Here is a 55,681-nt window from a genome sequence, read left to right on the forward strand (position 1 = left end):
GTGGATAGCCGGGCTATCCACTGCGCACCGCGCCTTGCATCCCATCGCGCAAAGACCGCTGCGCGACCCCTGGGAGATCGTCAACAGGCTCTCAGTGGCATGTTTCGCAAGCTGCCATGCGCTCCAGCTCGGCGCAGACATCGGCCATACGGCCCGAAATGACCATGCGCCCGACCTCCGAGCGGGATGCCGGATGCAGAACGCGCACAGGGCGCCGGGTGCCTCGACGGCTTGCGGCGCCCGGTCCGGTGGTGGCGCAAGACGCACTGTGCATGCGAGCCGCGGGCTGACAGCCCGCACTGCCTGCCGCCGAACCTGCCACCTCTGGGACGATGATGCTGGCCACCGTGCGGGACGAAAGCCCTTCGTGGCGCACGCAGGCTGTGCAAGCCGCGTGCGCAGGGCTGTGCGCAGGCATGCAGCGCCTGGGATGAAACCACTGCGCGACGGCGTGAATCGGTTGAGATAGTGCAGAGAGTGCGAACAAGGCAAGTCCCATGTGAAAACTCCATGTATCAGGGGTTGAGCACAGGCAGGATTGCAGGGAATGCACGCTCTCAGGGCTGGAAAACCCGCCAGGGTTTGCCAAACGCCCGCCACCTGAGGCGCGCAACAGAGAACGGAATTACATGAGCATGGTGTTGCGAATCAAGCCCACGGCCAGGCCTTCAATCGCGAAAACCTCGCCTGGCTGAACCACAATCACGGGGTAATCGGGGTTTTCGGGCAGCAGCTCAATGGTGCTGGCCGTGCGACGCAGGCGTTTGACGGTGACATCGTCACCCAGCCTGGCCACCACGATCTGGCCGTTGCGGGCTTCCTGGGTGGACTGCACGGCCAGCAGGTCGCCGTCCATGATGCCGGCATCGCGCATGGACATGCCGCGCACCTTGAGCAGGTAATCGGGCTTGTGCTGGAAGAGGCTGTTTTCCACGCTGTAGGTCTGGTCCACATGCTCCTGCGCGAGAATGGGCGAACCCGCAGCCACACGGCCAATGAGGGGCAAGACCAGCTGCGACAATCCCGGGATAGGCAGGCTGAACTGGGTGCCGCGCGCCGCATTGATGGAGCGCACTGTGTCGCCACGCAAGCGGATGCCGCGGGACGTGCCGCTGACCAGTTCGATGACACCTTTGCGGGCAAGGGCCTGTAGGTGCTCTTCTGCGGCGTTGGCCGACTTGAAGCCCAGCTCGGTGGCGATTTCTGCCCTGGTGGGGGGAGCGCCGGTGCGGGAGATAGCCACCTGGATCAGGTCCAGGATTTGTTGCTGGCGGGCCGTGAGCTTGGGATTGTCGAGCATGGTGTTTCCAGTGCGTGCCACGTTGGTGGTGATAACTGTGTATTAATCCAGTCACTGTATTTTTCACCAGTTTTTCAAAGGATGCAAGTGAACAGGCAAAAAATTGTGGTGTTGGGAACCGGTGGAACCATTGCTGGCACTTCTGCTACCCGGGGTGACAACATTGGTTACACCGCTGCGCAGGTGGGGGTTGAGCAGTTGCTGCATGGGGTGCCCGGTTTGCAGGCAGTGGCCTGCGGGGAGTTGGTGGCCGAGCAGCTTGCACAGCTGGACAGCAAAGACATGGAGTTCAGCGTGTGGCAGGCGCTGGCAGAGCGTTGCGCCAGCGCGCTGGCCGATCCCGAGGTGCGCGGCGTGATCATCATCCATGGCACGGATACGCTGGAAGAGACCGCCTGGTTCTTGCACTCGGTGCTGGATGCCCGCAAGCCCGTGGTGTTGACCTGCGCGATGCGGCCCGCCACGGCCTTGGCGCCTGACGGCCCGCAGAACCTGCTCGATGCCGTCGCGGTGGCGATGACTGCGCGGGCCCGGGGCGTCATGGTGGTGGCGGCCGGCGTGGTGCATGGCGCGCACCGTGTGCAGAAGGTACATCCCTACCGGGTGGATGCATTCAGCTCGGGCGAGGCTGGCCCGCTGGGCTGGGTGGAGGAGGGGGCGGTGCGTTTGGTGCAGGATTGGCCGTTGGGGCAATCAAAGTCAGCGCAAATTGCTATTGAAAAGATAGTTGATTGCGTGCAATGGCCGCGTGTCGAGGTGGTGATGAGCTACGCTGGCGCCACGGGCGCGCTGGTGGACGCGCTGGTGCGCGACGGCGTGCAGGGCATCGTGGTGGCCGCCACGGGCAATGGCACGCTTCACCATGTGCTGGAATCAGCGCTGTTGCGCGCGCAGGCGGCTGGTGTGAAAGTAGTGCGTTCCACGCGCTGCCCGGAAGGCCAGGTATTGCCCAAGCCCGGCGATGCGCTACCCGATTCCGGGGGCCTGTCCCCGGTGAAGGCACGCATCTCGCTGATGCTGGACCTGCTGCCGTGACCACTGAGCGGCAGTGCCGCACCGGATGCCCAGCCGGTGCGGAGCGCGAGCGGAGGTTCAGCTCGCCAGAGCCTGCATTGCGCGTGCCGTGATTTCTTCGACGCTGCCCGTGCCACTGATGGCGCGGTATTTGGGGGCGGCGCCGGGTTCAGCCTGGGCCCAGTGGCTGTAGTAGTCCACCAGCGGGCGGGTCTGGTCACTGTAGACCTGCAGGCGTTTCTTGACGGTTTCTTCCTTGTCATCTTCGCGCTGGATCAGGTCTTCACCGGTCACGTCGTCCTTGCCTTCGACCTTGGGCGGATTGAACTTGACGTGGTAGGTGCGGCCGCTGGCGGGGTGAGAGCGGCGGCCGCTCATGCGCTCGATGATGGCGTCGAATGGCACATCGATTTCGAGCACGTAGTCGAGCTTGACGCCTGCGGCCTTCATGGCGTCGGCCTGGGGGATGGTGCGGGGGAAGCCGTCAAACAGGAAACCCTGGGCGCAGTCGGGTTGCGTGATGCGTTCCTTGACGAGGCCGATGATGATGTCGTCGCTGACCAGGGCGCCCGAGTCCATCACGGCCTTGGCCTGCAGGCCCAGCGGCGTGCCAGCCTTGACGGCTGCGCGCAGCATGTCGCCGGTGGAGATTTGCGGGATGCCGTATTTCTGGCAGATGAACGTGGCTTGCGTGCCCTTTCCGGCACCGGGGGCGCCCAGCAAAATCAGTCTCATGGAAATCCTCGAAGGTTAGAAATCGGCTGGCACGGCTGGCAGTAGGCGCAATGAGGGCCCAAGACGCAGTGCTTTCTTTGCGGGCAAGGATAGCATGTGCATACCTTGCCCTGGCTTACTGCAGCGCCCCCAATCAGTGGCGGCGCGCGGGGGTTCAGGCCAGCAGCGCCCGTACCCGGTCCAGGTCGGCGGGCGTGTCCACGCCCGGGCCGGGAGCCTGCGCCGCAATGTGCACGGCAATGCGGTGGCCATGCCACAGGGCGCGTAACTGTTCCAGCGCCTCCACCGTTTCGGTGGGCGCCTGGGCCAGGCCAGGAAACTGCCGCAAAAATCCGGCCCGATAGCTGTAGATGCCGATATGGCGCAGCGGTGCGAACCCGTTCAGGGCCGCCACGCCCGGTGCGGCCCGGGCTGCAGCGCCTTGCCACCAGGACTGGCCCGAGTGGTCGCGGGCGTGTGGAATCGGTGCCCGGCTGAAATAGTGGGCCAGGCCCCGCGCGTCCAGCACGACCTTGACGATGTTGGGGTTCTCGTAATCGGCCAGGGTGTGGATGGCGTGGGCTGCCGTGCCCATGCTGGCTTCGGTGCGGGCGGGCAGCAGGGCCGCCACGGCGTCGATGAGCGCGGGGTCCATCAGGGGCTCGTCGCCCTGTACATTGACCACCACGGCGTCGCCGTCCAGCCCGAGCTGGGTGCAGGCTTCTGCCAGCCGGTCGCTGCCGCTGGCGTGGTCGGTGCGCGTGAGCAGGGCCTGCACCCCGTGGGCCTGGCAGGCCTGCAGGATGCGCGGGTCGTCGGCCGCCACCACCACGCGGGCTGCAGCGCTTTGCGCAGCGCGGCGGGCCACATGCACCACCATGGGCAGGCCGGCGATATCGGCCAGGGGCTTGTCGGGCAAACGGCTCGAGGCCATGCGTGCCGGAATCAGCACCGTGAAGCCGGTGGCCGTGGCGGGGCTCACGCCTCCAGTTCCTCGTCGGTCAGGGTGCGTGCCTCGTTTTCGAGCAGCACGGGAATGCCGTCGCGCACGGGGTAGGCCAGGCGGGCGCTGCGCGACACCAGTTCCTGGCGCTCGCGGTCATAGGTCAACGGACCTTTGGTGACAGGGCAGACCAGCAATTCAAGCAGTTTGGGATCCATGGCGGCGTTTTCCGGAAATCAGGCAGAGGGGGATGATAGCGGCGCGGTCCGCCACGCCGACAGTCGGGCATCGAGGGCGGCCATGAAGGCGGGATCGATCCAAAGCTCCAGCGGCACCGCCAGCGCATCGGGGTGCAAAGGCCAGAGCTTGACGGCGTCTTTTTCCGTGCAAATCAGTGCCAAGTGCTTATCTGTCAAGCGTTTCCAGCCATTGAAATCATCGTGATCTGGCAGGGCTTCGGCACCTGCCAGCTGGAGGCCTTGCGCCCGCAGCATGGCAAAGAATTCTTCGGGCCGCGCGACTGCCGCCACCGCATGCACCGGGCCGCCACGCAGGGATGCCAGCGGCACCTGTTGGCCGTCCGAGCGCAGGGCATGGGGCGCCAATCTGCGCTGCAGTGCAAAACTCGGCGCGGGCCCGGCAGGGGCCTGGCCGGCGTGCAGCACCCAGTCCACCTGCCTTGGCCAGGGTTCGCGCAAGGGGCCGGCGGGCAGTAAAAAGCCGTTGCCCAGGCTGTCATTATTGAAGACGCAGATCTCCAGGTCACGCACCAGGGCCAGGTGCTGCAGGCCGTCGTCGCACACCAGAATGTCGGTGCCGGGGTGGGCGGCGAGCAACGCACGCGCCGCCGTGATGCGCTGGGGCGCCACGAACACGGGCGCGGTGGTGGCGCGGGCCATCAGGGCAGGTTCATCCCCCACTTCCAGGGCCGGGCTGTCGGGGTGTACCGCGCGGCAGTCGCGGGTGATGCGGCCGTAGCCGCGCGAGATCACGCCCGGCTGCCAGCCCTGTGCCTGCAGATGCCGCACCAGGGCAATCACCACGGGGGTCTTGCCGGCGCCGCCGGCAATCACGTTGCCGACCACGACGACCGGTACGCCCGGGTGTTCGCTGCGCAGCACATGCAGTCGGTACAACGCGCGCCGCAGTGCCACCAGCGCGCCGTAGGCCAGGGACAGTGGCCACAAGGCCCAGGCGGCAGGCCCGCGCGAGCGCCAGATGCGTGCCAGCCCCGTGGACTGCAGGCCGCCAGCGGCCGGGTTGACCACGGGGGAAGGCGGGGAGGGCGGCTGCGGCCCGGCGGCAGCCATGGTGGCTAGCGGCCGTTGCCTGCGCGCGCGCCCGCCGACGACTGCGTGGCAAACGTGATCTGGCTCAGGCCCACGCGCCGCGCGGCCTCCATCACGGTGACTACCGCCTGGTGGGGCGCCGTGGCATCTGCACTGATGATGACCACGCTGTCGCGGCCGGCGCTGGCCGCCTGGCCCAGTGCGCGGGCCACCGCATCCACGCCCTTGCCGTCGACGGCGGCCTTGTTGACGGCATAGCGTCCGTCGGCCGCCACGGCCACGATCACTTCCTTGGGATGGTCGCGCTGCTGCTCGGCGTCGGCCACGGGCAGCGTCAGCTGCAGCTCGGTGAACTTGCTGTAGGTGGTGGTCAGCATCATGAAGATGAGGATCACCAGCAGCACATCGATGAACGGGATCAGGTTGATCTCGGGCTCATCCTTGGGACGGGGGCGAAAGTTCATGCGCTCAGTCTTTCCGGCACCGCGGGGCGCTCATTTCGTTTTGCGCAGCCGCAGGATGTGGCGCACAAACTGCTCGGAGGCCAGCTCCAGCGTGAGCAGGTAGGCGTCCACGCGGCTGCGGAAATAGCGCCAGAAGATCAGCGCCGGAATCGCCACGATCAGGCCGAATGCCGTGTTGTACAGCGCAACCGAGATGCCATGCGCCAGCTGCGCCGGGTTGCCGCCGCCCATGGCCTGGCTGGCACCGCCGGTGCCCACCTGCGAGCCAAAAATCTCGATCATGCCGATCACGGTACCCAGCAGGCCCAGCAGCGGGGCTGCCGAGGCGATGGTTGCCAGGGCATTGAGGTATTTTTCGAGCCGGTGCGCCACGGTGCGCCCGGCGCCCTCCATGGTGGCGCGCAAATCGGCCTCGGTGCACAGGGGGTTGTTGTTGAAGGCGCGCAGGCCGCTGGCCAGCACCTCGCCCAGCGCGGAGTTCTGGGCCAGCTGGTTCACCACATCGGGCGTGGGAACGGCCTTGGCCGAGACGGTGATGGCTTCGTCCAGCAGTTTTGGCGGGGCGACACGCGCGGTTTTCAGGGCCACGAAGCGCTCGAAAATCAGCGCCAATGCCAGGACAGAGCAGGTGATCAGTGGCCAGATGGGCCAGCCTGCGGCTTGTATGATGGACAGCAATTCTCTCTCCGCTCGGATGAAGGCAAGCGGCGATTATGGCCCAGCTCGCCAGGCCTTTCACGACGCAAAAAGTTACACAAAGTTGCGTAGTGCAGGCCGTTCTCTCACCCACAAAATCTGTGGATAACTTTGTGGGCAACTGGGCTTGCGGCGCTCGCAAAGCGGCGCCACGCCGTGAATTCAACAGATTGATGAAAAATTGATCAGTGAAAAATCGTTATAAATCAATAAGTTGCGCGTGTTTTCGTGTTTTCCTGCGGGTTTTGATCCCAGGGGATGCAGTGTCTGCTGCTCGCTCCGCGCTGTGGAGTAGTCACTGGGCGCATCGCCTGCAAACGCTGGTCCTGTCTCATGCCTGAGCCCACCAGTCTTGTAACTGCGCCACGAATCTGGGAAGTTGGTGCGCTGTGCCGCGCCATTGCTGATGCGCTGGAGGCGCGATTCAACCCGGTGGCGGTGCGCGGCGAGATCACGGGCTTTTCGCGCGCATCCAGCGGGCATTGCTACTTCTCGGTGAAAGATGCGAACGGCCAGTTGCGTTGCGCGATGTTCCGCCGCTCGGCCAGCCTGCTTGACTTTTCGCCGCGCGATGGCGAGCTGGTGGAGCTGCGCGGGCGCATTGGCGTGTATGAAGCCCGGGGCGATCTGCAGTTCATCGTCGAGAGCATGCAGCGCGCAGGCCAGGGCGCGCTGTTCGAGCAGTTTTTGCGGCTCAAGGCGCAGCTGGAGGTTGAAGGCCTTTTTGATGCTGCGCGCAAGCGGCTTCTGCCGCTGCAGCCGCGGGCCATTGGCCTGGTCACGTCGCCGGGTGCGGCCGCGCTGCACGATGTGGTGACGGCGCTGCGCCGGCGGGTGCCGCATATTCCGGTGGTACTGGTGCCGGCGCTGGTGCAGGGCGCGGCGGCCCCGCGGTCCATCGCCAAGGCGCTATCAGAACTGTATCAACTGGCGAAGGCAGGGCAAGCGCCCGGGGCCGATTTGACCCTCAATCCAGCCATTGATGTAATCCTGCTGGTGCGCGGTGGCGGCTCCATGGAAGACCTGTGGGCCTTCAACGACGAGCAGCTTGCGCGCACCATCGTGCAAAGCCCGGTGCCACTGGTGAGCGGCGTGGGCCACGAAACCGACTTCACCATCGCCGACTTCTGCGCCGACCTGCGCGCGCCCACGCCCACGGCCGCGGCCGAGCTGGTGGCCCAGCCGCGCGAGGTGTGGCTGGGAGCGCTGGGCTTGCTGGCCGGCCGGCTGGCCGATGGCGCGCAGCGCCAGCTCGACACCCGCCACCAGCGGCTGGACCAGGCCGCCGCGCGCCTGGGCCGGCCCTCGGGCCTCGTGGCCCGGCAGCAGATGCAGCTGGCGCGCCTGGCCCAGCGCATGCGCCATGGATCGCTATTGAAAATGCAGCAACTGGCACATGCGCAGCAGACGCAGGAGGTCGATCTGCCTTCAGCATTGCACCGGCGGCTCGCGCTGCAGGCCGAGCGCCTGGACCGTGCGGCCCTGCGGCTGCAGCTGCTCGATCCGCGCCTGGTGCTGCAGCGGGGCTATGCGTTGCTGACCGACACTACCGGCCAGGCCGTCACCAGCGTGCGCCAGGCGCAGCCGGGCGACGCCCTGCGCGCCACGCTGGCCGATGGCGCGGTGGATGTCACCGTGGTGCAGCCGCGCCTGCTGTAGGACAAATCCACCTTTCTCGCGCAACGGCGGGTGTTCTCGCGCAGCCCGCAGCACAGGTCGATTGTTCTTCCTACAATGCCTGCTTGCCCCGCGCCCGACCGCATTGCTGCGCAAGCACTGCGGATGGGTATCCAGAATTTCAAACCACGAGGAAACACCATGGAACACACCCTTCCCCCGCTGCCCTACGCGATTGACGCCCTGGCCCCGCACTACAGCCAGGAAACGCTGGAATACCACCACGGCAAGCACCACAACGCCTATGTGGTGAACCTCAACAACCTGCAAAAGGGCACCGAGTTTGAAGCCATGACGCTCGAAGAGATCGTCAAGAAATCCAGCGGCGGCATCTACAACAACGCCGCCCAGATCTGGAACCACACCTTCTTCTGGAGCTGCATGGCTCCCCAGGGCGGTGGCGAGCCCACGGGCGCACTGGCTGCGGCCATCCAGGCCAAGTTCGGCTCTTATGCGGCTTTCAAAGAAGCCTTCGTGAAGTCGGCCGTGGGCAACTTCGGCTCGGGCTGGACCTGGCTGGTGAAGAAGGCCGATGGCAGCGTGGACATCGTCAACACCGGCGCCGCCGGCACGCCGCTGACCACGGCCGACAAGGCCCTGCTGACGGTGGACGTGTGGGAACACGCCTACTACATCGACTACCGCAACCAGCGCCCCAAGTTTGTGGAAACCTTCCTGGACAAACTGGTGAACTGGAAGTTCGCCGAAGCCAACTTCGCCTGAAGCAGGCAGCAGGGGCGGGCGCTTCACCCGCTTTGCCTGTCAAACCAGAACGGCCCTTGCGGGCCGTTTTGTGCTTTTGGGGCTGCAGCGCTTTGCAGGCAAGCGCTGGAAGCTCCATTAAAAATAGCTCAACATGGCGCATCAACGCCGCGCAAACGGAGCACCGCCGAGCCTGAAACCGGCCTTGATGCCCTTTTTGCCGAACCATCCCTGGTTCATCTCCAGCACGTAGCGCACGGGCTTTGCCGAGCAATGCGAATCGGTGGTCTGGGGTTTCATGTCGGCCAGATTGACGATGGTGCCGTCATCGGCCACAAAGGCCGCAGTCAGCGGCAGCAAGGTGTTCTTCATCCAGAAGCATTGCACGCCGGGCTGCTCGAAGATGAACAACATGCCTTCCTGAGCGGGCATCTCCCTGCGGTGCATCAGGCCGGTCTGGCGCTGTTGCGGCGTTTGCGCCACCTGGGCATCGATGCGGTGCATGCCGGCCGTGAGCTCGACGCGCTGCAGCGCCAGTTGTGGCCTGTCCTGGGCGGTTGATGCGGTGGCCCACAACGCCATCATGCACACCCCCAGGGCGGTCAACGCGGTGGCGACGGGGCCAGGAATGCGGCGTGCGGCGTGGTGGCGGGCAGAAAGTGTGGTTGTCATGGAGCGATGTGGAACGATGGCAGACAGGTGAACGGTAGCAGAGGCGGGCGCAGACCGGAAACAGAAACAGCAACGCCCGCGAATGCGGGCGATTTTGAAGCCACTGGGGCCGCCATCGGAGGCAGGCCCGCGCCACCGTGATCAGGCGGCTTTCTTGGCGACCTTCCTGGTTTTCTTGGCGGCCACTTTCTTGTGCTTGGCCGTGGCAGGTGCCGGGGCTGCTGCAGGCGCAGGCGCTGCCATCGGAGCAGGCGCGGGAGCGGGGGCGGGTGCAGCGGCTGGGGCTTGTGCAAAAGCACCTGCAGCGAACAGACCAGCCATCAGGACAGCGAGTAGTTTTTTCATATGTGCCATTTCCTTGACGAATCGTCGGGGTGAATGCTTCGCGAACCGCCGCGAAGCTCCACCTGCAACGGTGGCCGGGAGCGCGGCGTTGACAGGGAAACCGGCATGGCAGGGCCCATTGGATCAAAAAATTGGTCAAATTGCGTGCTTTCATTTCGCATCGTGATATTCGATTGCAAAAAAGCCGGGTCGGGCCGGATGCAAGAAAGCACAATGGCGGGGTTCGATCACTGCTACCGGCTGGGCCACCATCCGGTGGTTTTTTTCAGCCATTTCTTGAGACATAAGCGATGAGTACCCAGCAACCCACCATCATCTACACCCTGACCGACGAGGCGCCGCGCCTGGCCACCGCTTCTTTCCTGCCGATCGTGCGCACCTTTGCCGCGCCTGCGGGCATCAACGTGGTCGAGAGCGACATTTCGGTGGCGGCCCGCGTGCTGGGTGAGTTCCCCGAATGCCTGAGCGACGAACAGAAGGTGCCGAACACGCTGGCCGCGCTGGGCAAGAAGACCCTGGAGCCCGACGCCAACATCATCAAGCTGCCCAACATCAGTGCCTCGGTGGGCCAGCTGATCGCCTGCATCAAGGAACTGCAGGGCAAGGGCTATGCGCTGCCAGACTTTCCCGAAGACCCCAAGTCCGACGAAGAAAAGGCGATCCGTGCGCGCTATGCCAAGTGCATCGGTAGCGCCGTAAACCCCGTGCTGCGTGAAGGCAATTCCGACCGCCGCGCACCCAGGGCCGTCAAGGAATACGCACGCAAGAACCCGCACAGCATGGCCGAGTGGAGCCAGGCTTCGCGCTCGCATGTCTCGCACATGCACCGTGGGGATTTCTACCATGGTGAAAAGTCGCTCACGCTGGACAAGGCCCGCGACGTGAAGATGGAGCTGATCACCAAGACCGGCAAGACCATCCTGCTCAAGCCCAAGGTGTCGCTGCTCGACCGCGAGATCATCGACAGCATGTTCATGAGCAAGAAGGCGTTGCTGGAGTTCTACGAAAAGGAAATCGAAGACGCGCGCAAGACCGGCGTGATGTTCTCGCTGCACGTCAAGGCCACGATGATGAAGGTCTCGCACCCCATCGTGTTCGGCCACTGCGTGAAGATTTTCTACAAGGATGCGTTTGCCAAGCACGGCAAGCTGTTCGAAGAGCTGGGCGTGAACGTGAACAACGGCATGGCCAACCTCTACGAAAAAGTGGCCACCCTGCCCACGGCCCAGCGCGAAGAAGTGCTCAAAGACCTGCACGCCTGCCACGAAGGCCGCCCCGAGCTGGCCATGGTGGATTCGGCCAAGGGCATCACCAACTTCCACTCACCCAACGACATCATCGTGGACGCCTCCATGCCCGCCATGATCCGTAACGGTGGCAAGATGTGGGGCGCCGACGGCCGCCTCAAGGACGTGAAGGCCGTGATGCCCGAATCGACCTTTGCCCGCATCTACCAGGAGATGATCAACTTCTGCAAGTGGCACGGCGCGTTCGACCCCAAGACCATGGGTACGGTGCCCAACGTCGGCCTGATGGCTCAGCAGGCCGAGGAATACGGCTCGCATGACAAGACGTTCGAGATCAGCGAGGACGGCGTGGCCAACATCACCGACCTGGCCACCGGCGAAGTGCTGCTCTCGCAGAATGTGGAAGCCGGCGACATCTGGCGCATGTGCCAGGTCAAGGACGCCGCCATCCGCGACTGGGTCAAGCTGGCCGTGAACCGTGCCCGCAACTCCGGCATGCCCGTGGTGTTCTGGCTCGATGCTTACCGTCCGCACGAGGCCCAGCTGATCACCAAGGTCAAGATGTACCTGCACGAGCATGACATCTCCGGCCTGGACATCCAGATCATGAGCCAGGTGCGCGCCATGCGTTACACGCTGGAGCGCGTGATCCGCGGCCTGGACACCATCAGCGCCACCGGCAACATCCTGCGCGACTACCTCACCGACCTGTTCCCCATCATGGAACTGGGCACCAGCGCCAAGATGCTGTCCATCGTGCCGCTGATGGCCGGTGGCGGCATGTACGAAACCGGCGCCGGCGGCTCGGCGCCCAAGCATGTGCAGCAGCTGGTGGAGGAAAACCACCTGCGCTGGGACTCGCTGGGCGAGTTCCTGGCCCTGGCCGTGTCGCTGGAAGACTTGGGGCTGAAGACCGGCAACGCACAGGCCAAGGTGCTGGCCAAGACGCTGGATGCCGCCACCGGCAAGCTGCTGGACAACAACAAGAATCCCTCGCCCAAGACCGGCCAGCTCGACAACCGCGGCAGCCAGTTCTATCTGGCCCTGTACTGGGCGCAAGAGCTGGCCGCGCAGACCGACGACGCCGCGCTGGCAAAGCGTTTTGCCCCGCTGGCCGAGCAACTGGCTGCCAACGAGCAAAAGATCGTGGACGAGCTCAATGCCGTGCAGGGCAAGCCCGCCGATATCGGTGGCTACTACATGCCTGATCTGGCCAAGCTGGATGCCATCATGCGGCCCAGCCCGACCCTGAACGCGGTGCTTTCCGCCGCTGCCTGACAGACGCGTGGTGGGCCCCTGATACGGGGCCGCCACAACAGGTCAGCCAAAATGCCGCACTGCGGGCCCAGGCCTGCCGTGCGGCATTTTTTTGGGTGGGCACGCTTCGGGGGATCTGGCGGTGTCAATCCTGCGGGCGGCACGTGTGTACGGCTGCTCGCCGCAAGGTGGGGCCGGTAAAATTGCGGCGTTTCACGGATTTTTCAAACCCGCTTCAGTTCATTCCAACATCCCACTGGAGACTCCCGACATGACCAGCTACCAGCACATCCAGGTGCCTGCCGAAGGCCAGAAAATCACCGTCAACGCCGACATGACCCTTCATGTGCCGGACCAGCCCATCATTCCCTTCATCGAAGGCGACGGCACCGGCGCCGACATCACCCCCGTGATGCTCAAGGTGGTCGATGCCGCGGTGGCCAAGGCCTATGGCGGCAAGAAAAAGATCCACTGGATGGAAGTGTTTGCCGGTGAAAAATCCACCAAGGTGTACGGCCCTGATGTGTGGCTGCCCGAAGAAACCCTGCACGCCGTCAAGGACTACGTGGTCTCCATCAAGGGCCCGCTGACCACGCCCGTGGGCGGCGGCATCCGCTCGCTGAATGTGGCCCTGCGCCAGGAGCTCGACCTGTATGTCTGCCTGCGCCCCATCCAGTATTTCGACGGCGTGCCCTCGCCGCTGAAGGAGCCCCACAAGACCAACATGGTGATCTTTCGTGAAAACTCGGAAGACATCTATGCCGGCATCGAATTCGAAGCCGAATCCGACAAGGCCAAAAAGCTCATCAATTTCCTGCAGGACGAGATGGGCGTCAAGAAGATCCGCTTCCCCGCAACGTCCGGCATCGGGGTCAAGCCCGTTTCGCGCGAAGGCACCGAGCGCCTGGTGCGCAAGGCGCTCCAGTACGCCATCGACAACGACAAGCCCAGCGTGACCCTCGTGCACAAGGGCAACATCATGAAGTTCACCGAAGGGGGCTTTCGCGACTGGGGCTACGGCCTGGCGGCCAAGGAGTTTGGCGCCGAACTGATCGACGGCGGCCCCTGGATGAAGTTCAAGAGCCCCAAGACAGGCAAGGACATCGTCGTCAAGGACAGCATTGCCGACGCGTTCCTGCAGCAAATCCTGCTGCGCCCCGCTGAATACTCGGTGATCGCTACGCTCAACCTCAACGGCGACTACGTCTCCGACGCCCTGGCCGCGCAAGTGGGCGGCATCGGCATTGCTCCCGGCGCCAACCTGAGCGACACCATCGCCATGTTCGAAGCCACGCACGGCACGGCGCCCAAATATGCCGGCAAGGACTATGTGAACCCCGGCTCCGAAATCCTCTCGGCCGAGATGATGCTGCGCCACATGGGCTGGGTGGAAGCTGCCGACCTCATCATCAGTTCGATGAAGAAGTCGATTGCCAGCAAGAAGGTGACCTACGACTTCGCCCGCCTGATGGAAGGTGCCAAGCAGGTGAGCTGCTCGGGCTTCGGGCAGGTGATGATCGACCACATGTGAAGCGGTGTGCCAGCGTCTGCTGGCGCCTCAAGAAATGGAAAAACCCCGGTGCTGCCCTCAGCCCGGGGTTTTTTGCGTGTATCGGCCCTGCTGCGGCGTTTTACACCCAGCGCAAGGGCGGTGGAGTCTGGCACGCGCCGGGCTTGTCTTCGCGCAGCACCCGCGGCATGCGCGGGGCGTTCAGTTTTCGACGTACCAGGCGTCCTTCAAGGCGCTGACCGTGACCTCGGCCACCTCCGGTTGCGCGGCGAGCCAGGCTTGGGTGGCTTGGCGATCACCCTCGGTGGTGGAGCCGCGCAGGTAAGCCATCACGAAACCCTCGCGCACCCAGCCGGACGCTGCCAGGTTGCGGGGCAGGATCAACTCGGTCAGAAAGCGGTTCATCAGTGCCTCTTCCTGCTCGGGCGTCAGGGCCTGCTTCACCTTCAGCTCGTACTCGAAGCCGAGTTCCTGGAATTCGCCCACGCGCATCTTCTTGCGAAGGCGGCGGCTGCGTTGCTTGTTGGATGGAAGTGACATGGTGAATACTTGTGGAAGGTGAATGGGGCAATCGTGCCCGGCATTGTCGCCTGGAAGGCGTGTTGGGCCCGGACACGCGAGGGGCTTGTGCCGCCGGGCGTTAAATCCCCAGCACCTTGGCCACGTAATCTGCGTCCTTGTTGCCGCGACCCGAGAGGTTCACGAGGATGTGGGTGTCCTTGCCCAGCGTGGGCGCCATGCGCATGGCCCAGGCCATGGCATGGGCACTTTCCAGCGCGGGAATGATGCCCTCCACGCGCGAGAGCTGCATGAAGGCATCCAGGCATTCCTTGTCGGTCACCGATTCGTTTTCGCCGGGCTTGCGTCCCCGCATCGCCCCGCCACAGAATGGTCCATGCACCTGCAACCCTACGAAAGCGTGAACGGCGTGCCCTTTACCGCCACGCGCGACGATGTCATCCGTGTCCACGGCCAGCCGCGCAGCGAATTGCGCAACACCGTGGGCCTGACCGCGCTGGACTATGGCGATGTGGTTTACCGCTTTCAGGACAGCGGCCGGCTGGAAGAGGTGACGGCCCGCGCCGAGGTGCTGCACCTGGGCACCGTGGCCGTGTCTTTCCGCGACCTGGCCGCGTTCGTGCGATCGAGCGACAGCACAGCGTTTGAGCGCGCGGGGTTTCTGGTCAGTCCGCTGTATGGCATTGCCTTTGTGCCAGGGGAGCCTGGCTGGGCGACGGCGCTGGCGCGGCATTGTGTGGGGGAGTGGGAGTCCCTCAGGGTCTCGTAAGCGGTAACCCCCGACCGCGCGGGCACCGTGCGTCCCGGGTGCTTCTTGCCTGGACCAGAGCTTACGAACCCGTGTCTCACGTATTCTTGAAGGATGGGCTGTGCACCAGAGCCCAGTTTTCTCACATCAAAGGAGTTTTTATGGGCTGCATCCTTCAAGTGGATTTCCCCTACACCGGTCCGTGGGGACAGGAAATGGCAGCAGCCATGGACGGCCTCGCCCGGTCCATCGCCAATGAACCCGGGTTGGTCTGGAAGATCTGGACCGAGAACCAGGAATCCAATGAAGCCGGTGGTGTCTATTGCTTCAAGGATTTCCAGAGTGCACAGGCCTATTTGACGATGCACACTGCTCGGCTGAAGAGTTTTGGAATCCCTCAGGTGAACGGGAAGATTTTTGGTGTGAATGAACCCTTGTCCAGGATCGACCGCGCGCCACTTTGAAAAGTACCAAAGGCAGCTGGCGACCAAGGGCGTGCATTGGCGCAATGTTGAATCGGACACTCAATACAGAGACCATCGGCTGCTGGAACGGCAGCCGGGTAAAGCGGCTGATTGGACCTCACCCCATTTACTGTGCTCCTAAGAGGTGATCGACCATCCTCTTCGCCCATATCCTGGCAACAATCGACATGTGCTTGCGCATAATCTCGGGATCCCCGTACAGCTCCTTTAATGTTGCCAGTGATTGATCATCACTTTCCGTTGAAATCTCTTTGATCCAGACCATCTTGTCTCCTGGACCAGCCATCGTTGCCCTGGCGTTCAGGAGGGTGCGGTAATTTCTGGAAAATGGATTGAATGTATGTTCAACTCCGTACATCAATACAACGAACCTGATCGTGGCATCAGCATCAATGGGTGACTTGATCACTGAAAATTGATTTCGGGATTCAAGCTCGATGGTAAACGCATCCACAAGCATTGCATCGATTCGAATTTTGTTCGCATCAAGGTATTCAACCGTTGCTTGTTCTTTGCTTCTGTCTGTTGATTTTTTGATTGCAACCAAACCTCCATATCCTTCGGCCAAGCTATCCGAGCGTGTCCAGACGCGGGGTGTCTGTGGAAGCGCTACGTTGTGATCAATGTAGACTGTGCGAATGGCTTTCTTATCCTGAGCATTCAGCGCATGGTCTGGTCGGGGTGTAAATGGGGTTGTCCACTTCGGAGCCTCTCCCGGTGGTTCTGGTTCGATTCCAGACCAAGCCCCGCTGGCACCGCAATAGCAACCGCATCTGACTGACCAATTGGAGCACGGTGCTCCAGTCGGCGTTGCACAGCCAGCCAAAATCACCGCTCCCGCTAGTACGAGCGAGCGAAGCCTGCTTGGCGCTTGGTATAAATCAAACTTCTTTGCCATTTTGCATTGCGGTCGTACCGCGAGCTTGTGCTTGAGGGGCACTGTAGCCTGTACAGGGCGGGCTTGTCCAAGATGTGCATGCACAGTGCGAAAAAGTCGCACAACATGGGGGTGAGAAGCCGTCAGAGCGCAGAGGGCGGAGAGTGCAGTTTGTAAACGCTTCAGTTAGTCGAGGATTTGGCCGCCAAGAAAAACTATTTGTCTTGACTCATGGAAGGGGGCTTTAACCAAGTGTGATTCCAGCCGGTTTGCTCAATCCATCCCTCGCGGCTCATCCAGTCGCAGTACAGGATTCTCATCCATAAACCTGGATCAGGAGGCACCCAACGGCACTGGCGGTCTTGAGCATTGGCCTTTTGTACTACCCGAGTAACCCGATTGACTGTCCCGCGATCCTTGTTTGAATGTGATATGCCGACTCGTATCTCGACAATGTCAAGCGGCTGTATGTCCATTGGAGAAGGCACGTAGGCATATTGACGGGTTGGAAGCTCTGCCGTACCTCCGCAGCAATATATGCGACCAACAACCATGCTTCCGTCGCGAATATCGCTGTCGGGTATCCCTGTATTTATTAATTCTTCGTAAAATATCTTGCCTTGCAGCATGTCTTCCCTGCTTGCGACATCCATGACCTGGATAAGCTTTAGTGAACCGGGTGGCACATCAGAAGAGTAGGACTTCATCGCGGTTGAGGTGCAGCCAGAAATTAATAGTGCTGAGGAGATAATCAAAAATAAGAATTTTTTCATGATTTATTTCCAAAAAAATGCTACTTTGAAATGGCTGGCGATGAAAATTTACGGACTATCGCGCGAGGCGGCCACCGGGAAAATTAAGCGGGTGTTCGACAGATCTGCTTGAACGAAGGCTTAGGCAGCGCCGTGGCTGGCTGGATTTGGTATTTTTTCCCATAATTGGGTCCAATTCGCTAGCTGGGCTTGCGGAATCCAATTTCTTTTCCAGCATGCAGTCGCTCCATTGGCTCGGCTAGTCTTTGGTGCAGGTGAAGTCAGTCCCGGTGTGCTCGTGTATTTCAATTTTTGCGATTTCACGAACGACAAGAACTGGAAAGAAACCCCGCCCGAATGGCGCGGGGTCCATGTCAAAGCGAATAAAGGTATCGCTGCCCTCAACCACCTCTATGTCGAGCTTGTCCTTGTCATGGGCGAGCTTGACTTCGTGCTTTCCGGGAGCGACGTCAATCGTGTAGGCAGTGCCGGGGCGAAGTGCCTCGTAAAGCCTGTTGTCTACGACGATGTCGGGGGGCAATCCCATCCGTTTCGGTGCCGTTCGATAAATCCAAATCCTACCCTTGCCTGCCGCCAGTTTGGGGGCGCACCAAAATGAAGGGGCGCGATCGACTGCTGAGTGTATCGACGACGTCTGATCGGTGGCGCATGAGGAGAGGAGCAGTGGAAACAACAGGGGCAAGTAGGGTAGATATCGTTTGGGCATATGGCCTTCTGTTGTGAAGTCCTGCTGAAGATATTTTGGTGCGATCACGTTATAGCTTGCTCGCAGCGAGGCAGCGATCATTTGATCACGATCAATCGCTATGGAACTGTTTCTAACGCGATCCGACTGGTACGAGGATACCGAGATGTTCCATTGAATCTCCGGTGCCGCAGGCGGTGGTCTCTTGCAGGGAAGGCGGCGCTGGTGCGGCGTACCTATGAACCGGGCATGAGGGTGCCCCTGGTGGCACGCGGGGAAGGCGTTGCTGCCAGTTCGCTGAATAACGGCTTGGAGGCTTTTATCCGGAAGGCCGCTGTGGGTCGGAAGCAGGCGCAGAGAAATGAAGAGTTGTCTGACTGCAATTGGGTTTTCTCAAGAGTGCTGAGAGGCCTTGTCCCCAACATAATGGAAAAAAGGCGCTGTAACTTCAAGCTACAGCGCCCTTTTGGCAGAAGGTTTACAGGTAAATCCGTTTTACCCGTTTTTCTGCAACATCTTGATCACACTCGAAAAGTCCTCTCCGCCATGCCCCGCAATGCTGTGCGCGGCGTAAATCGCGCGGGCCATGCCGCCCAGCGGGGTGCTGGCTTTCACGGCAGTGGCGTTTTCCTGCGATAGCCCCAGGTCCTTGAGCATCAAATCCGTGCCAAAGCCGCCGGTGTAGCCCTTGCTGGCGGGGGCGTTTTCGTGCACGCCGGGGTAGGGGTTGTACTTTTCCAGCGCCCAGTTGCCGCCCGAGCTGCGGCGCATGATCTCGCTCAGCACCTTCGGGTCCAGGCCGTTGGCCACACCCAGGGCGATGGCCTCGCTGGTGCCCACCATCAAGATGCCCAGCAGCATGTTGTTGCAGATCTTGGCGGTCTGGCCTGCGCCCACGGCGCCGGCGTGGAAGATGTTGGCGCCCATTTTTTCGAGCAGGGGGCGGGCGCGCTCCAGGGCGGCTGCCGTGCCGCCGACCATGAAGGTGAGCGTGCCCGCAATGGCGCCGCCGGTGCCGCCCGATACGGGGGCGTCGATGAAGTCGATGCCTGCGGCTTCAGCGGCCTTGGCCACCTTCTGGCTGGTGGCGGCGGCGATGGTGGAGCTGTCGATCACCAGCGCCCCCTTGGCGATGTGGGCCAGCAGGCCGGGCTGGCCGTTGCTGCCCAGGAACAGCGTTTCCACATGCTGGCTGGCGGGCAGCATGCTGACGATGGCTTCGGCGCCCTGCACGGCGTCTTGCGCGCTGGCGGCGGCCTGGCCGCCTTCAGATACCACTTTGGCCACGGCGTCCGGGCTCAGGTCAAAGGCCTTGACGCTGTGGCCTGCCTTGATGAGGTTGATGGCCATGGGGCCGCCCATGTTGCCGAGGCCAATGAATGCGATTTTCATGCGGTTGTCTCCTGGTGGTGATGTGGGTGAGGGATGGATATTGGTATCAATTTAATAGCTTCTGGCGCTTGTTGCATAAGCGCTAGCGGCCAAAAAGGCTTGAAATCACGGGGTGTCGTCGTCAAAAATGCTGTGCCGCTTGCCCTTGGGGGCGGGCGGCGCTGCGGGCGGCCGGTTGGCTGCGGCCCGCTTGCGCGGCGGCGTGGCCTTGGCGTGCGGGTTGTAGGCCAGGGCTTCGCGCAGCCAGAAATGCCACTGCGCGCGCGTGGCGTAACCGTTGGGCTCCACCCAGAAGTAGCCTTGCATCTTGCCCTCGGGCGATAGCTCGCGCGTGGCCTGCATTTCCTGAAACTCGGCGTGCCGCGCCGGAGGCAGGCGCACCAGCAGGTCTTCGCCCTTGACGGCAATGCAAAGCTTGCCATCCACAAAAAAGGCATGGCTACCAAACAGCCGGCGCTCGTCCACATCGCTGCATTGCGCCAGCGCGCTGCGCACGGCGTCGATCAGGTGCAGGGTTTCGTCGCGGAGGGGGCGGGCCGGCATGGTTTGGGGTTGAATTGGCTTCTAGCGCTTGTTGGATGGGCGCCAGAAGCTATAAAAAACCTAGCGAATCACCTCCGGGGCGTCGCCGTCCAGCATGCGCCGCGCAATGATCACGCGCATGATTTCGTTCGTGCCTTCCAGGATCTGGTGCACGCGCGCGTCGCGCAGCAGGCGCTCCAGCGGGTATTCGCGGATGTAGCCGTAGCCGCCGTGCAGTTGCAGGGCCTCGTTGACCACGTTGAAGCCCGTGTCGGTGGCAAAGCGCTTGGCCATGGCGCAGTAGGTGGAGGCGTCGCGCGCGCCGGCGTCGAGCTTGGCTGCAGCCAGGCGCACCATCTGGCGCGCGGCGACGAGTTCGGTGGCCATGTCGGCCAGCTTGAACTGCAGCGCCTGGAAGCTGGCGATGGGTTTGCCGAACTGCTTGCGGTCGTGCAGGTATTGCTGGGCGGCGTTCAGTGCGCCCTGGGCCGCGCCCACCGAACAGGTGGCGATGTTGATGCGCCCGCCGTCCAGGCCCTTCATGGCGATCTTGAAGCCTTCGCCCTCGCGGCCCAGCAGGTGGTCGGCCGGGATGCGCACGTTGTCGAAGCTGATAGTGCGCGTGGGCTGGCTGTTCCAGCCCATCTTGTGTTCTTTTTTGCCATAGGTGGTGCCCGCGCTGTCTGCGGGCACCACCAAGGCGCTGATGCCGCCCGCGCCCGAGGCCGCGTCGCCGGTGCGGGCCATCAGCACCAGCACATCGGTGGCGCCCGCGCCGCTGATGAAGGCCTTGCTGCCGTTGATGACGTATTCATGGCCGACCAGCTCGGCGCGCGTTTTGAGCGAGGCGGCGTCCGAGCCTGCGCCGGGCTCGGTCAGGCAGTAGCTGGCCAGCTTTTCGCCGGTGGTCAGCAGCGGGCCCCAGTGCTCGCGCACGGCGGGTGTGGCCCAGGTGCCCAGCATCCAGGTGGCCATGTTGTGGATGGTGATGAAAGCGGTGGTGCTGGGGTCGATGGCGGCCATTTCCTCGAACACCAGCGTGGCGTCGAGACGGGGCAGGGCCAGGCCGCCTGCGCTCTCGGGCGCGTACAGACCGCAAAAACCCAGCGCACCGGCCTTGGCGATGGCTTCCCTGGGGAAGATGCCTTCGGCGTCCCACTGCGCCGCGTGGGGCGCCAATTGGCCTTCGGCAAATTCGCGCGCGGTCTGGGCAAAGGCGCGCTGTTCTTCGGTGAGTTCAAAGTCCATGCTGCTTGTCTCGTTGGTACTTGTTGTTCTGGGGTGGATTTTTCTAGTTGGAAGGCTTGGCGGAAGGGTGGTCCAGCGTCAGCCAGCGCATCAGGCCCTTGCGGCGGGCCTCGGTCTCGGTCGTCAGGCACTCGTGGTAGAGGCGCGGCCACTGGGGCTGCGCTTCGGCACTGCGTTGGGCCTGCTTGCAGCGGGTGGTGCGTTCGCGTTGCCAGGCCGAATGTTCCTGCCGCAACTGGGGCCGTTCATGGGCCGACAGGGCGCGCATCACATCCCCATAGAGGATGCCGATCTGCGTGTCTGCCGCCTGATAGGCCTGCACGGCGCAGGCATTGGTTTCGTCCACCGTGCCGCCGGGCCTGCAGGCGGCACCGGCCTGTGCGTGGGCATTGGCTCCCATCAGCATCACGCACGCAGCACCGAAGACCATTGCCAATCCCCGCTTCTTCGTCTTGAAAATTTGCATGCCCTGCTTTTACCACCGACGACCGCGCGCAAAAACTGGCGCGGCCCAAGGCGCGGCAGCCGCGCAAGGGCCACCCCGCCGCGCTGGCTGCGTCCCCCTTCCGCATCGCGCAGCGATGCAGAGAAAGGGGGAAGCCGCGAAGCGGCTCAGGGGGTTACTTCAGGCTGATGGTGGTGTTCACGCCTTGCGACGTGGTGCTGTCATCGAACCAGCGGGCCGTCACGGTCTTGGTCTGCGTGTAGAACATGATGACCTGCTTGCCGTAGGGGCCCAGGTCGCCCAGCTTGGAGGCGCGCGAGCCGGTGAACGAGAACAGCGGCACCGGCACAGGAATTGGCACGTTGATGCCGACCTGGCCCACGTCGATTTCTTCCTGGAACTTGCGGGCCGCGGCGCCGCTTTGCGTGAAGATGGCCGTGCCGTTGCCGTTGGGGTTGGCGTTGATGAACTCGATGGCTTCGTCGATGTCGGCGGCGGGCACCAGGGCCAGCACGGGGCCAAAGATTTCCTGGTCGTAGATGGCCATGCCGGGTTTCACGTTCGAGAAGATCGTCGGGCCCACGAAGTTGCCCTTTTCATAGCCGGGCACCACGGGCTTGCGACCGTCGAGCTCCAGCGTGGCGCCGTCGGCAATGCCGCGCTCGATCAGGCCTTCCACGCGGGCGAGGGCGGCGCAGGACACCAGCGGGCCCACATCGGTGCCCTTTTCGGTGCCGCCATTGACCTTGAGCGTTTGGGCCTTGGCCACCAGCTCGGGAATCCACTTTTGCGCCTCGCCCACCAATACCACCACGGGCAGGGCCATGCAGCGCTGGCCAGCGGCGCCAAACGAGGCACCGGCGATGGCGTTGAGCGTTTGCTCCTTGTTCGCGTCGGGCAGGATGATGGCGTGGTTCTTGGCGCCCATCATGCATTGCGCGCGCTTGCCGGACAGGGTGGCGCGGTTGTACACATGCGTGCCCACCTTGGTGGAGCCCACGAACGAGACGGCCTTGATGTCCTTGTGGTCGCAGATGGCGTTGACCGCGCGCTCGCCACCGTGGATCACGTTCAGCACGCCGGGCGGAATGCCGGCTTCGAGCGCCAGCTCCACCAGGCGCATGGTGACCATGGGGTCTTGCTCGGAGGGTTTGAGCACGAAGGTGTTGCCCGTGGCAATGGCCATGGGGAACATCCACAGCGGAATCATGGCCGGGAAGTTGAACGGGGTGATGCCGGCGCACACGCCCAGGGGCTGCAGCAGGGTGTAGGTGTCCACGCCGCCGGCCACGTTGTTGGCCAGCTCGCCGAGCTGCAGGTTGCCGATGCTGGCGGCGTGCTCGACCACCTCCAGGCCACGGAACACGTCGCCTTCGGCGTCGGGCAGGGTCTTGCCCTGCTCGGCTGTCAGCAGGGCGGCCAGCTCGCCCATGTTTTCACGGATCAGCTGCTGGTACTTGAGGAAGATGCGGGCACGCGCGCCAATGGCGGTTTTCTTCCAGGTCTTGAAGGCTTCCTTGGCGACGGCCACGGCGGCATTGATTTCTTCGTCGGTGGCAAAGGGCACGCGGGCCAGCACTTCTTGCGTGGCCGGGTTGACCACATCGCGCCACTCGGTGGTCTTGGATTCGACAAACTGGCCGCCGATCAGCAGCTTGACGGTGGGGGCCAGTGCGGCCACGTTGGTGGGTGCGTTCATGGGGTTGTCTCCTGGAGGAAAGTGCGGGCAAAGTGCCCAAAACCCCGCCATGGTAGCTGTGCGAAATTGCTGGTGCAATAGAGAAAATTGCACTGCTTTTTTGCATATTTGCACATCGGAAATCTGTGCAAACCGCCCTGGCAACAAAGCGCCCGCCTGGGCCCTTTCCGGTGTGAGCAGGAAAAGGGCCCAGGCGGGCGTGAAGGGGCTGCAGCGACTCCCCGGCACCGCCGGGGTTTTCAGTCCAGGCTGATGTTGGCCTTTTGAATCAGCAGCTTGTACTGCTCGGACTTGATGCCGGCCTGGCGCTGGATTTCTTCCACCGACCACGACAGCGGCTCGAACGCGAAGGTGTTGAATTTCTCGCGCACTTCGGGATCCTGCAGCACCTTGAGGACGTCGGCGTGGATCTGTGCGCGTACGGTGGCGGGCACGCCCTTGGGGGCGAGCAGGGACACAAACGAGTTCACATCCACCTGCGCGGGGCCGCCGGCCTCGGCCAGGGTGGGCACATCGGGCATCTGGGCGATGCGGCGCGGTCCGGCCACGGCCAGGTAGCGGATTTTGCCCGCCTTGTAGATGCCCTGGCTGGATGGAATGCTGCCCAGGCTCCAGGCAGGGTCGCCATTGGCCACTGAGGTGAAGAGCTGGCTCACCTCGCGGAACGGTACATGGGTCATCTGCGTGCCTGCCACCAGGTCCAGCCATTCGCCGCCCAGGTGGCCCGGGCTGCCCACGCCCCACGAGCCGTAGCTGACCGTGCCCGGGCCCTTCTTGGCGGCGGCGATCAGGTCGCCCATGTTTTTCCAGGGCGACTGCGTGGGCACGGCGACCAGGAATGGCGTGCGAAACAGCGGCGCGACGGGGTCGAAGACCTGCAGCGTCTGGAAGTTGCGTTGCTTGTACAGATGCGGCAGGGCGGACAGATGTTCACTGTCGAGTTGCAGCAGGGTGTGGCCGTCGGGCGCGGCACGGCGTGCGGCCTCGATCGCGATGAAGCCGCCGCCACCGGGGCGGTTGTCCACTGTCACGCTTTGCTTCCAGGCCACCGACAGCTTGCTGGCCACGAGGCGCAGCACCGCATCGGGGCCGCTGCCCACGGCGAAGGCGGTGACCATGGTGACCGGCTTGCCGGGATAAGCGGGTGGACTGCTCTGGGCCCAGGCCAGCCCGCTTGCTCCCGCACCGCCCAGCAGCAATGCTGCGGTGGTGAGCGCACGGCGGCGCCAGCCGCGCGACGCGGCGGGTGTTGGAGGCTGTGTGGGTGTCGCAGCGGCGGGAAGAAAGGCGGGCATGTTTTGTCTCCTGGTAAAGGTTCTGAGTGCTGGCACGGTCGGGCGCCGGTCTTGTTGCAGCGCGGGGCGGTAAGGGGAGGCACGCGCGCGTTAGCGCATCGGCCGCTGGCGCCGGGCCGATGTCGTCTTTTCAAATATCTTCAAAGCCCTGTGGGCTCAGGCATCCGGTTGGGCCGCCGGAGCTGCTCGGGCAAAGGCGGGTAGCTCGGCGCAGGCGGCATCCACGGCGCTGATAAGCGGCCATTGGCCCATGTCCACGCCAAAGCGGCGGGCGCTTTCCACCTGCGGGATCAAGTACACATCGGCCAGACTTGGCGCACCGCCAAAGCAGAAGCTGCCGCGTGCGCTGTCCTTGGCCAGCAGGGCCTCGATGGCGTCAAACCCGGCGGTGATCCAGGTGGCGCACCAAGCGTTGATGGCAGTCTCATCCGCGCCGAACTGCTTGCGCAGGTACTGCAGGATGCGGCGGTTGTTGATAGGGTGCACGTCGCAGCCCACGATGGCGGCCAGGGCCCGCACATGGGCCCGGGCTTCGGGGTCGGCGGGCAGCAGGGCAGGCGTGGGATGGCGCTCTTCCAGCCATTCGATGATGGCTGGCGACTGGATCAGCACCCGGCCGTTGTCCATCTCCAGCGCGGGCACCAGGCCCTGCGGGTTGATGGCCTTGAACGGCGCTTGCGCTTGCTCGTCCACACGCAGGTCCACCGGCACGTAGTCGGGCGTGAGGCCCTTGAGGTTGAGCGCGATGCGCAGGCGGTGCGACGTGCCGCTGCGGAAAAAGCTGTAGAGCTTCAAGGCGGGCTCCTCGGTTTATTCGGGCTGGCCCACGGTCAGCGCGATCTCGCCAACACCTTCCACACAGCCGGTGATCTTGTCGCCGGGCAGCACGGCGCCGACGCCTTCGGGCGTGCCGGTGTAGATCAGGTCGCCCGGCTGCAGGTGGTAGAACAGCGACAGATCGGCAATGATCTCGCGAATGTTCCAGATCAGCTTGTCCACGTTGGACTGCTGCTTGACCGCGCCGTTGACCGACAACTCGATCACGCCCGATTCGATGACCTTGCCGGGCATGGGCACCACTTCGGTGGCAACGGACGACTGCTCCACGTCCTTGCCCAGGTCCCAGGGGCGGCCCTTGTCGCGCGCCACCAGTTGCAGGTCGCGGCGCGTCATGTCGAGGCCGCAGGCGTAGCCGTAGATGTATTCATGGGCCTGCTCGGCCGGAATGCGGAAACCGGCCTTGCCGATCGCGACGACCAGTTCCATCTCGAAGTGGTAATTCTTGGTCTCTGGCGGGTAGGCCACAGTGGCACCCGATTCAGTCAGCGTCTGGGGTGCCTTGGTGAAGTAGAAGGGGCGCTCGACGCTCTTGTCCACAGGGCGGCCCATTTCGACGGCATGCGCGTGGTAGTTGCGGCCCACGAAGAACAGGCGATGGATGGGCAGGCGCTGTGCGCTGCCGCGCACAGGCAGGGATTGAACGGGGGAGGGGGTCCAGAGGTAGGGGGTAGCGGTCATCGGGTCTTCCAGTCAGGCAAGAAATGATGCAGAGCCCTGCCACATGGGTGCACGGGCGCTGCGCAGAGAAATGGTGTGGCGGGATTCAGGCCGGTTCCACCTGTTCACGCCAGGCATGCACGGCTTCAAAAATGGGCGTGTCGCTGAAGCGAAACAGGTCCAGAGAGGGCTGGCCGGCGTCGCACTGGGCGGTGAACGGCTGCCATGACGGCACCACGAACATGTCGCCCCGGTGCACCTGCCACTGGCGGTCTCCCACCTTCACGGTGCCCTGGCCGTCGAACACCTGGAACACCGACGAGCCGACCTCCCGGCGCGTGCGGGCGCTGGCGCCGCCGCGCAAGCGGTGCATTTCGCAGCGGATGGTGGGCAGCACGTCACGGCCATTGGTCGGGTTGGTGAACCGCACGGCGGCATGGCCGGGGCTCAGCGTCGCGCCATGGCCCTCGGCTTCCAGGGCCAACTGTTCATTCAGCGCCTTGTCGGTGTCCACCCAGCGGTAGGCCAGCAGCGGCGTGACGGGTTGCTCCTGCAGCTGGGAAACCGGGCGCAGGCCGGGGTGGCCCCACAGCCGTTCGGAACGCGAGAACTCGGGCGAAATGCGCTCGCCAGGGCTGAGCGCATCGCGGCCAAACTCGAAGAACTGGGATTCGGTGCCGTAGGCGAAGGGAATGTCCAGCCCGTCGATCCAGGCCATGGGCTTGTCGGCCGCGTTGTGGTGGGCATGCCAGTTCCAGCCGCCCTGGGGCAGAAAATCACCGCGCGACATGCGCACGGCATCACCGTTCACGACGGTCCACACCCCTTCGCCTTCGACGACGAAGCGAAAGGCGTGCTGGGTGTGGCGGTGCTCGGGCGCATCCTCGCCGGGCATCAGGTACTGGATGGCCGCCCACAGGGTGGGTGTGGCAAAGGGCCGACCGCCGAGGGAGGGGTTGGCCAGGGCGATGGCACGGCGCTCGCCCCCCCGGCCCACCGGCACAATGCGGCCGGCTTCATCGGCCAGCTCGACCAGCCGGTCCCAGCGCCACAGGTGGGCGCTGGCCTTGCTCTGGGGGTGGGCGGGCATCAGGTCGCCGATCTGTGTCCACAGCGGCACCAGCATTTCCTGCTCGAAGCCGCGGTAGAGCTGCTCCAGCGCCGGCGTGGGTTCGGGCTGGCCGTGGGCCGCCACGGCAGACAGGCGGACGGGCGACGGTACGGTATCAATCACGCTCATGGGAAATCTTTCTGTTGACGACGGGGTGCGGTACGAACGGGCATGGCGCCACGCTCAGTCGGCCAGGCAGTTGTCCACCTTCCAGCCGTACAACCACTCCATGGCGTCATAAAAGCGCTCGGGGCTGCGGTTCTTCCAGAGGTCGTTGCGCACCAGGCGCTCCACGCCCTTGGCGTGGAAGATGCGGCCCATTTCGCGTGCCGACAGCACGACCCGCGCCGTGCGGGCCACGCGAGAGCGCTCATACAGCGAGAGTGCCTTGGGGAAGTCCTGGTTACAGCGCTTCAAGGCTTCGCCCAGCGTCACCGCGTCTTCCAGCGCCATGCAGGCGCCCTGTGCCAGGTATTGCAGCGTGGGGTGGGCAGCATCGCCCAGCAAGGTGGCGCGGCCAAAGGTCCATTGGCCAATGGGCTCGCGGTCGGCGGTGGCCCAGCGCTTCCAGCTCTTGGGCATGTCGATCAGCTGGTGGGCGCGGGGGCAGCAGTCGCGGTAGTAGCTTTGCACCTCTTCGCGGCTGCCTTCGCGCACACCCCATTCCTCCTGCTCGCGGCTGTGGAAAGTCACGACCACGTTGTATTGCTCGCCGCCGCGCAGCGGGTAGTGCACGAGGTGGTAGTTGGGGCCGACCCAGATGCTGGCGGCGTTCCAGCGCAGGTCTTCGGGGAAATCATTCTTCTCGACCACGGCACGGTACACCACATGGCCCGAGACGCGGGCCGCATCGCCCACGTACTGCTGGCGTACGACGGACTTCACGCCGTCGGCGCCGATCAGCGCCTGGCCGTGGTGTGCCATGCCATGCTGGTCGTACACCGTCACGGTGTCGCCGGCTTGCTCCACACGCTCGATGCGCGTGCCGGTCAGCGTTTCAATGGCGCCATGGGCTTGTGCCCCCTCCAGCAGCGCGGTGTGGATGTCGGCACGGTGGATCACCGCGTAGGGGTTGCCAAAGCGCTGGCGAAAGGCTTCGCCGGTGGGGATGCGGCCCACCAGGCATTCGTCCAGTGCGTCGTGCATGACCATTTCGTCGGTATAGACCGCGCGGCCGCGCGCCAGCTCGCCAATTCCCAGCGCATCGAACGCGGCAAAGGCGTTGGGGCCCAACTGGATGCCCGCGCCAATCTCGCCGAGCTGGGGGGCTTGCTCCAGCACCTTGACCGCGTAACCCTGGCGCGCCAGCGCCAAGGCCGCCGCCACGCCGCCGATGCCACCGCCAGCGACCAGGACCGGTGCCGTGGGAGTTTTCAAAACGTTCATTGCCGCTGTCTCCGTTGAATGTGCCACTGATGTAGATCAATAAACCGTGTGCATATAAAAAGTACACTGACGATTAGTGTAGGGCTAAAATGATCCGAGTCAAGATCAGTGGAAACCCTTAATTTGCCATGTCCGTAGAAGTCGATAACCTCCCTGGCTTCCACATCCGCCGCCTGCAGCAGATCGCCGTGGCGGTGTTTCTGGAGGAAACGCAGGCCGATGGCATCACGCCTGTTCAATACGCCGCGCTGAACGCCGTCGGGCGCGAGCCGGGCATTGACCAGCGCACGCTGGCCCGTACCATTGGCTTTGATACCTCCACCATTGGCAGCGTGATCGACCGCCTGGAATCGCGTGGCCTGATGAAGCGCCACACCCACCCCCAGGATCGGCGTGTACGGCTACTGACCATCACGCCCGACGGCCGGCGCCTGCTGGAAGCGGTGGAGCCCGGCATGTTGCGCGCCCAGGAGCGCATGCTCGAACCCCTGGCACCCGAGCAGCGTGCGGTGTTCATGGACATGTTGCGCACGCTGGTGCGGGGCAACAACGCCCTGAGCCGCGCGCCCAGCGCGCCGCTGCACGAGCGCGCGCCAGGTCGCGCACGGTGAGCCCATGGACTGGGACAACCTGCGCTACTTTCTGGAACTGGCCCGCGCCGGCACGCTGGTGGGCGCCGCCCGCCGCCTGGCGGTGGACCACACCACGGTGGCGCGCCGCCTGCAGGCGCTGGAAAAACAGGTGGGATCGGCCCTTTTTGCGCGCGAGGCCGGCGGCCACCGGCTGACCGAGGCCGGGCGCGCGCTGCTGCCCCAGGTCGAGGCCATGGAGGCGGCCTTTCTGGCGGTGGAAAACGCCGCGCCCGGCGTGCGCCAGGGCCTGCATGGCCTGGTGCGCATAGGCACCACCGAGGGCTTTGGCAACCTGATCCTGGCCCCCCAGCTGGCCCGCTTTGCGCTGAGCCACCCCGGGCTGGTGGTGGACCTGCTGGCGCTGCCGCGCCTGGTGCACCTGTCCCGGCGCGAGGCCGACATCGTGATCTCGCTGGAGCGCCCGGCGCGCGGCGCGGTGCTGGTGGTCAAGCTCACCGACTATGTGCTGCAGCTTTATGGCGCGCGCAGCTATCTGGAGCGCAACGCCCCCATCCATACGGCTGACGACCTGCGGGGCCACACCTTCATCAGCTACGTGGACGACTTGCTGTTCAGCAAGGAGTTGCAGATCCTCGATGAACTGCACCGACCCGCGCACTTTGCGCTGCGCAGCACCAGCATTCTGGCGCAGTACGAGGCCGCACGTGCCGGGGCCGGGCTGGCCGTGCTGCCGGCGTTTGTGGCGGCGCAAGACCCGGCGCTGGTGCCGGTGCTGCCGGGGCTGGCACGGTTCCAGCGCACGTTCTGGATGTCCATGCCGGCCGACAACAAGCATGTGGCGCGTATCCAGGCCACCTGGGCGTTTTTGCGCGAGGCGGTGGCGGCGCAGCAGGGTATGCTGATGCCGGAGATGGGTGCTATTGAATGAATAGCTATTAGAGCCTGTTGACGATCTCGCCCGATTTCGCTCCAACCCTTGGGGCAGTGGTCTTTGCGGGCGGTCTGCGGCGCTTGCCAATGGCGGGGCTATTGGCCATACACCGCGCCTTGCATCCCATCGCGCAAAGACCGCTGCGCGACCCCTGGGAGATGGTGAACAGATTCTTCGCGCTTTCTGAGCTGTACTGGGGCTATGCCCAGTGGGCGCAGCCGCTCATCAATGGGCTCACCGATGGTGTGGCGGGCATCTCGGATGACCAGGCCAGGCAACTGCTGGACGACCGCTACCACCGCTTGCAGGGCGTGCTCGACCCGAGCGAGGCGGTTGCGCTGGATGCGGTGGACAAGCGCGACCGCATGGACGAGATTGCCAGGGCGCACCCGCTGGATGCCCTGCCACCTGGCGCCAGCCATTCCATCAGCCCGGTGGCCTGGATTTGCACGGTGTGGCCGTGCGCAGGGGCCACTGTGCCGACTGGCGTGGCCGTTACCGCTATCCGAGCAGCGCCACCACCACGGTCAGCACACCCAGCACCAGGTTGATGCCCACCCAGGTGCGGATGCCGGCCAGCGCCTTGCCGCCGGCGGGCCAGTCGGACGTGGCCACGGCGCGCTGCAGGCGCTTGAACAGGATGAGCCGGATGTGGCCGAAGATGGCCACCATCACCAGCCCGAGCGTGGCCATCACCGTCCAGGCCATGGGCATGGCAAAGCGGCCACCCGATTGCGCGGCCTCGCGCGCCGACTGGCCGATCATCCACAAGCCGCTGGCCAGCACCAGCACCACGGCCACCAGCACGGCGGCAAAAAAGCGCTGCAGCACCTGGTGCATGAGCTGCACGCGCGCGGCAGGCTCCAGCGCCTGGGCTGCGGGGCGCAGGAAAAAATGGGCAAAGACCATGCCGCCGATCCAGACGATGATGGACAGGAGGTGGATCAGTTTCAGGCTGGCGTAAAGCATGGTGCGGGGCTTTTGAAGGGTGGAAGAAAACGGCTGCAGGGACTGCGGGCGCGCGGCGGTGGGATGCCCTTGTGTCTTGTACGAATGGGGTTCCCGCGGTGTCAGTGCGGTGCGCCTGGCCGCGGCAGGAACTGCAGTGCCATGCCGGTAGCGCCGGCCACGCACACCTGGTTGCCGCCGCTGTTCTTGGATCGGTACATCGCGGCATCGGCATGGCTGAGCAGCAGGCTTTCTTCGCTGCCATGGTCCGGGTGCATGGCAACGCCGATGCTGGGCCGCATCGTCACCTGGTGCCCGTGCAGATCAAAGGGCTGGATGAAGGTGGCCAGTATTTTTTCGGCCACCGCTGCGGCATGCTCGGCCGAGTCGCCGCTTTCGAGCAGCACGACAAACTCGTCGCCGCCCAGGCGCGCCACGGTGTCCGAGGCGCGCACGCATTCCAGCAGCCGCTGGGCCACGCGCTGCAGCAGCAGATCCCCCATCGAGTGGCCCAGGCTGTCGTTCACCTGCTTGAAGCGGTCCAGGTCAATGAACAGCAGCGACAGCAGCGTCTGCTCACGCTGGGCCCGGGGCAGCGCGGTTTTCAGGCGATCCAGAAACAGCTGCCGGTTGGGCAGATGGGTGAGCTGGTCGTACTGCGCCATGTGCTGCAGCCGCTTGCGCATTTGCGTGCGCTCAATGGCGGACGCCACCTGGGTGGAGACGAATTGCAGCAGTTCCTTGTCTCGCTCGGAGTAACGCGCCTCCTCGGAATAGCCCTGCAGCACCAGCGCCCCCAGCACGCCCGCCGGTGTTTGCAATGGCACACCCAGCCAGTACAGCGGCCTGGGAGTGGATGCCATGGGCGGCGCCGTGGGCGGGAGGCTGTCGGGGGTGAGCAGCAGGGTCTGCCCCTTGCGGATGACGTGGGAGCACAGTGCGTCGGCATCCAGCGGGCGCGGCGTGGGGGCCGGGTGGCGCTCATCGACATGGTAGGGAAAGCTGATCGTGTCGGGCAGGCGGTCGTGCAGCGCGACGGAAAAATTGGAGGCGGGCAGCAGCGTGCCGATGATGTGGTGGATTTTTGCAAACAGCGTGTCCAGGTCTTCTGCCGCCTGTGCCGCCTCGGAAATGGAATAGATGGCGGCCTGCAGCGACTCGGTGTGCTTGCGCTCGGTGATGTCGTGCGCCACCGCCAGCCGGACCTGCTGGTCTTCCACCCAGCGCGCTGTCCAGCGGATATGGGCGATGTGCCCGTCCTTGCGCACATAACGGTTCTCGAAATGCAGCTGAAGAGTCCCCGCCATGATGTTTTGTGCGGCGCGCAGGGTGCGCTCGCGGTCTTCGCTGTACACCATTTCAATCATGGGTCGCCCCACCGCCTCTTCGGGTGTATAGCCAAAAATGCGCTCGAACGAGGGGCTGACATACACAAAGCGGCCCTGTGCATCGACGATGCAGACAGCGTCGAGCAGCAGGTCGACCATGTTCGGGGGGATCAGGGCCGTCATCGCAGCAGAAGGAAAATCCGGCAGGCCGGTGTGAACGCGGGCATAGGGCGCTTGGCGGAGCGGGTGATGGTCCATTGTGCCTTTGGAATGGGTCGGCGGGGCATATCCAGCAGGCTGAGCCAACAGCGCTGCGTGTCGCTTCCCACAGCGTCCAGGGGCCGGCCCTGAATTGCCGCTATTCTCTGGGGCTCCATCCCTGGCGTTCCTTCGCGGTCCGTTTTGAATATTCCCCATTGCCGATGACATTCATGCCACACCTCACCCGCCACCGGCACTGGCTGCTGGGCGCGGCGGTGGCTGTGCTGGGACTGGTGACGACCTTCTGGCTGGCGCAGCAACAGGCGCGGTCGGTGGCCACGATTTCCGAAGCCCGCTTCCTGTATGAAGTGCGGGAGTTTTCCAGTGCGCTGACGCAGCGCATGGCGGCGAACACCGAAATCGTCAACGGTCTGCGCGGACTGTTCATGGTCAACCCGCTGCTCAGCCATGCAGAGTTCGAGCGCGTCACCCGCGAACTGGATGTGAGTCAGCGTTACCCTGGGGTACGCAATCTGACCTTTATGCGCTATGTCACAGCCGCCCAGCGCCCTGCATTCGAAGCCCGCGTGCGCTCCGATACTTCGGTGCGGCCGCAGGGGCTGGCCGACTTTGCCATCCACCCCGCGGGCGAGCGCCCCGAGTATTTTGTGGTGGAGTATGTGTGGCCCGAGGAAGATGGCAAGGGTCTGCTGGGTATGGATATCAGTGCCCAGCCCGCCAACCTGGCGGCCATGCGCTACAGCCGCGAAACCGGCAACACGGTGATTTCGGCGCCGTTCGATCTGCCGCAGGAGCAGGAGCATCGCACTGCCGTGGCCCTGCGGGTGCCGGTCTTTGGCCCCGCGGGGCCGGGCGGGAAATCGGTTTTTCTTGGTGCCGTGGCGTCCACCATCCGCCTCCACGACCTGGTGGGCGGATTGCGCACGCTGGGCTACCTGCAAGGCATTGCCGTCTCGATCACCGATCGTGGCCCGGTGCATGCCGGTGCGGCGAATGCACAGGGCGAGAAGGAGCTTCCCTTGCTGGCACTGACGGATGCTGCGCCGGCCTCGGTGCAGCTGCATACGGTGGATATGCAGGTGCACGATCGCCGCTGGCGCCTGGGTTTTGTGCCGACCCAGGACTTTCTCTCTCCGTCCGAGCGGCGCCTGCCGCTGCTGGCCGGTCTGGCGGGGACGCTGGTTTCTGTGCTGCTGGCAGCGCTGGTGGCAGTGCTGGGTCGACAGCGCGCGCTGGCCCTGGCGCGGGCGCGGGTGTCGGACGATGCCCGGCGCCAGAGCGAAGAGCGCTTTCGCGCCGTATTCAGGCAGGCGGCCGTGGGCATGGCGCAGGTCGATACGCAGACCGGGCAGTTCGTTCGCGTCAACCAGAAATACGGAGATATCCTGGGTTACTCGGTGGAGCAGATGGTCCGGATGGATTTTCAGACCATCAGCCACCCCGCCGAGCTGGCCGAGGATCTGGCCCTGCTGGAGCGCCTGAAAGCGGGCGAGATCTCCGAGTACCACATGGAAACGCGCTATTTCCACCGCGACGGCCACACCGTGTGGGTGGACCTGACGGTGTCTCCCATGTGGGCTCCCGGGGCGCAGCCTGGTTTTCACATTGCCGTGGTGCAGGACATCACCGCGCGCAAGCAGATGGAAGACCACCTGCGCAAAAGCGAGTTGCGCCTGCGCAGCATTTTGCAGCGGCTGCCCGTGGGCGTGTGCCTGGTGCAGCAGGACGGGCGCATGGTGTTTCGCAACGATCAGTTCGTGCAGATCTGCGGCTACACCGAGGACGACGTGCCCACGGGCCAGGACTGGTGGCCCGCGGTGTACCCCGACGTGCAGTACCGCGAGCGCACCCGCGCCGAATGGACTGCGGCACGCACCCAGGCGATTGCCGGCGACGGCACCATTGCCGCCGGTGAGTACACCATCCATTGCAAGGATGGCCAGCAGCGCACCGTGGAAATTGCCGGTGCCATGGTGGACGGTGGCCACCTGTTCACTCTGGTGGATCTCAGCCAGCGCAAGGCCGACGAAGAGGAAATCCGCTACCTCGCTTTTTACGACCCGCTCACGCGCCTGCCCAATCGCCGCCTGCTCAGGGATCGGCTGCAGCAGGCGCTGGCTGCCAGCGCCAGGCACCGGCGCAGTGGGGCCCTGCTGTTGCTGGACCTGGACAATTTCAAGACCCTCAACGAAACCCAGGGCCACGAGTGCGGCGACATGCTGCTGCAGCAAGTGGCCCAGCGGCTGCTCGGCTGCGTGCATGAGGACGATACGGTGGCGCGCCAGGGTGGCGATGAATTCGTGGTGGTGCTGGAAGACCTGGGCAACAACCCCGAAGAGGCGGCGGCACGCAGCGAAGAAACGGGCCAGAAAATTCTGGCGACGCTGCGCGAGCCCTACCAGTTGCACGGTGAGGTCCACCACAGTTCGCTGAGCATGGGAATCACCATTTTCAGCGGCATGCGCGAAACCGTGGACGAGCTGCTCAAGCGGGCGGACCTGGCCATGTACCAGGCCAAATCGGCGGGGCGCGACACCCTGCGGTTCTACGACCCGCAAATGCAGGCCGCCGTGAGCGCAAGGGCGGCCATGGAGCAGGACCTGCGTGCCGGTCTGGCCCAGGGCCAGTTCGAGCTGTATTACCAGGCGCAGATCGAGCAGGGCCGCATCACCGGTGCCGAGGCGCTGCTGCGCTGGCGCCACCCGCAGGGCGGTTTCATCTCGCCCGCCCAGTTCATTCCGCTGGCCGAGGAGTCGGGCCTGATCCTGCCGCTGGGTGAATGGGTGCTCAAGACCGCTTGCGAGCGGCTGGCATTGTGGTCGGAGCAACCGGGCCTGGCCTCGCTGTGCCTGGCCGTCAATGTGAGCCCACGGCAGTTCCACCAGGCCGATTTCGTTCCGCAGGTGCTGGCGGCGCTGGCTGGCACGGGCGCCGATGGGCATCTCCTCAAGCTGGAGCTGACCGAAGGCCTGCTGCTCGACGACGTGGAAGACACCATCGAGAAAATGGGCCAGCTCAGGGCCTATGGCGTGGGTTTTTCGCTGGACGACTTTGGCACCGGCTATTCGTCGCTGGCTTACCTCAAGCGTCTGCCGCTCGACCAGCTCAAGATCGACCAGAACTTTGTGCGCGACGTGCTCACCGACCCCAACGACGCGGCCATCGCCCGCACCGTGGTGGCGCTGGCTACCAGCCTGGGCTTGCGCGTGATCGCCGAGGGCGTTGAAACCGAGGCGCAGCGTGAGTTCCTGGCCCGCAACCATTGCCACGCCTGGCAGGGTTTTTTGCTGAGTCCACCACTGCCGGCGGCCGAGTTCGAGGCGCTGGTGCTGCAGACCAATGGCCCGGACCTGCCGCAGACGTAGGCGAGGCAGCATCCGTTGCTCTGCCCTCATCCTGCTTTCACCAGAATGGATGGTTGCCAGCGCTTTCTCTATGAACGCCAGGACTGAAGTGGCCCTTTCAAAAAACAGGATCGGTTTGCTCGTGAGTCCGCCCTGACAGGGTACAGAGAACCGGCCATTGGCCCACGGACTGGAAGCGCCCATGAAAAAGCGCTCACCGAGCGCTTTTTGCGGGGGCAGGCAAGATGTCTGGCCTGTTCTGGGGCATCGCCGTGCGTTCAAGCCTTGCGGCGGCGGGCCAGGGCGGCGCCAAGCAGGCCCAAACCCACCAGCGCGATCGAGGCCGGCTCGGGAACCGGGGTGGGATCGCAATGGGGCGTGCCCACAATGCAGCCGGCGAGTTCAATGGAGCTGCCCTGGGTTCCAGCGTCTTGAAACTTGGCGGCATAGGGGCTTGTGAATGAAACCCCATTCGTGAGGAAATTCCCGGCGGTCCCCAGTGTCAGCGCAAAGATATCCCTCTGCCCCTCACCAACGCCCTGGTTACCCCCGCCGGAACAGCTGCTGCCGTCCCAAATGCAAAGGTCTACGGTTTGAAAAGACGGGAAGTTGGTGTTGCGCGTGGCATCCCAGCCTTCGTTGGCTGACGCAAAATTTAATGTGGGGCTCACGATGTCGATGCCAAACGACGTCAGCCGGTTGGTCCCTGGGCCAAAGGAGTTGTTCAGCACCTCCACTTCAAAGATGGCTTGGGCTGCTGTCAAAGAGTTGAGTGTGAACTTCACCGTTGCGGAAAGCGTGGCGCCATCCTGGGTCGCCGAATACAGAATCGAACCCGTGTCGGTCACGCTGTCGAAGATCATGGCCGCAGCATGGCTGCTGCCCATTCCCATCAATCCGCCGCAAAGGGCAACGGTGTGAAGAAGTTTCTGGAGATTCATGGAGGACTTTCCTTGGATTTTCTTGCGGTGGTGCGCACCAGGAAGCATGATGTATGCCACTCAGAAAATAGATAACAAAATCAAACACTTGGTATCCCAATTTCACAAGCGGCCGGATGATGTGTAAAAAAAGTCGACAAACAGGGGCTGGGTAGCCCCCGGGCCCATGGGCCGGCGTGCGGGGCTGCTCTGCATTCCCAGGCCGCGCAGGCGATGACCCGGCCCACGCTGCGCGGCAACGCCAACCACCTCAGTTAACATTCACCCTTCGAACCGCCCGGCACGCCAGCGCGCCCGGCGGCGACTGACGACCGGCCCTGGCGCTTTGCCAGTGGTACGGTGTTACAGGTGATTCGTGCGTCTCAATTCCATCAAACTCTCCGGCTTCAAGTCGTTCGCTGAACCCACCAATTTCATGCTGCCTGGTCAGCTGGTGGGCGTGGTGGGGCCGAACGGCTGCGGCAAGTCCAACATCATGGATGCGGTGCGCTGGGTTCTGGGCGAAAGCAAGGCCAGCGAGCTGCGTGGCGAGTCCATGCAGGACGTGATCTTTTCTGGCACCACCACGCGCAAGCAGGCCAGCCGCGCCAGCGTCGAGCTGGTGTTCGACAATTCCGACCACCGTGCGGGCGGCCAATGGGGCCAGTACGGCGAGGTGGCCGTGCGCCGCGTGCTCACGCGCGACGGCACCAGCAGCTATTACCTCAACAACCAGCCCGTGCGCCGCCGCGACGTCCAGGACGTGTTCCTGGGCACGGGCCTGGGGCCGCGCGCCTACGCCATCATCGGCCAGGGCACCATCAGCCGCATCATCGAAAGCCGCCCCGAGGAACTGCGCCTGTTCCTCGAAGAGGCCGCCGGCGTCTCCAAATACAAGGAGCGCCGCCGAGAGACCGAGAACCGGCTGCACGACACGCGCGAGAACCTCACGCGGGTCGAAGACATCCTGCGCGAGCTCAATGCCAACCTCGAAAAGCTCGAAAAACAGGCCGAGGTGGCCGCCAGATACAACGCGTTGCAGGCCGACGCCACACTCAAGCAGCACCAGTTGTGGTTCCTCAAGCGCGCCGACGCCGAAGCCGACCAGGCCAAGGTGCGCCTGGACGGCCTGCAGGCCGTGAACGACCTTGAATCGCGCATGGCCGACCTGCGTGCAGTGGAGTCCGACCTCGAAACCATCCGCCAGGCGCATTACGCCGCTGGCGACCAGGTCAACCAGGCCCAGGGCAAGTTGTACGAGGCCACGGCCGAGGTGGGCAAGCTCGAAGCCGAGATCCGCTACGTGGTCGAAGGGCGCCAGCGCGTGGAGCAGCGCCTCGTCACTCTGGCGGAGCAGGTCGCCCAGTGGCAAACCCGCAAGGAAGAGGCCGACATCGAGCTCGAAAACCTCGCCGGTGCCGGCGTGGATGCCGAAGAGCGCGCCGAACTGCTGGCCGCCCAGGTCGAAGAGCAGGCCATGCAGCTGCCCGACCTGGAAGAAGCCCTGCGCCAGGCCCAGAGCCGCACGGCCGAGCAACGCAGCAGCGTGGTGCAGGTGCAGCAGCAGATTGGCGTGCTGGCCGCCGAGCAGCGCAGTTTTGACGAACAAAGCCGCCAGCTCGATGCCCGCTTCGAGCGCCTGCGCACCGACCGCAACGCCCTGGCCGCGCCCGACGAAGCCCGCCTGGACAACCTGCGCGAACAACTCGAACAAGCGCAGGAGATCGCCGAAACCACTGAGGCCCGCCTGCACGAGCTGCAGGAGTCCGTGCCCCAGCTCGACGAAGACCGCCGCGCGCGCCAGCAGGCCGTGAACACCGAGAGTGCGCGGCAGACCGACCTGTCCGCCCGCATGGAAGCCTTGAAGGCACTGCAGGAAAAGGTCAAGACCGACGGCAAGCTGCGCCCCTGGCTCGCCAAGCACGGGCTCGATGGCCTGCAAGGCCTGTGGAGCCGCATCCACATCGAGCCCGGCTGGGAAAACGCGCTGGAAGCCGCGCTGCGCGAGCGCCTGGGCGCGCTGGAAGTCGGGCGCCTGGACATGGTGCGCGGTTTTCTCGGATCGGGTGGCACCGATGCCCCGCCCGCGCGGCTGGCCTTCTACAGCGCCCCCGCTGCGGGCCACCCCGAAACATCGTCACCCCACGCCCGCCTGTCGGACCTGCTGCGCCTGAACGACGCCGGCCTGCGTGCCGTGCTCACCGACTGGCTGCAGGGCTGCACCACCGCGCCCACGCTGGACGAAGCCCTGGCCCGCCGCAGCCAGCTGCAACCCGGCGAAATGGTGTTCGTGCCCACGGGCCATGCGGTCAGTGCCCACAGCGTGAGCTTTTACGCGCAGGACTCCGAGCAATCCGGCATGCTGGCCCGCGCGCAGGAGATCGAGCATCTGGAGAAGGAACTGCGCGCCCAAGCGCTCATCGCCGAGGAATCGCGCACTGCCCTGGTCCGCGCCGAATCTGCCTATGCCGATGCCTCGCAGCGTCTGGTGGCAGCCCGGCGCGACGCCACCGAAACCCAGAGCCGCGCGCACGAGTTGCAGGTCGAAACCCTGCGCCTGACCCAGCTGGCCGAACAGACCCGTGCACGCAGCCAGCAGATTGACGGTGACTTGGCCGAGGTCGAGGCCCAGCTGGCCGACCTGCAGGAGCGCCGCGTGTCCGCCGAAGCGCGCTTTGAAGAACTCGACATGCAGCTGGCCGACAGCCAGGAACGCGAGGCGCAACTGGGCGACCGCGTGCTCGAGGCCGAGCGCAAGCTCACCGCCTGCCGCGAACAGCAGCGTACGCTGGAGCGCCAGGCGCAAGAGGCCATGTTCTCGCAGCGCAGTGTGGAGGCACGGCGGGGCGAGCTGTCGCGCTCGATCGAAACCGCGACCCAGCAGGCCACAGCCCTGGCCGACGAGCAGCAGCGCGCGCGCGATGAGCTGGCCCGCCTGTCCGACGCCGCCGCGCAGGGCGGCCTGCAGCAGGCGCTCGACATGAAGATGGAGCGCGAAAAAGCCCTTTCAGCCCAGCGCAGCGAATACGACGACCTCACGGCCAAGCTGCGCGCCAGCGACGAGCGCCGCATGCAGCTCGAACGTGCGCTCGATCCGCTGCGCGCCCGCATCACTGAATTCCAGCTCAAGGAACAGGCCGCGCGCCTGGGCCTGGAGCAGTACACCACCCTGCTGCAGGACGCCCAGGCTGACCTGGAAGCCGTGGCGCGCTCCATCGAGGAGGGCAATGTGCGCGTGGGCGGCCTGCAAAGCGAAATCGACCGCCTGCACCGCGAGATCGCCGCCCTCGGCGCCGTCAACCTCGCGGCACTCGACGAGCTGAAACTCGCCAGCGAACGCAAGGTGTTCCTGGATGCGCAGACGGCCGACCTGACCGAGGCCATGAACACGCTCGAAGACGCGATCCGCAAGATCGACGGCGAAACGCGCCAGCTGCTCTCGGGCACCTTCGACACCGTCAACGCGCACTTTGGCCGCATGTTCCCCGAGCTGTTCGGCGGCGGCCAGGCCAAGCTCATCATCACCGGCGACGAAATCCTCGATTCGGGCGTGCAGGTGATGGCGCAGCCGCCCGGCAAGAAGAACCAGACCATCCACTTGCTGTCGGGCGGCGAGAAGGCCCTCACGGCCATCGCACTGGTGTTTGCCATCTTCCAGCTCAACCCCGCGCCGTTCTGCCTGCTGGACGAGGTGGATGCGCCGCTGGACGACGCCAACACCGAACGCTATGCCAAGCTGGTCTCCAGCATGAGCCGCGAAACCCAGTTCCTGTTCATCAGCCACAACAAGATCGCCATGGAAATGGCCGAACAGCTGATTGGCGTGACCATGCAGGAGCAGGGCGTCTCGCGCATCGTGGCCGTGGACATGGAAAGCGCCCTCTCCATGGCGAATGTATGAAGCACCCCCTGTGTCGCTTCGCGCCTTCCCCCTCCAGGGGGACGCCGCCCTCACTGCGGGGCAGCCCTTGTTCGGCGTCTCTGGCATGGGCCGCGCCAGTTTCATGCGCAGCTGGGTGTGCGCAGCGCAACGGATAGCCGAAAATATTTTCTATGAGCACATTGCAACTGAGCCTGGCCATCATCGGCGGTCTGGTGCTGGCCCTGATCGTGGCCTACAACGCCTGGACCTCGCGGCGCAATGCGCCCAAGCGCGCCTTGCCGCAAGAGCCTGAGCGCACGGCCGAGCCGGTGCTGCGCCAGGAGCCCGCCTTCGAAGCCGACGCGGCTGCGCCGGTGGATGGCGGTGCGTTCCATGGCCTGGACCGCGGCCCCGATCCCGCCAGCCACACGGTGGATGCCAGCGATGCCATGGAGCTGCCGGTACCGCCCCTGCTGCACGAGCGCCGCCTGGGGCTGGACCCGCTGATCGACATCATCGCCACGCTGCAGCCTGAGCAATCCGTGTCCGGCGATGCGGCGCTGGCCGCGCTGCCGCCCACGCGCCGCGCGGGCAGCAAGCCTTTTGCCATCGAGGGCCTCAACGAGGCCACGCAGCAGTGGGAAACCCCTGCGCCCGGCCAGCGCTACCAGAGCTTTCAGGCCGGCGTGCAACTGGCCAACCGCACGGGCGCGCTCAACGAGATCGAGTTTTCGGAATTCGTGGTCAAGGCCCAGGCCTTCGCCGATACCATCAACGCCGCCCCCGACTTCCCGGACATGCTGCAGGAGGTGGCCCGCGCCCGCGAGCTGGACCAGTTCGCCAGCGACCACGATGCCCAGCTCATGTTCATGTTGCGCGCCCGCCAGGCCGCATGGAGCCCCGGTTATGTGCAGCAGAACGCCGCCCGCCTGGGCTTTGTGGCCGGCGCCATGCCCGGCCGCCTGGTGCTGCCGGCCGGCATCCAGGGCCTGCCACCCGTGCTCACGCTGGGCTACGACACACAGGCCGCGTTGGCCGACGACCCCGAGCAATCCGCCATCCGCGACCTCACGCTGAGCCTGGATGTCGCCCAGGTGCACCGCAGCGAACAGCCCTTTGCCCGCCTGCGTGAGGTGGCGGCCGCCCTGTGCCAGGCCATGGACGGCGTGCTCTGCGACCAGAACGGCCAGCCGCTGCCCGCCATGGCCATGGACCCGATTGCCGCCGACCTGGAGCTGCTGTACGACCAATTGGATGGCCGCGATCTGTCGGCCGGGTCCGTGCTGGCGCGGCGTCTCTTCAGTTGAGCGCTGGTGCGGTCATGACCGACAGTTTGGACCTTTTCTCGGCCCCAGCGCCCGTGGATCAAGCGCAACCCGTTATCAGAATCAAGGCGCTGCGCGACCAGCTCAACCGCTGGGCGCACCAGTATTACGTGCTGGACCAGCCCACCGTGCCCGACGCCGAATACGATCGCGCGTACCGCGAGCTGCAGGCGCTCGAAGCCGCACATCCCGCGCTCGTCACCCCCGATTCGCCTACGCAGCGCGTGATTGGTGCGGTGATGGACGGCCTGGTACCCGTGCGCCATGCGGTGCCCATGCTCAGCATCCACACAGAAACCGACACCGAAGCCACGGGCGCGCAGGCGTTCGACGCCCGCGTGCGGCGCGAGCTGGGTTTGACGGACGCCGACCCCACCATCGAATACGTGGCCGAGCCCAAGTTTGACGGCCTGGCCATGAGCCTGCGCTACGAACACGGCCGCCTGGTGCAGGCCGCCACGCGCGGCGATGGCGAGGTGGGCGAGGACGTGACGCACAACATACGCACCATCCGGCAGATCCCGCTGACCTTGCCCGAGGGTGTCCCTCCGCTTCTCGAAGTGCGCGGCGAGGTCTATATGCGCCGCGCCGACTTCGACGCGCTCAACGAGCGCCAGCGCGAGCAGGGCGGCAAGACCTTCGTCAACCCGCGCAATGCGGCGGCGGGCGCGGTGCGCCAGCTCGATTCGGGCATCACGGCCCAGCGCCCGCTGAGCTTTTTTGCCTATGGCCTGGGCGCGATCACGCCGCCCGGCGATGGCGGGCCCGTGTTTCGCACCCATTACGAGATGCTGCAGACCCTGAAATCCTGGGGTTTTCCGGTCGCAGCGCAGGTGCAAATTGCGCTGGGTGCTGCGGAATTGGTCGCATTTCACCGGCAGGTGGGCGCCAGCCGCGATGCGCTGCCCTACGACATCGACGGCGTGGTCTACAAGGTGAATTCGCTGCAGCTGCAGCGCGACCTGGGCTTCAAGACGCGTGAGCCGCGCTGGGCCGTGGCGCACAAGTACCCGGCGCAGGAGATGGCCACCAAGGTCGAAGCCATTGACGTGCAGGTGGGCCGCACCGGCAAGATCACACCCGTCGCACGCCTGGCGCCGGTGTTTGTGGGCGGCGTGACCGTGACCAATGCCACGCTGCACAACCTGTTCGAGATCCGCAAGAAGGGCGTGCGCGTGGGCGACACCGTCATCGTGCGCCGCGCGGGCGATGTGATCCCCGAAGTGGTGGGCGTGATGCCTGGCCACCGCACCGCCTACGTGCCCAACTTCAAAATGCCCAAGGCCTGCCCCGTGTGTGGCAGCGACGTGGTGCGCGAAAAGGGCGAGGCCAACCACCGCTGCACGGGCGGCCTGTTCTGCGCCGCGCAGCGCAAGGAGGCCATCCTGCACTTTGCCGCGCGCCGCGCCATGGACATCGAGGGCCTGGGCGACAAGCTGGTGGACCAGTTGGTCGATGCCAACGTCATCCGCACCTTGCCTGATCTGTACCGCCTGGGCTTGGCCTCGCTGATCGCGCTGGAGCGCATGGCCGAAAAATCGGCCCAGAACGTGCTGGCCGCGCTCGAAAAATCCAAGCAGACCACGCTGCCGCGCTTTCTGTTCGGCCTGGGACTGCGCCATGTGGGCGAGGCCACGGCCAAGGACCTGGCGCGGCATTTTGGCACGCTGGACGCCATCATGGACGCCAGCGTGGAGCAGTTGCTGGAAGTGAACGATGTGGGCCCGGTGGTGGCGCAGAGCCTGCACACCTTCTTCCAGCAGCCGCACAACCGCGAGGTGGTCGAACAGCTGCGCGCCTGCGGCGTGACCTGGCCCGAAGGCGCCCCGGCCGAGCGCGCGCCGCAGGTGCTGGCGGGCAAGACGGTGGTGCTCACCGGCACCCTGCCCACCCTGGGCCGCGACGCCGCCAAGGACCTGCTCGAAGCCGCCGGTGCCAAGGTGGCCGGCTCGGTCAGCAAGAAGACCAGCTACGTGGTGGCGGGCGAAGAGGCCGGCAGCAAGCTGGCCAAGGCGCAGGAGCTGGGCGTGCCCGTGCTGGACGAGGCCGGCATGCTGGCGCTGCTGCGGGCGGGCGCACCGGCCGAGGGTGCGGGCTGATGGCGCTGGCGCGGCGTGCCCCCCGCCTGGGCCTGGCGCTGGGCAGCGGCTCGGCGCGCGGCTGGGCGCACATCGGCGTGCTGCAGGCACTGGCCGAAGAGGGCGTCAAACCCGACATCGTGTGCGGCTCGTCCATCGGCGCGCTGGTGGGCGCGGCCCATGCGGCGGGTGAGCTGGAGCGCTTTTCCGACTGGGTGCAGGGCCTGGGCATGCGCGACGTGTTCGGTTTCATGGACTTCAACCTGTCGGGCGGCATGCTCAAGGGCGAGAAGCTGATTGCCTTCTGGCGCCGCAATTTCGCGGATTTCGACATCGAAGCCTCGCCCATGCCCTTTGGCGCCGTGGCCACCGATCTGCATTCGGGCGCCGAGGTCTGGTTGCGCCATGGCTCGATTGCCGATGCGGTGCGCGCCTCCATCGCGCTGCCGGGCCTGTTCACACCCGTGGTGCAGGACGACGGGCGGCTGCTGGTGGATGGCGGCCTGGTCAATCCCGTGCCCGCGTCGCTGGCACGCGCCATGGGGGCGGACATCGTGATCGCGGTGGACCTGAACAGCGATATCCTGCACCGCCACATGCACCCCCTGGCCGTTGTACGTGCGCCGCAGGCCGATGCACCGGAGGCGGTGGACACCGGCCCTGCAGCGCCCGAACCTGAACCGGCGCGCAATGGCGACTGGATGCGCCGCCTGAAGTTCTGGAGTGCAGGAGCTGGTGACGCTGCGGCGGCGCCGGTGCCGCGCGTGCCTTCGATGCTGGACGTGGTGATGACCAGCGTCAACATCATGCAGATGCGGATCACCCGCAGCCGCATGGCGGGCGACCCGCCCGAGGTGGTGGTGGCGCCCGCGCTGTCGCACCTGGGGCTGCTGGACTTTCACCGCGCCACCGAAGCCATCGCGGAAGGCCGCCGCGCCGCCCGGGCCGCACTGCCGCAACTGCGGCGCTTCATGGCATGAAGTTACTTTTTTCCTGGCTGCTAACGCTTTATCTGTGAGCGCCAAAGGCACTTTTTATTCGGATTTTCATGGTTTCCCTGACTTCCCTGCGCGCCGCGTTCGCGCGGCTGCTGCGCCGGCCAGAGCGGCTGCTGTCGCTGCACAGCCTGGCCTGGCTGCTGGCCGCCTTGCCGCTGGCCCTGCTGCTGTATGCATTGGTGCTGGTGCCGTTCACGCCCGGCATCAGCGACATCCGCAAGGCCAAGAGCGAGCTGCCCGCACAGCTGATGTCGGCCGACGGCAAGCTGCTGGCCGAATACCGCTGGGCCAACCGCGAGTGGGTGGAGCTGAACCAGATTTCGCCCAACGTGGTCAAGGCCCTCATCGCCACCGAAGACCACCGCTTTTATGACCACTTCGGGCTGGACTGGCGGCGCACGGCGTCGTCGGTGCTGCTGACCTTGCGGGGCGATCCGCAGGGTGGCTCCACCATCACGCAGCAGCTGGCACGCAACCTGTTTCCCGAGGAAATCGGCCGCTCGCGCACGCTCACGCGCAAGCTCAAGGAGGCGATCACCGCGCTCAAGATCGAGGCCTCGTACACCAAGGACGAGATCCTGGAGACCTACCTGAACACCGTGCCGTTCCTGTACAACGCCTACGGCATCGAGATGGCCGCGCGCACCTATTTCGACAAGTCGGCCGACCAGCTCAATGTGCTGGAGAGCGCCACGCTGATCGGCATGCTCAAGGGCACGGCCTACTACAACCCGGTGCTCAACCCCGAGCGTGCCAGGGACCGGCGCAACACCGTGCTGTCGCAGATGGTCAAGCGCGGCAAGCTCGATGCCAAGCAACTGGAGCCGTTGCAAAAGCGCCCGCTGCGTGTCAACTTCGAGCGCCAGACCGAGGTCATGGGCCCGGCGCCGCACTTTGCGATGCATTTGCGCAAACAGCTCATCGCCTGGGCCGACAGCAAGGGCTACAGCCTGTACTCCGACGGCCTGGTGATCCGCACCACCATCGACTCGCGCCTGCAGGCCTATGCCAACCAGGCGGTGGCGCGCCAGGGGCGCCAGTTGCAGGGCGTGGCCGACGCCGCCTGGGCGCGGCGCGACGGCTGGGGCCCGCACAGCGCGCTGGTGCAGACGCTGGTGCGCGAAAGCGCCGAATACCGCAGCGCCATCGATAAGGGCGAAGCAGCCGAGGACGCGCTAAAGGAGTTGCTGGCCGACAGCGCCTTCATGGCCAAGCTGCGCACCGAAAAAACGCGCGTGCAGGCGGGCTTTTTGGCGCAGGACCCGGTCACCGGCCATGTGCTGGCCTGGGTGGGGAGCCGCGATTTTGCGCAAGACCCCTTCGACCATGTGCAGGCGGCGCGGCGCCAGCCCGGCTCCACCTTCAAGCCCTTTGTGTATGGCGCGGCGTTTGCCAACGGCGCTTCGCCCGACGACACGCTGATGGACACCGCCGTCGAAATCCCCCTGGGGGGCGGCCGCGTGTGGCGCCCCACCGACGGCGGCGCACCCAGCGACCAGCCCATGACGCTGGCCGACGGCCTGGCGCTCTCGCGCAACACCATCACCGCGCAGGTCATGCAGCAGGTGGGCCCGGCCCGCGTGGCCGAGGTGGCGCGCGCCCTGGGCGTGCGCCAGTCGCCGCTCGAAGAAGTGCCCTCGCTGGCGCTGGGCACCAGCCCGGTCACGCTGAAAGAGATGGTGACGGCCTACAGCTCCATCGCCAACCTGGGGCGCTATGTCGAGCCGGTGCTCCTCACCCGCATCGAAGACCGCCACGGCAAGTTGCTGGAGGCCTTTGCCCCGTCCACCCCCGAGGCGGTGTTTGACGCCCGCGCCGCGCAAACCCTGCGCAACACCCTGCGCGGCGCCGTGGACCGGGGCACGGCCACGGCCATCCGCACGCGCTACGGCATCCAGGCCGACGTGGCGGGCAAGACCGGCACCACGCAGGACAACACCGACGGCTGGTTCATCCTCATGCACAGCCGCGTGGTGGCGGGCGCCTGGGCCGGCTTCAACGACGGGCGCATCACGCTGCGCAGCGACTACTGGGGGCAGGGCGCTCGCAGCGCGCTGCCCATGGTGGGTGAATTCATGCAGCAGGCGCTGCGCGCCAACGTGGTCCGTGGTCGCGACCGTTTCGTGGACGAGTTCGACACCGCACCGTCGTTGGACCGTTCGCTGGACAGCATGCGCGACTGGATCCGGGGCCTGTTCCGCAGCGATCCACCCGCACCGCCTGCGCCATCTGCCCAGCCGTCCCCCGCGCCCGCGCCGCGCCGCCTGCCACCGGTGACCACCGACGATGCGCCATCGTTGCCGCCCGTGCGCGTCGAGGAGCCTGGGGGCGCCTGACCTGCCGGGGCTTGCGGGCGGTTGACCGCCTGCCCGCGTTCATGCATGGTGATGGCATGCAGACCCCGGCGAACCCTGCATCCAAAATACCTGGAACATTCCGACCGCCCATGCGTTGAAGCACCCGTTCACCATGGGAATCTGCAGCCACCTCGATGACGAAGCATGCGCCGCACAAGCGCAGCGCGGCGACCGCGCGGCGTTTTCGGAACTGGTAGGCCGCTTCCAGGACCGTATTTACCGTTTTCTGGTGCGGCTGACGCGCTCGCCCGACGATGCGCTGGAGCTGACACAGGAAACGTTTTTGCACGCCTACCAGGCCCTGGCGCGCTGGACGCCCGACGCCCGGCTGAGCACCTGGCTGTTTCGCATCGCCCGCAACCTGGCGTTTGACTGGCTGCGGCGCGGCAAGCGCGTGGCCTTTGTGCCCTGGGACGAAGACGAAGCCGCCAGCCACCCCGACCCTGCGCCGGCGCCCGATGCCGCGCTGGAGACGGCGCAGCGCTACCGGGCCCTGGAAAAAGCCCTGGCGCGGCTGCCCCCTGAACACCGCGAGATCCTGCTGCTGCGGGAGATCGAAGAAATGTCGTACGACGACATCGCCACCGTGCTGGACCTGAACACCGGCACCGTCAAGTCGCGCATTGCACGGGCGCGCGCCGGGCTGCTGGAAAAAATGCCGCGCTGAATGGAGACCTTGCCATGACCTGCCCACGACACTCCGACCTGTCCGCCTACGCGGACGACATGCTGGCCCCCGCCGAGCGCACCCGCTTCAGCCTTCACCTGGCGGGCTGCCCGGCTTGCCAGCACCGGCTCGATGAAATCACCGCGCTGGGCCAGAGCCTGCGCGCCTTGCCGTCGCCCCGGCTGGGTTTTGACCTGGCGGCGCAACTGAACGATCGCTTGCACGCTCCGCCACAGGGGCGGCGGCCAGCGCGCCCGAGGCCCGCGTGGCCCGTCTGGCTGGGCTGGATGCCCGCCGGGCTGGCGGGCGGGCTGGCACTGGCCTTGGGCATCTGGCTGGGCGGCCTGCTGCTGGGCGGTGGCGCGGCCACGGTGCCCAGCGCCGGCCTGGTGCGCGTGTTCGACCCCGTGCCGCCGGGCGGCCTGTGCGCCGCCGCAGAAATCTGCTCTCTCTTGAAAGGAATGCCATGAACCGCCGCAGCGTACCGGCATGGCTTCTGGCCGTGTCGCTGGCCCTGAATGCCGGCATTGTCGTGGCCGTGGCCCTGCACCAGCTGCAGCCACCCACCCACGCGGGCGCTGCCAGGCCAAGCGCCTTGAATCTGCCCGATTACCTGGAGTTGACACCCGAGCAGCGCCAGCGCTGGCAGCAGCTCGAACCCGCCTTCCTGAGCGATCTGGCCGCCAACTGGGCCGCTATCCGCCGGCACCGCGAGGCACTGGTGCGGCATATTTTTGCCGATCCGCCGCAGCGCGCGGCCATCGACGCCGAGCAGGCCCGCATTGCCGTCCTGCAGGATGCGCAGCAGCAGCGCGTGATTGCGCAGCTGCTGGCCGAGCGCGCGCTGCTCGACGATGGGCAGCGTGCCCGCCTGATGGCCCTGCTGCTCAGCCGCTATGCCCAGGAATCCACCGAAGAGGAACTGCTGCACCGCGATTGAGGGCAGCGATACGGCGCCAGAGCGGGGGAGCGAAAGGCAGTACATAAAAAAGATGCAAAACAGATGGAACATTGGTGGTCGTCCGTCGTTTGAAGCAACAAGGCCCGGCAATTGCCGGCCCTGTTGTTCAACCTACTGGAGTCTTCTCATGCAATCCCCTCTGTACCTTGTGCTCGCCGCCGCCCTGACCCTGCCGGTTGCCACGCTGGCCGCCAGCCCGGCCGCCCATGACCATGGTGCCGCCGCACCCCAGAAAATCGAACGCAATGCCGGCAAGAAATGGCACATCGATGCCCCGCTGCGCCAGGGCATGAACGCCATGCACAAGGCCGTGAACCGCACGCTGCCCCTGGCCCATGCGGGCAAGGCGCAGGTTGCCGACTACGACGCCTTTGGCGTGGAAGTCTCCAAACAGGTGGCTTTCATCGTGGAAAACTGCAAGCTCGAACCCCAGGCCGATGCCCAGCTGCACATCGTGATCGGCGAGATTCTGGGCGGCGTGGATGCCGCGCAAGGCAAGGAAGGCGAGAAGGCGCGTGCAGCGGGGGTGGTGAAGGTGGCGCAGGCGCTCAACACCTACGGCAGCTATTTCGACCATTCCGGCTGGAAAGCCATCCCGCTGCCGCACTGAGTGCGCGAGCGAACCCCGGGCCACACGGTGCGGGCGGCGGGCTATTCCAGGTCGATGCAGTGCAGCCCGAACTGCCCGGCCTTGCGGTCGGCGAAATAGTGTTCCAGCGTTTCCTTGACGGTGCGGAACGCCAGCTCATCCCAAGGCACCTCGGCTTCGGTGAACAGGCGCGCCTCGATGGTCTCATAGCCGGGGTTGAACTGCTCGCTGAGCAGCCGGGCGCGGTAGAACAGGTGCACCTGGCCCACGCGGCGCACGTTCAGCAGGCTGAACAGCGGGCCCATCTCGATCTGGGCGCCGGCCTCTTCGTCGGTTTCGCGGGCCGCGCCCTGGGACGTGGTTTCATCGAGCTCCATGAACCCGGCCGGCAGCGTCCACTTGCCCCAGCGCGGCTCGATGTTGCGCTTGCACAGCAGCACCCGGCCATCGGCAAACTCCGGCACGGTGCCCACCACGTTCAACGGGTTCTCGTAGTGCACGGTGTTGCAGGCCGGGCAGACGGCGCGCTGGCGGGTATCGCCGTCATCGGGCAGGCGGTAGACCACGGCCGTACCGCAGGCGCGGCAGTGTTGGATCGGGCTGCGAAAGGTCATGCGAAAAATAGGATTCAAACAGGCTGCAGGCGCTTGTGCATCAAGCGCTTGCAGCCATGAAAAGTGAAGTGGATGCGGGCAGTGCCTGGGCGGCTACATCACGCTCAGGCGCAGCGGGGTGAGGCCCTCCACGCCGCCTTCGAGCACATCACCGCGCACCACGGCACCCACGCCCTCGGGCGTGCCGGTGTAGATCAGGTCGCCCGGCTGCAGCTCCCAGGCGGCAGACAGGTGTTCGATGGTCTCGGCGATGTTCCAGATGAGCTGGGCCACGGTGCTGCGCTGGCGGTCGGCGCCATTGACCTGCAGCCAGATCGCCGCATGGGCCACGTCACCTGCCTGTGCGGCCGGCGTGATGGGGCCGATGGGGGCGCTGGCATCAAAGCCCTTGCCAATGCACCAGGGGCGGCCCTGTTTCTTCATGTCGTTTTGCAGGTCGCGGCGCGTCATGTCCAGGCCCACGGCGTAGCCGTAGATGTGGGCCAGCGCATCGGCGGCCTGGATGTTTTTGCCGCCCTTGCCAATGGCCACCACCAGTTCGATCTCGTGGTGCAGGTTGGCCGTGAGGCTGGGGTAGGGCAGCAGGCCGGTTTCGCCGGCGTTGACCACCACGATGGCATCGGCAGGTTTCAGGAAGAAGAAGGGCGGCTCGCGGCCGGTGAAACCCATTTCCTTGGCGTGCTCTTCGTAGTTGCGGCCCACGCAGTAAATGCGGTGCACGGGAAAACGGTCGCCAGAGCCCACAACGGGCACGCTGGCCACGGGCGCGGGAGGAAAAACATAGCTCATGGGGGTCTTTCTGCTACAGGATGGTCAATACGGCGGGGCGCAGGCGCGGGGTTCTGGCGCGGTGGCGCCGCCTTGCACCAGTGTGCCACGGGGCCGGCGTGTCTGCCCAGCGGCGCTACACTCGCGCCCGGGTGTCCCTGCCGGCGCAGACCGGCAAAGCCCACTTCCCCGCCAGCCTCCCTTCGTGCAGCACCCACGCTCTACAGCCCATGAAACTGTTCAATTATTTCCGCTCGTCGGCGTCGTTTCGCGTGCGCATCGCGCTGCAGTACAAGGGGCTTGGCTACGAATACATCCCCGTGCACCTGGTGCGCGGCGAGCACCATGACCCGGCCTACGCCGGCCGGGTGGGCGATGCCCTCGTGCCCACCTTGCTGACCGATGATGGCGTGGCGCTGTCCCAGTCCATGGCCATCATCGAATACCTTGACGAAACCCATCCTGCGCCGCCCCTGCTGCCCGCCGAGCCGCTGGCCCGGGCCCAGGTGCGGGCCCTGGCGCAGATGGTGGCGTGCGAGATGCACCCCCTGAACAACCTGCGGGTGCTCAAATACCTGGTGCATGAACTGAAGGTTTCGGAGGACGCCAAGAACGCCTGGTACCAGCATTGGGCGCGCAGCGGGCTGGAGGCATTCGAGCGCCAGCTGGAGCTGCTGGCGCAGCAGCGCGTGGCGCAGGGGCTGGCGCCTTCGGTGTATTGCTGGGGCGATGCCCCTACGCTGGCCGACTGCTGCCTGGTGCCGCATGTCTTCAATTGCCAGCGCTTCAATGTGAATCTGCAGGGGCTGCCGCTGACCATGGCGGCCTTTGCTGCCTGCATGGCGTTGCCCGCATTCATGCAGGCACAGCCCTCGGCCTGCCCCGACCACCAGCCGTGAGCAGGCCATGAACCTCTCGACAGGGATGGCGCATGCCGACTGGCTGCAGCCGCAGTGGCCCGCGCCTGCCGGCGTGCACGCCCTGTGCACCACGCGGGCCGGTGGCGTGAGCAGCGGCCCCTATGCCAGCCTGAACCTGGGCAGCCATGTGGGCGATGCGCCAGCGGCAGTGCAGGCCAATCGCCAGCGTTTGCAGGCCGTGGTGCAGGGCGCCACCCCGGGCGCCCGGCCCGTCTTTCTGAACCAGGTGCATGGCACGGCGGTGGCCGCAATCGACCACGCCACGCCCGATGGCACCGAGGCCGATGCCTGCGTGGCCACGCAGCCGGGAGCCGTCTGCACCATCATGGTGGCCGATTGCCTGCCCGTGCTGCTGGCCCATGGCTCGGGTGCCATGGTGGGCGCGGTCCATGCGGGCTGGCGCGGGCTGGCGGGAATGGACGGGGTGGGTGTGCTGGAGTCTGTTTTTGAACGATTCAAGGCTCTGGCGCTGACTGGTAAATCGCCATCAGCTATCAAAAACGAAGCGGGCGATGCGCTGGCTGCTGACACGATAGCGTGGCTGGGGCCCTGCATCGGCCCCACGGCCTTCGAGGTGGGTGCAGAGGTGCGCGAGGCATTCTGCCAGCACCACCCGGCGGCCCAGGCGTGCTTTGCGGCGCAGGGCCAGGGCAAGTTTCTGGCCGATCTGGCAGGGCTGGCGCGGCTGCGGCTGTGTACCCTGGGCGTCACGCAGATCTATGGCAATGACAGCAGCGCGCCCTGGTGCACCGTGGGCAATGCCTCACGGTTCTTTTCGTACCGGCGCGACCAGAGGGCTCTTGGTGGCAGCGGCCGCATGGCCGCCTGCATCTGGCGCGGCTGACGGCGCAGCACCCGCATCCGGCGGATTGCCCGCTTGCTCCTGCTGCGCCGCGTCATAGGCGGCCTGCTGCGCCTCTTCGCGCGCCTTGATGGCCCGCTTGCGCGCGGGCGTGCCCAGGATATAGGCCACGATGCCAGACGGCAGCAGCCCATACAGCAAAAACGTCACGACAGCGCCCATCAGGCTGCCCGTGCTGCTGGTGGCTTCGGCCGCGGCCATCATGAGGGTGACATACAGCCAGGTGATGACAACGAGGTACATGAGAACAAGAGAAAAGAGAAAAACGCGGGTGAACATTGCCTTGCGGCAGCAGGTGGGCAACAATGGTGCGCAAGCCCCGTGCTACCGACCAACCTTTGAGGATGCAGCATGAATTCTGAAGCACTCTGGGCCCAAAGCGCCCAGCAATTCCAGCAGATTTTCGGGGACAGCTGGATGAAGGCGGTGCAGTCCTTCCAATCCGCAGACCTGGCGGGCCGCACGCCAGGTGCCGCACCCTTGAAGTTTTCGCCGAACAAATTGCAGGCACTGCAGCAGCAGTATCTTCAGGATGCCCAGGAATTGTGGGCCCAGGGCCTGCAAACCACTCCTGAACTGAAAGACCGGCGTTTCGCCGGCGAGGGCTGGGCCAGCAACCCGGTGGCCGCGTTCTCCGCAGCGGCCTACCTGCTCAACGCGCGCACGCTGATGGGCCTGGCCGAGGCGGTCGAGGCCGACGCCAAGACCCGTGCCCGCATCCGCTTTGGCGTGGAGCAGTGGATGGCCGCCATGGCGCCCAGCAACTTTCTGGCCTTCAATGCCGAAGCGCAGAAAAAGGCCATCGAAACCAAGGGCGAAAGCATTGCCAAAGGCATGCAGAACCTGCTGCACGACATCACCCAGGGCCATGTGTCGATGACCGACGAAAGCCTGTTCGAGGTGGGCCGCAACGTGGCCACCACCGAGGGCGCCGTGGTGTTCGAGAACGAACTATTCCAGCTGCTTGAATACAAGCCGCTCACCGCCAAGGTGTACGAGCGGCCGTTTTTGCTGGTGCCGCCATGCATCAACAAGTTCTACATCCTGGATCTGCAACCCGAGAATTCGTTGATCCGCTATGCCGTCGAGCAAGGCCACCGCACCTTTGTGGTGAGCTGGCGCAACCCCGACAATTCGCTGGGCCACAAGACCTGGGATGACTATGTCGAAGACGGCGTGATGGCCGCCATCGACGTCGTGCAGAACATCACGGGTGCCGAACAGATCAATGCCCTGGGTTTTTGCGTGGGTGGCACCATCCTGAGCAATGCGTTGGCCGTGCTGGCTGCGCGCGGCGATGAACCGGTGGCCAGCGCCACCTTTTTGACCACGCTCATCGATTTCACCGACACCGGCATCCTGGATGTGTTCATCGACGAGAACTTCGTGAAATTCCGCGAGATGCAGATGGGCAAGGGCGGGCTCATGAAAGGGCAGGACCTGGCTTCGACTTTCAGCTTCCTGCGGCCCAACGATCTGGTGTGGAACTACGTGGTGGGCAACTACCTCAAGGGCGAAACACCACCACCGTTCGACCTGCTTTACTGGAACAGCGACAGCACCAACCTGCCGGGGCCGTTCTACGCCTGGTATCTGCGCAATTTCTACCTCGAAAACAACCTGGTCCAGCCCGGCAAGCTCACCGTGTGCGGTGAGAAGATGGATCTGGCCAACCTCACGCTGCCGGTCTATATCTACGGCTCGCGCGAAGACCATATCGTGCCCATCAACGCGGCCTATGCCTCCACCCAGGTGCTACCCGGCAAGAAGCGCTTTGTGATGGGTGCCTCGGGGCATATCGCTGGTGTGATCAACCCGCCCGCCAAAGGCAAGCGCAGCCACTGGATTCGCGCCGACGGCAAGCTGCCCGCAACGCTCGACCAATGGCTGGAAGGCGCTACGGAGCACCCTGGCAGCTGGTGGACCGACTGGTCCGGCTGGCTCAAGAGCCATGCCGGCAAACAGGTTGCGGCACCCAAGGCCTACGGCAAAGGCGCCCGGTTCAAGGCCATCGAGCCGGCGCCTGGCCGCTACGTGAAGCAAAAGGCCTGATCGAACTGCTCCAAAGGGCTGCGAGAATCTGAAAACTGCCCGGGGCGCGTGCTTTCGCCCCCACCGATTTACTTCGAAAGGACTTTCCATGGACGACATCGTCATTGTTTCTGCTGCCCGCACCGCCGTGGGCAAATTTGGTGGCGCTCTGGCCAAGACGCCCGCCACCGAACTGGGTTCCATCGTGATCCGCGAGGCCATCGCGCGTGCGGGACTGGCGTCCGACCAGATCGGCGAAGTCATCATGGGCCAGGTGCTGACGGCTGGCGTGGGCCAGAATCCCGCGCGCCAGGCGATGATGAAGGCCGGCGTGGCCAAGGAGACACCGGCGCTCACCATCAATGCGGTCTGCGGCTCGGGCCTCAAGGCGGTGATGCTGGCGGCGCAGGCTGTGGCCTGGGGTGACAGCGAAATCGTGGTGGCCGGCGGCCAGGAGAACATGAGCCTTTCGCCCCACGTGCTCAACGGTTCGCGCGACGGCCAGCGCATGGGCGACTGGAAAATGGTCGACTCCATGATCGTCGATGGCCTGTGGGACGTGTACAACCAGTACCACATGGGTATCACGGCGGAAAACGTGGCCAAGGCCTACGGCATCACCCGCGACATGCAGGACGCACTGGCCCTGGGCAGCCAGCAAAAGGCCGCCGCCGCGCAGGACGCAGGCAAGTTTGCCGATGAAATCGTGGGCGTGAGCCTGGCCCAGAAGAAGGGCGACCCCATCCTCTTCAATGCCGACGAATACCTGAACCGCAAGACCAATGCCGAAGTGCTGGCCGGCCTGCGACTGGCCTTCGACAAGGCGGGCAGCGTGACGGCGGGCAATGCCT

At 65.0% G+C, this 55,681-nt stretch carries 53 protein-coding genes and 2 pseudogenes (1 of these 55 cut by a window edge); 25 read left to right on the plus strand and 30 right to left on the minus strand.

The genetic code is table 11. The features are described 5' to 3' along the window. Positions 1–625 precede the first annotated feature (625 nt). Complete coding sequence (gene lexA, locus K225_RS0111210; protein ID WP_026436497.1) at positions 626–1,300, minus strand: transcriptional repressor LexA; 675 nt, start codon at positions 1,298–1,300, stop codon at positions 626–628. Between the two features lie 81 nt (positions 1,301–1,381). Here lexA and K225_RS0111215 point away from each other — a divergent pair, with 81 nt between their 5' ends. Beyond that, positions 1,382–2,335 (plus strand): asparaginase, encoded by a 954-nt coding sequence (locus tag K225_RS0111215; protein WP_026436498.1) that lies wholly within the window; start codon positions 1,382–1,384, stop codon positions 2,333–2,335. A 57-nt stretch (positions 2,336–2,392) separates the two neighbouring features. Here the strand turns inward: K225_RS0111215 and adk are convergent, their stop codons facing one another. The 6 genes from adk to K225_RS0111245 form a co-directional block, all read right to left on the minus strand. Beyond that, positions 2,393–3,049, minus strand: coding sequence for an adenylate kinase (adk, locus tag K225_RS0111220; protein WP_026436499.1), 657 nt, complete (start codon positions 3,047–3,049; stop codon positions 2,393–2,395). 154 nt (positions 3,050–3,203) lie between these two features. Then, a complete protein-coding gene (kdsB, locus tag K225_RS0111225; RefSeq protein ID WP_026436500.1) occupies positions 3,204–4,010 on the minus strand; it encodes a 3-deoxy-manno-octulosonate cytidylyltransferase in 807 nt (268 codons plus the stop codon). Beyond that, a complete protein-coding gene (locus tag K225_RS0111230) occupies positions 4,007–4,189 on the minus strand; it encodes a Trm112 family protein (protein ID WP_026436501.1) in 183 nt (60 codons plus the stop codon). The genes kdsB and K225_RS0111230 overlap by 4 nt, the downstream gene beginning before the upstream one ends. 18 nt (positions 4,190–4,207) lie before the next feature. Next, on the minus strand, positions 4,208–5,281 hold the full coding sequence (gene lpxK, locus K225_RS0111235; protein ID WP_081679663.1) for a tetraacyldisaccharide 4'-kinase: 1,074 nt from the start codon (positions 5,279–5,281) through the stop codon (positions 4,208–4,210). A gap of 5 nt (positions 5,282–5,286) precedes the next feature. Further along, positions 5,287–5,724, minus strand: coding sequence for a biopolymer transporter ExbD (locus tag K225_RS0111240; protein WP_026436503.1), 438 nt, complete (start codon positions 5,722–5,724; stop codon positions 5,287–5,289). A 30-nt stretch (positions 5,725–5,754) separates the two neighbouring features. Then, complete coding sequence (locus K225_RS0111245; RefSeq protein ID WP_026436504.1) at positions 5,755–6,402, minus strand: MotA/TolQ/ExbB proton channel family protein; 648 nt, start codon at positions 6,400–6,402, stop codon at positions 5,755–5,757. Between the two features lie 351 nt (positions 6,403–6,753). On the opposite strand from K225_RS0111245, the gene xseA reads away from it, so the two are divergent. Then, positions 6,754–8,079, plus strand: coding sequence for an exodeoxyribonuclease VII large subunit (xseA, locus tag K225_RS0111250; protein WP_026436505.1), 1,326 nt, complete (start codon positions 6,754–6,756; stop codon positions 8,077–8,079). A gap of 159 nt (positions 8,080–8,238) precedes the next feature. Further along, a complete protein-coding gene (locus K225_RS0111255) occupies positions 8,239–8,820 on the plus strand; it encodes a superoxide dismutase (protein ID WP_026436506.1) in 582 nt (193 codons plus the stop codon). Positions 8,821–8,961: 141 nt separating this feature from the next. On the opposite strand, the gene K225_RS0111260 is transcribed toward K225_RS0111255, so the two are convergent. Both K225_RS0111260 and K225_RS21695 read right to left on the minus strand, forming a co-directional pair. Beyond that, entirely contained in the window at positions 8,962–9,471 is a 510-nt protein-coding gene (locus K225_RS0111260; protein WP_026436507.1) for a DUF192 domain-containing protein, read from the minus strand. A gap of 141 nt (positions 9,472–9,612) precedes the next feature. Then, positions 9,613–9,816 (minus strand): hypothetical protein, encoded by a 204-nt coding sequence (locus tag K225_RS21695; RefSeq protein WP_081679664.1) that lies wholly within the window; start codon positions 9,814–9,816, stop codon positions 9,613–9,615. A 290-nt stretch (positions 9,817–10,106) separates the two neighbouring features. Between K225_RS21695 and K225_RS0111270 the strand changes: the two genes are divergently transcribed. Together K225_RS0111270 and icd are read left to right on the plus strand one after the other, a co-directional pair. Then, positions 10,107–12,341 (plus strand): NADP-dependent isocitrate dehydrogenase, encoded by a 2,235-nt coding sequence (locus K225_RS0111270; protein WP_026436508.1) that lies wholly within the window; start codon positions 10,107–10,109, stop codon positions 12,339–12,341. A 250-nt stretch (positions 12,342–12,591) separates the two neighbouring features. Further along, positions 12,592–13,851: an NADP-dependent isocitrate dehydrogenase gene (gene icd, locus K225_RS0111275; protein WP_026436509.1), complete on the plus strand. Its 1,260-nt coding sequence runs from the start codon at positions 12,592–12,594 to the stop codon at positions 13,849–13,851. A gap of 180 nt (positions 13,852–14,031) precedes the next feature. Here icd and K225_RS0111280 read toward each other — a convergent pair whose 3' ends face one another. Further along, positions 14,032–14,370, minus strand: a complete 339-nt coding sequence (locus K225_RS0111280; RefSeq protein WP_026436510.1) for a YggL family protein — start codon at positions 14,368–14,370, stop codon at positions 14,032–14,034. Positions 14,371–14,470: 100 nt separating this feature from the next. Further along, a pseudogene (locus K225_RS22385) lies at positions 14,471–14,677 on the minus strand (tryptophan synthase subunit beta); the annotation flags it as partial. Positions 14,678–14,725: 48 nt separating this feature from the next. Between K225_RS22385 and K225_RS22390 the strand changes: the two are divergent. Together K225_RS22390 and K225_RS0111295 are read left to right on the plus strand one after the other, a co-directional pair. Then, entirely contained in the window at positions 14,726–15,118 is a 393-nt protein-coding gene (locus tag K225_RS22390; RefSeq protein WP_026436512.1) for a hypothetical protein, read from the plus strand. Between the two features lie 140 nt (positions 15,119–15,258). Next, complete coding sequence (locus K225_RS0111295) at positions 15,259–15,561, plus strand: monooxygenase (RefSeq protein ID WP_026436513.1); 303 nt, start codon at positions 15,259–15,261, stop codon at positions 15,559–15,561. A 127-nt stretch (positions 15,562–15,688) separates the two neighbouring features. On the opposite strand, the gene K225_RS22185 is transcribed toward K225_RS0111295, so the two are convergent. From K225_RS22185 to K225_RS22195, 3 genes are all read right to left on the minus strand, one after another. Beyond that, positions 15,689–16,480 (minus strand): hypothetical protein, encoded by a 792-nt coding sequence (locus K225_RS22185; RefSeq protein ID WP_155885256.1) that lies wholly within the window; start codon positions 16,478–16,480, stop codon positions 15,689–15,691. A gap of 194 nt (positions 16,481–16,674) precedes the next feature. Next, a complete protein-coding gene (locus K225_RS22190) occupies positions 16,675–17,232 on the minus strand; it encodes a hypothetical protein (RefSeq protein ID WP_155885257.1) in 558 nt (185 codons plus the stop codon). A 238-nt stretch (positions 17,233–17,470) separates the two neighbouring features. Then, a complete protein-coding gene (locus K225_RS22195; RefSeq protein ID WP_155885258.1) occupies positions 17,471–18,019 on the minus strand; it encodes a hypothetical protein in 549 nt (182 codons plus the stop codon). Between the two features lie 39 nt (positions 18,020–18,058). On the opposite strand from K225_RS22195, the pseudogene K225_RS21700 reads away from it, so the two are divergent. Continuing rightward, positions 18,059–18,217: pseudogene (locus K225_RS21700) on the plus strand (transposase); the annotation flags it as partial. A gap of 195 nt (positions 18,218–18,412) precedes the next feature. Here K225_RS21700 and mmsB read toward each other — a convergent pair. The 10 genes from mmsB to K225_RS0111355 form a co-directional block, all read right to left on the minus strand. After that, the gene (mmsB, locus tag K225_RS0111310) at positions 18,413–19,309 is read right to left on the minus strand and encodes a 3-hydroxyisobutyrate dehydrogenase (RefSeq protein WP_026436516.1); all 897 of its coding nucleotides are present in this window, start codon (positions 19,307–19,309) and stop codon (positions 18,413–18,415) included. A 105-nt stretch (positions 19,310–19,414) separates the two neighbouring features. Next, complete coding sequence (locus K225_RS0111315; RefSeq protein ID WP_026436517.1) at positions 19,415–19,852, minus strand: TfoX/Sxy family protein; 438 nt, start codon at positions 19,850–19,852, stop codon at positions 19,415–19,417. Between the two features lie 60 nt (positions 19,853–19,912). After that, the gene (locus tag K225_RS0111320) at positions 19,913–21,079 is read right to left on the minus strand and encodes an acyl-CoA dehydrogenase family protein (protein WP_026436518.1); all 1,167 of its coding nucleotides are present in this window, start codon (positions 21,077–21,079) and stop codon (positions 19,913–19,915) included. A 43-nt stretch (positions 21,080–21,122) separates the two neighbouring features. Next, positions 21,123–21,509, minus strand: coding sequence for a lysozyme inhibitor LprI family protein (locus tag K225_RS0111325; RefSeq protein WP_369794855.1), 387 nt, complete (start codon positions 21,507–21,509; stop codon positions 21,123–21,125). Between the two features lie 190 nt (positions 21,510–21,699). Further along, a complete protein-coding gene (locus K225_RS0111330) occupies positions 21,700–23,223 on the minus strand; it encodes a CoA-acylating methylmalonate-semialdehyde dehydrogenase (protein ID WP_026436520.1) in 1,524 nt (507 codons plus the stop codon). 239 nt (positions 23,224–23,462) lie between these two features. Then, positions 23,463–24,518 (minus strand): tripartite tricarboxylate transporter substrate binding protein, encoded by a 1,056-nt coding sequence (locus tag K225_RS0111335; RefSeq protein ID WP_238323225.1) that lies wholly within the window; start codon positions 24,516–24,518, stop codon positions 23,463–23,465. A gap of 156 nt (positions 24,519–24,674) precedes the next feature. Continuing rightward, positions 24,675–25,313, minus strand: a complete 639-nt coding sequence (gene maiA / locus K225_RS0111340; protein ID WP_026436522.1) for a maleylacetoacetate isomerase — start codon at positions 25,311–25,313, stop codon at positions 24,675–24,677. 15 nt (positions 25,314–25,328) lie between these two features. Continuing rightward, positions 25,329–26,036, minus strand: a complete 708-nt coding sequence (locus K225_RS0111345) for a fumarylacetoacetate hydrolase family protein (RefSeq protein ID WP_026436523.1) — start codon at positions 26,034–26,036, stop codon at positions 25,329–25,331. 85 nt (positions 26,037–26,121) lie between these two features. Next, positions 26,122–27,255 carry a cupin domain-containing protein gene (locus K225_RS0111350; protein ID WP_026436524.1) on the minus strand — a complete coding sequence of 378 codons (1,134 nt, stop codon included), beginning with the start codon at positions 27,253–27,255 and terminating at the stop codon, positions 26,122–26,124. Between the two features lie 54 nt (positions 27,256–27,309). Then, positions 27,310–28,512, minus strand: coding sequence for a 3-hydroxybenzoate 6-monooxygenase (locus K225_RS0111355; protein WP_026436525.1), 1,203 nt, complete (start codon positions 28,510–28,512; stop codon positions 27,310–27,312). Between the two features lie 128 nt (positions 28,513–28,640). Between K225_RS0111355 and K225_RS20725 the strand changes: the two genes are divergently transcribed. The 3 genes from K225_RS20725 (at position 28,641) to K225_RS0111370 (ending at position 30,587) form a co-directional block, all read left to right on the plus strand. After that, positions 28,641–29,123, plus strand: coding sequence for a MarR family winged helix-turn-helix transcriptional regulator (locus tag K225_RS20725; RefSeq protein WP_034712490.1), 483 nt, complete (start codon positions 28,641–28,643; stop codon positions 29,121–29,123). Positions 29,124–29,127: 4 nt separating this feature from the next. Beyond that, on the plus strand, positions 29,128–30,033 hold the full coding sequence (locus K225_RS0111365; RefSeq protein ID WP_026436526.1) for a LysR family transcriptional regulator: 906 nt from the start codon (positions 29,128–29,130) through the stop codon (positions 30,031–30,033). A 161-nt stretch (positions 30,034–30,194) separates the two neighbouring features. Then, positions 30,195–30,587 carry a hypothetical protein gene (locus K225_RS0111370; protein ID WP_162143893.1) on the plus strand — a complete coding sequence of 131 codons (393 nt, stop codon included), beginning with the start codon at positions 30,195–30,197 and terminating at the stop codon, positions 30,585–30,587. Here the strand turns inward: K225_RS0111370 and K225_RS0111375 are convergent. After that, positions 30,538–31,005 carry a CopD family protein gene (locus tag K225_RS0111375; protein WP_026436528.1) on the minus strand — a complete coding sequence of 156 codons (468 nt, stop codon included), beginning with the start codon at positions 31,003–31,005 and terminating at the stop codon, positions 30,538–30,540. The two genes, K225_RS0111370 and K225_RS0111375, sit on opposite strands and share 50 nt — an antisense overlap. Positions 31,006–31,106: 101 nt before the next feature. Continuing rightward, a complete protein-coding gene (locus K225_RS20730; protein ID WP_051248889.1) occupies positions 31,107–32,495 on the minus strand; it encodes a GGDEF domain-containing protein in 1,389 nt (462 codons plus the stop codon). Between the two features lie 239 nt (positions 32,496–32,734). Here K225_RS20730 and K225_RS0111385 point away from each other — a divergent pair, with 239 nt between their 5' ends. Continuing rightward, positions 32,735–35,899 carry an EAL domain-containing protein gene (locus tag K225_RS0111385; protein WP_026436529.1) on the plus strand — a complete coding sequence of 1,055 codons (3,165 nt, stop codon included), beginning with the start codon at positions 32,735–32,737 and terminating at the stop codon, positions 35,897–35,899. A gap of 257 nt (positions 35,900–36,156) precedes the next feature. Here K225_RS0111385 and K225_RS0111390 read toward each other — a convergent pair whose 3' ends face one another. Next, the gene (locus K225_RS0111390) at positions 36,157–36,819 is read right to left on the minus strand and encodes a cistern family PEP-CTERM protein (RefSeq protein WP_026436530.1); all 663 of its coding nucleotides are present in this window, start codon (positions 36,817–36,819) and stop codon (positions 36,157–36,159) included. Positions 36,820–37,174: 355 nt separating this feature from the next. Between K225_RS0111390 and smc the strand changes: the two genes are divergently transcribed. The 9 genes from smc to K225_RS0111435 all read left to right on the plus strand — a co-directional run bounded on the left by smc (position 37,175) and on the right by K225_RS0111435 (position 49,656). Next, positions 37,175–40,699 (plus strand): chromosome segregation protein SMC, encoded by a 3,525-nt coding sequence (gene smc, locus K225_RS0111395; protein WP_026436531.1) that lies wholly within the window; start codon positions 37,175–37,177, stop codon positions 40,697–40,699. A 152-nt stretch (positions 40,700–40,851) separates the two neighbouring features. Next, positions 40,852–41,967 carry a cell division protein FtsZ gene (locus tag K225_RS0111400; protein WP_026436532.1) on the plus strand — a complete coding sequence of 372 codons (1,116 nt, stop codon included), beginning with the start codon at positions 40,852–40,854 and terminating at the stop codon, positions 41,965–41,967. A gap of 14 nt (positions 41,968–41,981) precedes the next feature. Continuing rightward, on the plus strand, positions 41,982–44,084 hold the full coding sequence (gene ligA / locus K225_RS0111405) for an NAD-dependent DNA ligase LigA (protein ID WP_026436533.1): 2,103 nt from the start codon (positions 41,982–41,984) through the stop codon (positions 44,082–44,084). Further along, positions 44,084–45,043 carry a patatin-like phospholipase family protein gene (locus K225_RS0111410; RefSeq protein WP_026436534.1) on the plus strand — a complete coding sequence of 320 codons (960 nt, stop codon included), beginning with the start codon at positions 44,084–44,086 and terminating at the stop codon, positions 45,041–45,043. Before ligA ends, K225_RS0111410 begins: the two co-directional genes overlap by 1 nt. Before the next feature lie 68 nt (positions 45,044–45,111). After that, the gene (locus K225_RS0111415) at positions 45,112–47,397 is read left to right on the plus strand and encodes a penicillin-binding protein 1A (RefSeq protein ID WP_026436535.1); all 2,286 of its coding nucleotides are present in this window, start codon (positions 45,112–45,114) and stop codon (positions 47,395–47,397) included. Positions 47,398–47,530: 133 nt separating this feature from the next. Then, entirely contained in the window at positions 47,531–48,085 is a 555-nt protein-coding gene (locus K225_RS0111420; protein WP_026436536.1) for a sigma-70 family RNA polymerase sigma factor, read from the plus strand. 14 nt (positions 48,086–48,099) lie between these two features. Further along, complete coding sequence (locus K225_RS0111425) at positions 48,100–48,555, plus strand: anti-sigma factor (protein WP_026436537.1); 456 nt, start codon at positions 48,100–48,102, stop codon at positions 48,553–48,555. Then, positions 48,552–49,025, plus strand: a complete 474-nt coding sequence (locus K225_RS0111430; RefSeq protein ID WP_026436538.1) for a Spy/CpxP family protein refolding chaperone — start codon at positions 48,552–48,554, stop codon at positions 49,023–49,025. The genes K225_RS0111425 and K225_RS0111430 overlap by 4 nt, the downstream gene beginning before the upstream one ends. A gap of 148 nt (positions 49,026–49,173) precedes the next feature. Beyond that, positions 49,174–49,656 (plus strand): hypothetical protein, encoded by a 483-nt coding sequence (locus K225_RS0111435; RefSeq protein WP_026436539.1) that lies wholly within the window; start codon positions 49,174–49,176, stop codon positions 49,654–49,656. A 41-nt stretch (positions 49,657–49,697) separates the two neighbouring features. On the opposite strand, the gene K225_RS0111440 is transcribed toward K225_RS0111435, so the two are convergent. Beyond that, on the minus strand, positions 49,698–50,249 hold the full coding sequence (locus K225_RS0111440) for an NUDIX hydrolase (RefSeq protein WP_026436540.1): 552 nt from the start codon (positions 50,247–50,249) through the stop codon (positions 49,698–49,700). Positions 50,250–50,342: 93 nt separating this feature from the next. Beyond that, positions 50,343–51,038 carry a fumarylacetoacetate hydrolase family protein gene (locus K225_RS0111445; protein ID WP_026436541.1) on the minus strand — a complete coding sequence of 232 codons (696 nt, stop codon included), beginning with the start codon at positions 51,036–51,038 and terminating at the stop codon, positions 50,343–50,345. A 209-nt stretch (positions 51,039–51,247) separates the two neighbouring features. Here K225_RS0111445 and maiA (K225_RS0111450) point away from each other — a divergent pair, with 209 nt between their 5' ends. After that, positions 51,248–51,916 (plus strand): maleylacetoacetate isomerase, encoded by a 669-nt coding sequence (maiA, locus tag K225_RS0111450; protein WP_026436542.1) that lies wholly within the window; start codon positions 51,248–51,250, stop codon positions 51,914–51,916. A gap of 7 nt (positions 51,917–51,923) precedes the next feature. Beyond that, positions 51,924–52,781 carry a peptidoglycan editing factor PgeF gene (gene pgeF, locus K225_RS0111455; protein ID WP_026436543.1) on the plus strand — a complete coding sequence of 286 codons (858 nt, stop codon included), beginning with the start codon at positions 51,924–51,926 and terminating at the stop codon, positions 52,779–52,781. Here the strand turns inward: pgeF and K225_RS0111460 are convergent. Beyond that, on the minus strand, positions 52,701–53,042 hold the full coding sequence (locus tag K225_RS0111460; protein ID WP_026436544.1) for a hypothetical protein: 342 nt from the start codon (positions 53,040–53,042) through the stop codon (positions 52,701–52,703). The genes pgeF and K225_RS0111460 overlap by 81 nt on opposite strands. A gap of 108 nt (positions 53,043–53,150) precedes the next feature. Between K225_RS0111460 and K225_RS0111465 the strand changes: the two genes are divergently transcribed. After that, complete coding sequence (locus K225_RS0111465) at positions 53,151–54,851, plus strand: alpha/beta hydrolase (protein ID WP_026436545.1); 1,701 nt, start codon at positions 53,151–53,153, stop codon at positions 54,849–54,851. An 88-nt stretch (positions 54,852–54,939) separates the two neighbouring features. After that, positions 54,940–55,681, plus strand: partial view of an acetyl-CoA C-acetyltransferase gene (locus K225_RS0111470; RefSeq protein ID WP_026436546.1) — the 5' portion only. The gene runs 437 nt beyond the window's last position; only the first 742 of its 1,179 coding nucleotides appear in the window; the start codon lies at positions 54,940–54,942; its stop codon lies off the right edge, out of view.

It is taken from the genome of Acidovorax sp. JHL-9, assembly GCF_000426205.1.
GTDB lineage: Bacteria > Pseudomonadota > Gammaproteobacteria > Burkholderiales > Burkholderiaceae_C > Acidovorax > Acidovorax soli.

What these genes read in the sequence shown, in the direction of transcription:
- lexA (WP_026436497.1), bottom strand. Translation starts at nt 1,300, where the DNA reads ATGCTCGACAATCCCAAGCTCACGGCCCGCCAGCAACAAATCCTGGAC.
- K225_RS0111215 (WP_026436498.1), top strand. Translation starts at nt 1,382, where the DNA reads ATGCAAGTGAACAGGCAAAAAATTGTGGTGTTGGGAACCGGTGGAACC.
- adk (WP_026436499.1), bottom strand. Translation starts at nt 3,049, where the DNA reads ATGAGACTGATTTTGCTGGGCGCCCCCGGTGCCGGAAAGGGCACGCAA.
- K225_RS0111230 (WP_026436501.1), bottom strand. Translation starts at nt 4,189, where the DNA reads ATGGATCCCAAACTGCTTGAATTGCTGGTCTGCCCTGTCACCAAAGGT.
- lpxK (WP_081679663.1), bottom strand. Translation starts at nt 5,281, where the DNA reads ATGGCTGCCGCCGGGCCGCAGCCGCCCTCCCCGCCTTCCCCCGTGGTC.
- K225_RS0111240 (WP_026436503.1), bottom strand. Translation starts at nt 5,724, where the DNA reads ATGAACTTTCGCCCCCGTCCCAAGGATGAGCCCGAGATCAACCTGATC.
- xseA (WP_026436505.1), top strand. Translation starts at nt 6,754, where the DNA reads ATGCCTGAGCCCACCAGTCTTGTAACTGCGCCACGAATCTGGGAAGTT.
- K225_RS0111255 (WP_026436506.1), top strand. Translation starts at nt 8,239, where the DNA reads ATGGAACACACCCTTCCCCCGCTGCCCTACGCGATTGACGCCCTGGCC.
- K225_RS0111260 (WP_026436507.1), bottom strand. Translation starts at nt 9,471, where the DNA reads ATGACAACCACACTTTCTGCCCGCCACCACGCCGCACGCCGCATTCCT.
- K225_RS21695 (WP_081679664.1), bottom strand. Translation starts at nt 9,816, where the DNA reads ATGAAAAAACTACTCGCTGTCCTGATGGCTGGTCTGTTCGCTGCAGGT.
- K225_RS0111270 (WP_026436508.1), top strand. Translation starts at nt 10,107, where the DNA reads ATGAGTACCCAGCAACCCACCATCATCTACACCCTGACCGACGAGGCG.
- icd (WP_026436509.1), top strand. Translation starts at nt 12,592, where the DNA reads ATGACCAGCTACCAGCACATCCAGGTGCCTGCCGAAGGCCAGAAAATC.
- K225_RS0111280 (WP_026436510.1), bottom strand. Translation starts at nt 14,370, where the DNA reads ATGTCACTTCCATCCAACAAGCAACGCAGCCGCCGCCTTCGCAAGAAG.
- K225_RS22390 (WP_026436512.1), top strand. Translation starts at nt 14,726, where the DNA reads ATGCACCTGCAACCCTACGAAAGCGTGAACGGCGTGCCCTTTACCGCC.
- K225_RS0111295 (WP_026436513.1), top strand. Translation starts at nt 15,259, where the DNA reads ATGGGCTGCATCCTTCAAGTGGATTTCCCCTACACCGGTCCGTGGGGA.
- K225_RS22185 (WP_155885256.1), bottom strand. Translation starts at nt 16,480, where the DNA reads ATGGCAAAGAAGTTTGATTTATACCAAGCGCCAAGCAGGCTTCGCTCG.
- K225_RS22190 (WP_155885257.1), bottom strand. Translation starts at nt 17,232, where the DNA reads ATGAAAAAATTCTTATTTTTGATTATCTCCTCAGCACTATTAATTTCT.
- K225_RS22195 (WP_155885258.1), bottom strand. Translation starts at nt 18,019, where the DNA reads ATGATCGCTGCCTCGCTGCGAGCAAGCTATAACGTGATCGCACCAAAA.
- mmsB (WP_026436516.1), bottom strand. Translation starts at nt 19,309, where the DNA reads ATGAAAATCGCATTCATTGGCCTCGGCAACATGGGCGGCCCCATGGCC.
- K225_RS0111315 (WP_026436517.1), bottom strand. Translation starts at nt 19,852, where the DNA reads ATGCCGGCCCGCCCCCTCCGCGACGAAACCCTGCACCTGATCGACGCC.
- K225_RS0111320 (WP_026436518.1), bottom strand. Translation starts at nt 21,079, where the DNA reads ATGGACTTTGAACTCACCGAAGAACAGCGCGCCTTTGCCCAGACCGCG.
- K225_RS0111325 (WP_369794855.1), bottom strand. Translation starts at nt 21,509, where the DNA reads ATGGTCTTCGGTGCTGCGTGCGTGATGCTGATGGGAGCCAATGCCCAC.
- K225_RS0111330 (WP_026436520.1), bottom strand. Translation starts at nt 23,223, where the DNA reads ATGAACGCACCCACCAACGTGGCCGCACTGGCCCCCACCGTCAAGCTG.
- K225_RS0111335 (WP_238323225.1), bottom strand. Translation starts at nt 24,518, where the DNA reads ATGCCCGCCTTTCTTCCCGCCGCTGCGACACCCACACAGCCTCCAACA.
- K225_RS0111345 (WP_026436523.1), bottom strand. Translation starts at nt 26,036, where the DNA reads ATGACCGCTACCCCCTACCTCTGGACCCCCTCCCCCGTTCAATCCCTG.
- K225_RS0111350 (WP_026436524.1), bottom strand. Translation starts at nt 27,255, where the DNA reads ATGAGCGTGATTGATACCGTACCGTCGCCCGTCCGCCTGTCTGCCGTG.
- K225_RS0111355 (WP_026436525.1), bottom strand. Translation starts at nt 28,512, where the DNA reads ATGAACGTTTTGAAAACTCCCACGGCACCGGTCCTGGTCGCTGGCGGT.
- K225_RS20725 (WP_034712490.1), top strand. Translation starts at nt 28,641, where the DNA reads ATGTCCGTAGAAGTCGATAACCTCCCTGGCTTCCACATCCGCCGCCTG.
- K225_RS0111365 (WP_026436526.1), top strand. Translation starts at nt 29,128, where the DNA reads ATGGACTGGGACAACCTGCGCTACTTTCTGGAACTGGCCCGCGCCGGC.
- K225_RS0111370 (WP_162143893.1), top strand. Translation starts at nt 30,195, where the DNA reads ATGGTGAACAGATTCTTCGCGCTTTCTGAGCTGTACTGGGGCTATGCC.
- K225_RS0111375 (WP_026436528.1), bottom strand. Translation starts at nt 31,005, where the DNA reads ATGCTTTACGCCAGCCTGAAACTGATCCACCTCCTGTCCATCATCGTC.
- K225_RS20730 (WP_051248889.1), bottom strand. Translation starts at nt 32,495, where the DNA reads ATGACGGCCCTGATCCCCCCGAACATGGTCGACCTGCTGCTCGACGCT.
- K225_RS0111385 (WP_026436529.1), top strand. Translation starts at nt 32,735, where the DNA reads ATGACATTCATGCCACACCTCACCCGCCACCGGCACTGGCTGCTGGGC.
- K225_RS0111390 (WP_026436530.1), bottom strand. Translation starts at nt 36,819, where the DNA reads ATGAATCTCCAGAAACTTCTTCACACCGTTGCCCTTTGCGGCGGATTG.
- K225_RS0111400 (WP_026436532.1), top strand. Translation starts at nt 40,852, where the DNA reads ATGAGCACATTGCAACTGAGCCTGGCCATCATCGGCGGTCTGGTGCTG.
- ligA (WP_026436533.1), top strand. Translation starts at nt 41,982, where the DNA reads ATGACCGACAGTTTGGACCTTTTCTCGGCCCCAGCGCCCGTGGATCAA.
- K225_RS0111410 (WP_026436534.1), top strand. Translation starts at nt 44,084, where the DNA reads ATGGCGCTGGCGCGGCGTGCCCCCCGCCTGGGCCTGGCGCTGGGCAGC.
- K225_RS0111415 (WP_026436535.1), top strand. Translation starts at nt 45,112, where the DNA reads ATGGTTTCCCTGACTTCCCTGCGCGCCGCGTTCGCGCGGCTGCTGCGC.
- K225_RS0111420 (WP_026436536.1), top strand. Translation starts at nt 47,531, where the DNA reads ATGGGAATCTGCAGCCACCTCGATGACGAAGCATGCGCCGCACAAGCG.
- K225_RS0111425 (WP_026436537.1), top strand. Translation starts at nt 48,100, where the DNA reads ATGACCTGCCCACGACACTCCGACCTGTCCGCCTACGCGGACGACATG.
- K225_RS0111430 (WP_026436538.1), top strand. Translation starts at nt 48,552, where the DNA reads ATGAACCGCCGCAGCGTACCGGCATGGCTTCTGGCCGTGTCGCTGGCC.
- K225_RS0111435 (WP_026436539.1), top strand. Translation starts at nt 49,174, where the DNA reads ATGCAATCCCCTCTGTACCTTGTGCTCGCCGCCGCCCTGACCCTGCCG.
- K225_RS0111440 (WP_026436540.1), bottom strand. Translation starts at nt 50,249, where the DNA reads ATGACCTTTCGCAGCCCGATCCAACACTGCCGCGCCTGCGGTACGGCC.
- K225_RS0111445 (WP_026436541.1), bottom strand. Translation starts at nt 51,038, where the DNA reads ATGAGCTATGTTTTTCCTCCCGCGCCCGTGGCCAGCGTGCCCGTTGTG.
- maiA (WP_026436542.1), top strand. Translation starts at nt 51,248, where the DNA reads ATGAAACTGTTCAATTATTTCCGCTCGTCGGCGTCGTTTCGCGTGCGC.
- pgeF (WP_026436543.1), top strand. Translation starts at nt 51,924, where the DNA reads ATGAACCTCTCGACAGGGATGGCGCATGCCGACTGGCTGCAGCCGCAG.
- K225_RS0111460 (WP_026436544.1), bottom strand. Translation starts at nt 53,042, where the DNA reads ATGTACCTCGTTGTCATCACCTGGCTGTATGTCACCCTCATGATGGCC.
- K225_RS0111465 (WP_026436545.1), top strand. Translation starts at nt 53,151, where the DNA reads ATGAATTCTGAAGCACTCTGGGCCCAAAGCGCCCAGCAATTCCAGCAG.